Source organism: Psychrobacter sp. L7, from assembly GCF_002810365.1.
Lineage (GTDB): Bacteria > Pseudomonadota > Gammaproteobacteria > Pseudomonadales > Moraxellaceae > Psychrobacter > Psychrobacter celer.
On the sequence record NZ_NEXR01000003.1, the window covers coordinates 403,701 to 461,371 of the forward strand.

Genomic DNA, 57,671 nt, shown 5'->3' on the forward strand with positions numbered 1-57,671 from the left:
AGTATGTGTGATGCTGCTGTCGATGCCATTCTGGAGGACAAGCTGACCGTACCGCATGCATCACTGATCAAATACTGGGTCACCCAAAAGCAGTGTGAGGTGATTGATGAATGCGTGCAACTGTTTGGTGGCTATGGCTATATGACCGAATACCCCATCGCGCGCCTGTATGCTGATGCTCGCGTGCAAAAAATATACGGCGGCACAAATGAGATTATGAAAGAGCTGGCCTCACGTTTTATGTAAATGGTGGTCACTTATTCTCAATCTGGGTTTATGGCTGGGTGTATTTAAGATAAAGACAGATGTAGATTTGTTAAGGATTTAACAATAAAAAAGGGATTTTTATGACTGAGACTGCGTATATTTATGATGCGATTCGTACCCCGCGTGGTAAAGGCAAAAAGGATGGCAGCTTATACCAAGCGTCACCGATTTGGCTGACACGCACGTTACTGCAGGCGCTGCAGCAGCGTCATCACTTAGACACCAGCCTAGTCGATGACGTGGTGCTTGGCTGCGTGACCCCTGTTGGCGAGCAAGGCTCTGATATTGCACGTATCGCGGTGATAGATGCTGGCTGGGCGCAAAATGTGGCGGGCGTGACCTTATCTCGGTTTTGCGCCTCGGGCCTTGAGTCTATTAACTTAGCTGCCGCCAAAGTCATGTCAGGTATGGAGGATATGGTGGTCGCAGGCGGCGTAGAATCCATGAGCCGCGTGCCGATGGGCTCTGATGGCGGTGCTTGGTATATGGATCCGAGGGTCAATGAGGCGACGCATTATGTGCCGCAAGGCGTTGGCGCTGATACCATCGCCACGCTAAAAGGCTTTAGCCGCAGCGACGTCGACGCCTTTGCCACCGTGTCGCATCAACGGGCCGCGCACGCTTGGGAAAATGGCTATTATGACCACTCTGTCGTCCCTGTCTCTGATATCAATGGCATGCTGCTATTGGCGAAAGACGAAACCATTCGCCCAAATACCAGCACTGAGGCGCTAGCGGCTCTCAATCCTTCCTTTGCGAAATTTGGCAAGATGGGCTTTGATAGTGTGATTTTGGACAGATACACCACCATCGAAGCTGTCAATCATGTGCATCATGCAGGCAACTCGTCAGGTATCGTCGATGGTGCGGCGCTCTGCTTGGTCGGTAGCGCTGCCGCTGGTAAAAAGGCAGGACTCAAACCCCGTGCCAAAATCACCATGGCCTCAGTCATTGGCTCAGAGCCAGCCATTATGCTGACAGGGCCGACGCCTGCCTGCCAAAAAGCCCTCAAAAAGGCGGGCATGCAAGCCTCCGATATCGACTTGTGGGAGATTAATGAGGCGTTTGCTGCCATACCACTCAATACTGCCGATGACTTGGGTATCTCTCTGGATATCGTCAACGTCAACGGTGGCGCGATCGCCATGGGTCATCCGCTTGGAGCCACGGGCGCAATGCTGATGACCACCGTCCTTGATGAGTTAGAACGCCGTGATCTCAACACCGCGATGGTTACCCTATGCGTCGGCGGCGGGATGGGTATTGCCACCATCATCGAGCGTGTATCGTCTTGATAAATAGCGCCGATAGGTTTTTAGGGATTTATATCGAAGTAGAATAATATTAAAAGGACTTAATATGATCACAAACAGCATAGATGCCATCAATGCACTGAAGCACTTTTCTGCCGAATTTGATAATGGAGTTGTTACTGTCACAATCGACCAAAGCCACCGCAAAATGAACGTCATCGGTGATGGCTTTACGGACGCCTTTGCTGTGCTGACCGATAGCTTTATCAATGACGAGATGGCTATAGGCTTGATCCTGACATCAGCAAAAGAAACCTTTGTGGTGGGCGCTGATATCGACCAGTTGGCGAGTATGAAAACTGCCGAGCAAGTCTTTGAATTGGCCGAACATCTCAAAGACAGCTTACGCAAACTTGAAACTTCAGGTAAGCCAGTCGTTGCCGCGTTAAATGGCACAGCGCTGGGTGGCGGTTTGGAGCTGGCATTGGCCTGTCATTATCGCATCGCGATTGACGATCCCAAGATCTCACCTAAACCCAAGCTGGGTCTGCCAGAAGTGAAGCTCGGCTTGCTACCAGGGGGCGGCGGTACTCAGCGCCTACCGCGTTTGATCGGTATTCCGGCAGCGCTTGAGCTGATGACCCAAGATAAAGCGTTACGTTCAGCTGCTGCTAAAGGCATCGGTCTGATCGATACGATTGCCACTGATCAAGCAGATATGCTACAGCAGGCCAAAGACTGGATAAAAGCCAATCCACAGGCGCAGCAGCCGTGGGATAAAAAAGGCTTTAAAATCCCAGGCGGCGACAGTCAGCATCCCAAAAACGTGCAGCTATTTTCTGTAGCGCCGGCTATAGCCAATCAAAAATCCCACGGCAATTATCCAGCGATTACCCATATCTTATCTTCTGTGTTTGAAGGCGGCCTTGTAGACATCGACACTGGCCTTGAGCTTGAATCACGTTTTTTTGCTGCTTGTGTGTTATCAAGTGAGTCCAGAAATATGATCAATACCCTTTGGACTCAGCTAAACAGTATCAAAAAAGGTCAGTCGTGTCCTGATGGCTTTGATCGCACGATCACCAAAAAAGTTGGCATATTAGGGGCGGGCATGATGGGCGCGGGCATTGCTTATGTCACTGCCAAAGCGGGCATCGACGTGGTACTGCTCGATACCGATCTCGCAGTGGCTGAAAAAGGCAAAGCCTATTCTGCCACCATTTTGGATAAAGCCATTAGCCGTCGGCGCTCGACAGCTGAGAAAAAGCAGACACTGCTAAATCGCATCACGCCGACCACTTCTTATGAAGACTTAGCAGGCTGTGACCTTGTCATTGAAGCGGTGTTTGAAAACCGTGAGATTAAAGCCAAATGTACCCAGCAAAGTGACGCGGTGATTGCTGAGTCGGCTGTCTATGCGTCTAATACCTCGACATTACCGATCACTGGATTGGCTCAGGCCAGTACGCGCCCCAAGCAGTTTATCGGGCTGCATTTTTTCTCGCCAGTCGACAAGATGCCACTGGTGGAGATCATCATGGGCGAGCAGACCGATGATGCCACCTTGGCAAAAGCCTTTGATTATGTGCTGCAAATCGGCAAAACACCGATCGTCGTCAATGACAGTCGCGGTTTTTATACCTCACGGGTATTTGGCACTTACGTGTCAGAGGGTATCGCTATGCTAGGTGAGGGCGTACATCCACGCAGTATCGAGGTCGCTGGCCTAAAGGCAGGTATGCCGATGCCGCCACTGGCGTTGCAAGACGAGGTGTCGCTCAGTCTAGCGCTGCACGTGAGCGAACAGCAGCAGCTAGATATGGCTGCCGAAGGTAAGCCCGTATCCGTGCGCCCTTCGTACGAGATACTCAAAACACTGGTCAAAGCCCACAAGCGCCAAGGTAAAAAGACCGGCAAAGGCTTTTATGAATATCCTGATGAGGGCGATAAATACCTGTGGCCTGAGTTGCTGAATTTATATCCACCACGCGCCCAGCAGCCAGCCCAGCAAGAGCTAATCGATCGCTTGATGTTTATTCAAGCCAATGAGTCGGCTAAATGCTATCAAGAAAATGTCGTGCGCTCTGTCGCGGATGCCAATATCGGCGCTATCTTTGGTTGGGGTTTTGCGCCGCATCACGGTGGTACGCTTCAATTTATCAATGCCATGGGGCTAGAGGCGTTTATCACGCGCAGTCGTGAGCTTGCTGAGCAATACGGCGAGCGTTTTCAGCCAGCGCAAATAGTGCTCGATATGGCGGCTAAAGGTGAGGTGTTCTCTGATGACTGATGTAACGACTGACTTAACGACTGATTCAATCTTAAACTCCATGGCAGACTGCTTACAAGGGCTGAGAGTGGTCGATTTGACGCGTAACTTACCAGGGCCATTTGCCACGCGCCTGCTGGCCGATTTGGGTGCAACGATCATCAAGATCGAACCCAAAAATGGCGACCCTGCTAGAGCCTTCGGTGAGCTGTTTGCCGCATTAAACCATGGCAAAACTACCGAAAGACACGACTTTCGGGACCCCAAAGGCATTGCGGCTATCAAAGCGCATATCAAAGATGCCGATGTCATGCTCGATAGCTTTCGTCCTGGTGTGTTAGCAGGCATGGGATTGGATGCCAAAACGCTGTATACGCTTAATCCAAAGCTTGTGATGGTATCAATCACTGGCTACGGCGTGACGGCTAAAGCGTCCAATGAGAGCGCTGCGATAGATGCGAGTGCGATCAATCACCCACGAGCCAGTCATGATTGGGCGCATAAAGCTGGCCACGATATCAACTTTATGGCGATGAGTGGTGTCCTTGACCAACTAAAAACCGCAAGTGGCGAGCAGGCCATGCCCAATGTACAATTTGCAGACTTGGCAGGCGGCAGTGATACTGCTGTCATTGCGCTGCTCGCTGCAGTGTTTGCCGCGCAGCGTACCGGCAAGGGTCGTCATATCGCGGTCAGTATGACCCATAGCTTATACCAGCATCTGGTCATGCCCAAGGAAACGGGCGCGCTGGTCAAAAGCTTTTCAGGAGACATGCCTGCACCGCATCTTGATTTTTTGGGCGGGCTATTGCCTTGCTATCGTTTGTACAGAACCCTTGATAATCGCTATATGGCTGTTGGCTCATTGGAGCTGAAATTTTGGCAAGGGCTGTGCGAGGCGTTGGCACTGCCAGCACTAAAAGACAGCCATTGGCAGCTTGGCGTTATGCCAAACTCCCCTGAGAGCCAAGCAGCAGCAAAGGCTGTGAGCGATGCCTTTGCCAGTCAGACACTCGCCCATTGGCAGCGGCATTTCGCACCCATTGATGTTTGCGTTACCCCAGTGCTTAGCTTACAAGAAGCCAAAGCGCATCCGTTATTTGTCCATCAAGACAAGTACTACTCAACGCCTGGGTGGCAGCTGGTCGAGTGAGACTGTATGCAATGTGTAGCGGTTGGGGAAGATAAACGATAGGCTAGATAAAAATAACAGTGACCAAGGACGTCTTTAAATAAAAAGGAGTTTACTTATGAAAGCAATTACCCGTTTTTCCAATAGCTTGATGGAAAAATACTTACCTGATCCATTTTTGTTTGTGTTGATATTAACCTTAGTGATTTTTGTGATGGGCTTAGGGCTCACTGAGTCATCTCCTATAGAGATGGTCACATATTGGGGCGATGGATTTTGGGCGCTGCTGGCGTTTTCGATGCAGATGGTGCTGGTGCTGGTCACAGGATTTGTGCTGGCAAGTAGTCCAATATTTAAAAAAGGCTTGGGTCACATTGCCGGTTTTGCGCATTCACCCAGTAGTGCGATTATATTGGTCACCCTCGTGTCTCTGGCAGCAAGCTGGATCAACTGGGGTTTTGGTTTGGTGATTGGCGCGCTATTTGCCAAAGAATTGGCAAAGCGGGTTCATGATGTCGATTATCGTTTATTGATTGCCAGCGCTTACTCAGGCTTTATCATCTGGCACGCTGGGTTTTCAGGATCGATTCCGTTGTCTATTGCCACAGAAGGGCATCCGTTTGTTGATACCATTGGTGTTATTCCAACGAATGCCACCATCTTTGCTGGCTACAACTTAATTATCGTCGCGGCATTGGTGATTATCGTGCCTCTACTAAACCGCATGATGATGCCAAAAAAAGAGGACACGATTACGGTCGATCCAAAGCTGCTGGTGGATCCTGTCAGTGAGACGCTACCAGATAAATCAGATATGACACCTGCTGAGCGTTTGGAGAATAGCTGGGTTTTATCGATGGTTATCGGTGTGTTAGGTATTGCTTTTATTGTTTATTATTTTGTCCAAAATGGGTTTGCCCTAACGTTAAATTTGGTGAACTTTATGTTCTTATTTCTCGGCATCATATTTCACGGAACGCCCCGCAACTACTTGATTTCTATTCAGGAGGCGGTCAAAGGTGCAGGCGGTATCATCGTTCAGTTCCCGTTTTATGCCGGCATCATGGGGATGATGACTGCCTCTGGGCTGGCAGGGGTGATATCAGAGGCCTTTGTCAGTGTGTCGACGGCGCAGACGCTACCGCTTTTTGCTTTTTTGAGTGCAGGATTGGTCAACTTTTTTGTCCCCTCAGGGGGCGGGCAATGGGCAGTGCAAGCGCCCATTATGTTAGAGGCGGCCGACATGCTGGGCAGTGATCCGTCACGAGTGGCGATGGCGGTGGCATGGGGCGATGCGTGGACCAATATGATTCAGCCGTTTTGGGCACTACCGGCTTTAGCCATTGCAGGACTCAAAGCCAAAGACATCATGGGTTTTTGTGTCATCGTGCTGCTTGTCAGTGGTGTGGTGATTGGGCTTGGCCTATTGTTTTTGTAAATGCTGCTTTTATAAATGTCGTTTGTATAAAGTATAAATAAAGCCAGACCTTACCTGCTTTAGGGGTGAGGTCTTTTTTATGTTAGTCTAGGGCGTGTCATCGATTAGCACGTATAGTCGCTTGAAAACAAAACGACTAAGCCTCGCTGTCTAAGTGATGACATGCCCAGTGATTTTGATTTTATTGTGAGAAATATGATGAGACCTTCTTTGCCGCTCTTATATTCTTTTCGCCGCTGTCCTTATGCTATGCGTGCTAGGCTTGGCCTTGTGTTTGCAGAGCAGCAAGTGATGCTGCGCGAGATTGTCCTAAAAGACAAGCCGCCGCAGATGCTAGCGATTAGCCCAAAAGGCACGGTGCCTGTGCTACAGCTTGCTGATGGTACTGTGATTGAAGAGAGCTTTGATATCATGATGTGGGCGCTAGGCCAGCATGATCCAAACTGCTTGCTTGACGCTCAGATGTTGTCTCAGGCCAATGCCCTAATCGATAAAAACGATAATGAGTTTAAGCATTGGCTGGATCGCTATAAGTATGCGGATCGTCATCCTGAGATGAGCCAAGAAGAGTATCGCCAGCGCGGCGAGGCGTTTTTGCAGATATTGGAGACGCAGCTGACCAATAGCACTTATCTACTCGGAGATGGCATCAGCGTTGCTGATATTGGTATCATGCCCTTTGTCCGTCAGTTCGCCCATGTGAATCGCGAAGTATTTTACCACTTGCCGTATCCACACCTGCAGCGCTGGCTGAAGCATTGGCTGGCGCATCCGCTGTTTTTGCAAGTGATGACGAAATATCAGCCATGGCAAGAAGGAGACGAGGTAGTGATTTTCCCATCCTAGCTCATCTTAGCTTTGTCCAAGCCCAGTTTTAGTCTGGGATTTAGTCATGTCGCCAATATACCTTGACCACCACATCAGTACGCTCAAGCCCCAGCCTTTTTTGTAATAAAGGGCGGAGCGCCTTTGCGGTTTTTGCCTCTAGCGCGCCCCATACTTTGTCGATCTGCAATGGCTGCTTGGTTAAATAATCCGCCAGTTGTCTGTCGATCTGCGGTGCGACGTTTTGCCCTACCGAGGCAGGATTCATTATCATAGGCAGTACGGTAAAGTGACGATCAATATGACGTCGGGCGCTGTTTTTGCTGCTGTCTCTGGCATCGATGCTCAGTGTGATGTCATCAAAATACTCTTGGTCAGCGGCATCTTGGGTGACACAAATGATCAGCGGCGGCGTTGGGTTGTCCCATAGCTCTAATAAACGTGCTGCTGTGGGCATGGAGGTCTCATCGACGATCAGTAGTGTCTGTCCTGTGTGTAAATGCGCCACTTTTTCAGGAAACTCTCGTTTGGTGACCACGGTGTCACCTGCCTGCAGTGCCATGGCCCAATTGCCGCCTGAAGTATCGCCATGCAAAAAAACATCGACCCATGCTCGCACGCCATCAGCGCTCCGCCATGCTTTTCTTAAGGTGTAGTAGACCTGCGCTCTAGCAGGCTGCGTGGTGTTTTTGCTAGGCTGGCTGCTGCTGGCTGTCCTCGCGTTATGCGCCAAATCGAACAAATACGCGTAGCCTGCCTCGTTTGTAGGCACGGTATCTGGGCTAGAGCTGTCATGACGATGGTTTTGTGAGTCCATACTAAGCTCAAGACGCAGCATGTTTTCACTGACTTTATAGCTGCGTTCTACGACAAAGACTTGCCGAGTCAGCTTGATGGTTTTTTTACCCAGTTTTTTATCTGCTCGCTGCCTCAGCAAAATATACTGCTCTTGTAGCTCATCGACTTGCGTGAGAGGGGCGGCAAAACCAATAAAGAAAGACTGTGGTTGCCGGTGCCTGTCTTTGGAGTCGATAGGCCGCGTCGCCAAGGGTTTGGCTTGCAGGCAGATACCTTCTGCATAAATCGCAGTTAATTGCGCCTCTGTATGCTCAAGCTCAGCTGCCGATAATGGGCTAAATGCCCGCAAAAACCCAAGCAGCTCATCGATGTGTTCTTCATTGATGTGAGCGATGATGCCTGCCATCTCAGGGTCGTTTAGATCGGTATAAGGGCGGACTTGATCGTCTAAGTCGGGGGTGGTTACAAAAGAAAAGGCGGGGGTCATAGACATACTCACAAACAACAAACATTCAAAAAAGTACTTATATTAAAGGTAATGATAATTGTTTTTGTTATCATTTACGAGTTGAATTTACTAAATTTCTAAAAAGTAGACAGACTGGCAGGTAAAACGATTTATATCGTCTCTTATAACTGGGATAATGTGGTTGTAGTCAAATCTAAATAAATCAGATACATGGCTATGTTTATTTTAGAAACCTCTTTTACTGATATGTCGAATGAGAACCCATAAGTTATGAGCACTGATGTTAAGACCCCTTTGACTTTTAGAAGATATCCATCGACGACCGCTTTGCAGTGTTTTGAGACGGCAGCTCGGCATTTGAGCTTTACCAACGCCGCGCAAGAGATGCACATGACGCAAAGCGCTATCAGTAAGCAAGTCGCGCAATTAGAGGAGATGCTGAACCTGTCGCTGTTTTATCGGACGCCGCACCGCATCTCCTTGACGCCCGCTGGCAAGACTTACTATTTAGAGGTGTTAGAGATTCTCAAACATATCGAGGCGGCGACTACTAGTCTAATGTCAAACAATGATAATTCAGAAGTGCTGAAAATCGTCTCGCATCCGACCTTTTGCTCGCGTTGGCTGATGCCTGCGCTCAACGGCTTTGGCAGGGCTCATCCGTTGATTAATCTAAATATTAAAGAGCTGGCGGGGCCGTTTTTTTCTGAAGATCAAAATGTCGATGTGGCGTTTTTGTATGGTGATGGGATTTGGGGAGGGATGGAGTCCATCAAGCTGTTTGATGAGTATAATGTGGCGGTTTGTCATCCGGATTATTTGGCTGGCAAAGCGCCTTGTACGAGCAACATCGCTCAGTGCACTTTACTACAGCTCAGCTCTCGCCCCAGCGCTTGGTATGAGTATTTTAGACAGCAGGATATTCGTATCGAGGGCACCTTTGTCGGTCCACGTTTTGATACTTTTCATACGACTATTTCGGCGGCATTACTCGGCTATGGTATCGCCTTGGTGCCACTGCGCCTAGTGGCACCAGAGCTGCAGTCAGGGGCCTTGGTGCGTGCATGGAATTATGCAGCAAAGGGTCGGGGTGCTTACTATATATCTTATCCATTATCTTTGGGTAATTCGCACAAAGTCAAAGTTATTGTAGAGTGGATCTCAACTTACCTGCAACACTCAAACGACCCTCAGCAGGACATAGAGTGTGCATGGTAAGCTAAAAAATAAATGCATGCTTTTGGGTGTCAGCTCATTGTCAATGCTTTGTTGATGAGGTTTGATAATCGATGGGCTAAGCAGGTGCTGCTACCAGCTTGCTACCTGCCTGACCACCGGCCGACTTATGGCCGGTTTTTTATGCCAATGACAAAAAGGAATGATGCCACAACTATTCTTCGTTTGCTGATGATAGGCGGGTTTGCTCAAATTATATCTATCTAGTCAAGGAAGATAAGAGACAGCCATGGAGCAGCAAAAACACCTGAATAATAAAGGATACATACTTGTGAGCCATACCTTTATCAGTAGCGATGATATTCGCCACAATTTTTCTATCGCCATGTCAGAGATGTACCAAAAAGAAGTGCCGTTATATGGTGACCTCATCGATTTGGTGAGCGAGGTAAATACCGACGTATTAAATAAACAGCCTGATATCAGGCAGCAGCTTGTGCACACCGGAGAGCTTGATAGGCTAGGTATGGAGCGCCACGGTGCGATTAGATTGGGCACCGCCGCTGAGCTAAGCATGATGCGCAGGCTATTTGCGGTGATGGGTATGTATCCTGTAGGCTATTATGACTTGGCGGCTGCTGGCGTGCCTGTGCATTCTACGGCGTTTCGAGCGCTTGAGGCATCGTCATTAAATAAAAGCCCATTTCGCGTATTTACCTCTTTACTGCGCTTAGATTTGATCGATGATGAGGCCTTACGGCAAGAGGCGATGGCGGCGCTAGATAAACGCAAAATCTTTACAGATAACGTTATTAGCTTGATTGAGCGCTTTGAGGAGCAGGGCGGGCTGATGGCGGCAGACGCTAAGCAATTTGTTAAAGAAGCGTTAGAGACTTTTCGCTGGCATGACAAAACGCCCGTGTCAAAAGCGCTTTATCAGCAGCTATTAAGCCAGCATGGACTTATCGCCGACGTCGTCGGTTTTAAAGGCCCGCATATCAATCATCTGACACCCCGAACCTTAGATATCGATGCGGTACAAGCTGGTATGCGAGCAAAAGGTATCCCGCCAAAAGCCATTATAGAAGGGCCGCCAAGACGGCGATGTCCTATTTTATTACGTCAGACCAGTTTTAGAGCATTAGAAGAAGCGGTTAATTTTAAAAATCCAAAAGGCGGCTATCAAACGGGGCATCATACTGCGCGCTTTGGCGAGATTGAGCAGCGCGGTGTGGCTTTAACGCCCAAGGGCCGAGCGCTGTATGACCAACTGCTTAGCCAAGCACGCCGCCAGTTAGGGGCGACGCCAAATGCCGATAACGCCTTGGAGTATTATCAGATTTTAGAAAGTGCATTTGCAGCGTTCCCTGATGACTATCAAATGCTACACGATGAAGGGTTGGCGTATTTTTACTATCAAGCGGTCGATAGCGATACAGATAACGCGCAAACGCTAGATTCTATAGACGTAGAAAACATAGACGTAGAAAACGTAAATGACCCTTTATCAAAGCAAGTGGTTACTGATTTGCTTGAGCAAGGGGCTATTCGTCTTGAGCCGATTGTCTACGAGGATTTTTTGCCCGTCAGTGCGGCGGGGATTTTTCAGTCCAATTTGCATGACGACAGCACAAACGACAGTGCAAACAGCAATGAAAACGACGAAAACAGAGGCAAGCAAAGCAAGGGAGAGGTTTATTCAAATAAAGAAGCCTTTGAGAAAGCTTTGGGCGCTCAGGTTTACGATGAGCTCGCGCTTTATCAAACGCTGCAAGCAGAGAGTCTCAAAGCATGTCTACACAGGCTGATGCAACTTGCTGAATAAAAAAAGACAGTAAGCAGGGCGGGTATGCCCAGAGGTTTGCCTGCCATTCCAAAAAGGAATGACAGTAAGAAATTAATTATTTTGCAACTTGCCTAGGTGCAAGTTAAGTTAATAACTCTATCAAGGAAGCATAAACCAATATAAAAGGATTGATTATGATAAAGCAGTATATGGCCGCGATGGGTGTCAAAGAAGCGCAATATCAAAATGGTGACTTTGAGGTAACTAGCCCGATTGATGGCTCGGTGATTGGCAGCATAACCTTGGACAGCGTTGATGAGGTCGATACCAAGATTGCCAATGCCAAAAAAGCCTTTAAAGAATGGCGCGTGGTGCCTGCGCCAAGACGCGGTGAGCTGGTGCGTCTGCTTGGTGAAGTGCTGCGCGAGCACAAAGAAGATCTAGGGATGCTGGTGTCATATGAGGCCGGCAAGATTAAAGAGGAAGGCCTAGGCGAGGTGCAAGAAATGATCGATATTTGCGACTTTGCCGTTGGGGTGTCGCGTCAGCTTTATGGTTTGACGATTGCGTCAGAGCGCCCAGGCCACCACATGCGCGAGACATGGCATCCGCTCGGGGTGATCGGTGTCATCTCTGCCTTTAACTTTCCCGTTGCGGTTTGGTCGTGGAATACCGCGCTGGCTATCGTCTGCGGTAACCCTGTGATTTGGAAGCCCTCAGAAAAAACCCCGCTTGTCGCTTTGGCCTGTCAGGCACTGTTTGAAAAAGCCTTAGCCAAATTTGGCGATGCGCCAGAGCATCTATCACAAGTCTTACTCGGTAAAACCGATGTCGGTAACGCCTTGGTTGAGCACAAAGACGTGACTTTGGTGAGCGCCACCGGCAGTACGCGTATGGGCCGAGAAGTCGGGCCAAAAGTTGCCAACCGCTTTGGCAAATGCTTGCTTGAGCTTGGTGGTAATAACGCCATGATTTTGGCTCCGACTGCGGACTTAGATTTAGCCTTACGTGGTATTTTATTCTCCGCGGTTGGGACGGCAGGCCAGCGCTGTACGACATTGCGCCGTCTATTTGTCCATGAATCTATCAAAGACGATATCTTACCGCGCATCAAGTCCGCTTATGAAACCGTCAGCATCGGTCATCCACTAGAGGGCAATCTGGTCGGTCCACTGATCGATGAAGACAGCTTTAATAATATGCAAGCAGCATTGAGAAAAGCGCGAGAAGCAGGCGGCACGGTCACAGGCGGCGAGCGCGTCCTTGCAGACAAGTATCCTAACGCCTATTACGTAACGCCTGCCATTGTCGAGTTTGACGAGCAAAACGATGTCGCCAGAAGCGAGACGTTTGCGCCGATTCTGTATGTCATGACCTACCAAGACTTTGATGAAGCCATTGAGATGCAAAACGATGTGCCACAAGGCCTATCATCATGCGTGTTTACCAATGACTTGCGTGAAGCGGAAACCTTCCTCAGCGATCGCGGCAGTGATTGCGGTATTGCCAATGTCAATATCGGTACCAGTGGCGCTGAGATCGGCGGGGCGTTTGGCGGTGAAAAAGAAACCGGCGGTGGCCGTGAATCTGGCTCTGATGCGTGGAAAGTCTATATGCGCCGCCAGACCAATACCATCAACTACTCAAAAGAGCTGCCACTTGCCCAAGGCATTAGCTTTGGTTGATAAAAAGGTGAGTACAGACTTTTGCTAATCTGATGTATTTATAAATAAACTGCCAAGCCTAATTTATAGAAGCTTGGCAGGCCAAAAATAATAAGCAATCATGGATTGGTTGCCACTCCCATCGACGACTACTAAGGAAGGTAGAACTATCATGATCGATGATAAATCGCACGACCCCGATATAGATGGCTATGGCCCATCTTCTAACTTTTTGCTTGATATTGCCCCTCTGTTACTGACTGCTATCATTCTGATGATACAGTTCTTTGTATTTAAAGATTTTACCCCTCACATTCCTCTCGCTTGCGGCATATTAATCACCGGCTTATTTATGAAGCTGCGTGGTCGTCATTGGCAAGGTATGGAAGAGCGTTTTTTAAAAGTCATCAAAATTGGTTTACCTGCGATGATTATCCTGATGGGCGTGGGCATGCTCATCGGTGCATGGATTATCGCTGGGACGGTTCCGACCATTTTGTATTACGGCTTTAGTATCTTTTCCCCTTCCTCGTTTTTATTTTCTGTTTGTATCATTTGCGCCATTATCTCTGTCGCTACGGGTACCTCATGGGGGACTGTAGGTACCGTGGGTCTTGCGATGATGGGTATCGGTTTGGGGCTTGGTATCCCAGCACACCTAACGGGCGGCGCGATCGTTTCAGGGGCCTTTTTTGGTGACAAAATGTCGCCGCTATCAGACACCACCAACCTAACGCCTGCTGCTGCTGGCGTCGATCTTTGGGATCATATCAAAGGTATGTTACCGACGACCGTTCCCGCCATGATTACCGCTTTGGCTATCTATGCGTGGATAGGCATGGGGTATGGTGATGACAGTATTGACCTGTCGTCTATCCGCGCATTACAAGACAACCTTGCGGCCAATTACAACTTAAGCATCGTCACTTTGCTACCAGCGTTAGTGGTCATTGTCGCCGCTGTGATGAAAATGCCTGCGATACCGACGGTGTTAAGCGGGGTGCTGGTAGGCTCTGTGATTGCTGTGTTTATGCAGGGTGTGGCGGTGAGTGAGGTGTTTGATGTGTTACAAAACGGCTTTGTCAGTGAGACAGGCTTTGAGGTAGTGGATCAGCTGCTGTCAAAAGGTGGTGTCATGTCGATGACGTGGGTCATCAGCTTGACCATCTTTGCCTTGGGTTTTATCGGTGCGCTTGAGCACTACGGCACGCTTAGGGCTATCATGGCAAAGATTAATAACTTTGTAAAATCGCGTCTGGGTCTGGTGTTTACTACGTACGGCAGTGTGCTTAGTGTCGGGACACTCATCGGTGATGTTTATACCACTTGTGTTTTGCCAGGCCGTTTGTTGCAAGACAAATATAAAGAGATGGGCTATAAACGTACGACATTGACGCGCTCTATCGAAGACGCGGGGACGCTTTTGTCGCCCCTTATCCCATGGAACATGGGTGGTAGCTTTGTGGCAGCGACACTCGGTATCGCCACCTTGACCTATGCGCCTTTTGCCTTTGCCTGCTGGTTGTCGCCTTTATTTGGCCTGCTTTGGGCGTTCCTTGATAAGTTCATACCGCGTGAAGAGCCGGCCACAGCAAAGCTCGACACCAATGCTTCACTAAGTGAAGTATGCTAAAGGGAGTCTAGTATGTTGCAAGAGCAGTGTTTGTGGAACATAACGACGCCTACTATTGACGCATATAGCCAAATGAGTAGCGATACCCAAGCGGCTGTCTGCGTCATTGGCGGCGGCTATACTGGACTGTCTGCAGCGATTCATCTGGCTGAAAAAGGCATCAAAGTCGTCTTGCTTGAGAGTCAAAGTATCGGTAGTGGCGGCTCAGGGAAAAGCGTGGGTCTGGTCAATGCGGGTACGTGGGCGCGCCCTGATGACTTGAGCATTAGCCTAGGCGAGGCAGATGGTGAGCGCTTGACCGAAGCGCTTGGTCAAGCGCCGGGTTTGGTGTTTGACTTAATCAAACGCTATGATATCGACGCGCAAGCGACCCAAGCGGGCAACATTCATATGGCGCACAATGCCAAAGGCGAGATTGATGTCGATATCAGATACGAGCAGCTCAGTCGCCGCGGTGCTAATGTGGAGGTATTGACAGGCAGTAAGTGTCATGAATACTGCGGTACCACCAGTATCAATAAAGCCTTATTAGACCACCGCGCGGGTACTATCAATCCACTGGCTTATGTCCGAGGGCTTGCCAAAGTCGCTGCAAGTCTTGGCGTGACGATCTATGAACACTCTGCTGTTGAATCACTAGAAAAAGTAGGCGGTCATTGGTACGCCAGAACGGCCAAAGCATGTGTCAAATCTGAGCGTGTGATTATAGCAACCAACGCTTATACCGAAGGCGAATGGACAGATATCGCCAAGACTTTTTATCTGGTTTATTACTATCAGATTGCATCCGAACCGCTGAGCGGTGCAGCGGCAGAGCGCATATTACCCTACAAAACAGGTGCCTGGGACACACGTCTGGCGCTATCTAGCTTTCGCCGTGATAACGATGGTCGATTGCTATTAGGTACCGTCGGTGGCATGCAGATGAAGCCCAAATCCTTTTATCAATCGTGGGCCAATGCGGTGCAAAAAAGCTACTATCCAGATCTGCCCGCGTTTGACTGGCAGTATGAATGGTGCGGTAGCTTTGGCTTTACCCAAGATCATATCTTTCGCGTGATGGAGCCAGACGAAGGCTTGCTGATGGCGACGGCTTATAATGGTCGCGGCATTACCACTGGTACGCTTATGGGTAAATGCTTTGCAGACTATATCGTGACCGGAAAAAGAGACAGCATTCCTCTGCCTTTCAAGACTTTAGAGGAAGCAAAGGTGACTTTTGGCGGTATCAAGTCTGGGTTTACAGAGCTTGGCCTCACACTGTATCACGCTGGTCAATGTCTCAAGATCATCAGATAGTTTGGTTATTTGCATAGTGAGGTTATTGATTTAGTTAAAATGATAAACCGTGATAAAAGCTCTAAAAATGGTGGGTTGCTTATTAGCTTTTTTAATGTCACATTTAAGAATTGTTCATAGTAAAATAACAAAACAGATTAAGGATAATTATGCAGATTTTAGACATTCATACCGTAAAAAAACAGCTAACCATGCCGATGGCCATCAGTGCTATCGAGGAGCTGCTGAAGAGACAAGGCGAGCATCCGAGCTGGATTAAAACACCTGAGCGCCTAGTCATTCCTACTTTTCAGGAGAGTGATGCACACACCTCAGGCTCGCATTTGTCGATGCCGTCAGTGGTTTTTGATGGTGAAAACGAGTATGCAGTCGTCAAGCTGGTCACCATCTGTCCCGACAATCCTCAGCGCGATAAACCAACCACCATGGCCGCCATCACTGTCTCAAATAATGAGACAGGCGATATGCTGGCTTTTTTGGACGGAATATATATCACCCAAGTGCGTACCGCCGCGCTGTCGGGGATAGCGACTAAACATCTGGCAAATCCACACAGTCGGGTGGCAGCAGTGGTCGGTACAGGCGGGATGGCATATGAGCAGCTAAACGCTATTCTCACAGTACGTCCAGATATCACGCACGTAAAACTATGGAATAGAACGGCGCAGACGGCGCATCAGTTTCGAGACAGGTTTATACAAGAGTATCCACAATGGCAAGTTGATGTTCAAGTTTGTGAGCATATTGAAGAGGCGATCAGAGACGCAGATATTATCAATCTGGCCACACGCGCGACGGCAGGACTATTTGAAGCGGCGCAGATAAAGGCAAATGTTCATATCAATGCGGTGGGTGCTTATCAGGCCACGATGAAGGAAGTTAGCAACTCAGTGATAGAGGCCTGCGACTCTGTGATCATTGACGATGCTGAAGGCGGCTTACATGAAGCAGGGGATTTGATACAAGCGCATGAAGACAGTGATAGTGCTTGGACATGGGATAGGCTCACTGGCACATTAGGGGACTTGATCAATAAAAAAATTAGCCTCGATGTGAAGGAAGATAAAGGTATGACGCTGTTTAAATCAGTGGGCGCAGCCAGCTTTGATGCAGCCGTCGCTTTACAGGTAGCAAAAAAAGCCAAAGCAAAAAGCTTGGGTCAATGTGTCACGCTATAAGGGCTGAGTATTTATCCTTATACAATCAATCCAACGTAACACTGACACACACCATGTCATGTCCGTATTTTAAAATAAGTGAACTTAAGTGTCCTCAACTCAATCAATAGTCATCTAAAAGAGATAAAAATGGCCGTTATAAAATATCCGTAACTCTTTTTACCTTTTATATTCTCCTGACTTTATCAATGGCTATTGATAATCATAGGCTTAAGAGTTGACAATATTTCAATAAGCACTATACTTTTCTCACGTGGCAGCCCATAACTTTTGTTGATAATGCTGTTGTTTTACGCTCAACCTAACTACGATGAGAATCCCAGTTATGCTTTCACAACGCGCTCGTCTGCATCAGCTCTATGTAGGTGCAGATGTCCTGCCTTTTGACGCCTTATACCCAGTCACCTTTTTATGGCAGAGTAGTATCCATCAACACGCGGTGGGCAGTATACTGGCTTATACTCAGTGTTTTTTGGATAGCGACGCTTGTTTATCACTCATCGGCACACCAGTTTGTCTCACCACGCTTACCGCCGCTCGCAAACCCACTTATCGCTGTGGACATATCAGAGCCGTCCACTACCAGCACTCAGATGGTGCTATTCACTTTTATAGCTTAGATGTTGCCAGCCCAGATTGGCAACTCACTCAGTCTATCCATACCCGCAGCTTTGTGAACCAGTCTACGCTCGATATCATCACCGCGATCCTTGGTGATTATGACTTTGAATGGCAGCTCTCAGACCCACTCTTATCATCAGAACAGCTGACCGCACCACTCGCCATGCGCAGCCAATTTGATGTGAGTGACTATGAATTTATCACAGGATTACTGGCAGATATCGGCATATCGGCTTTATGGATAAACGGCGACTCAGCCGACAATCTTGGTCACTGGCAGCTAATCAACACTTTAGAGGATAGCACGCTTGAGCCAGTAAGCTACCGCTATGCTGCGTCTTCCGTACAGTCCGGTAGTGATATCGTGGACGAGCTACAGATCAGAGCCAAGCAACGCGGCACCTCTATTGTGGCAGTACGCGCTGATGGGTTGTCAGCGGATACTCTCTATGAAGGCCAAGCTTATGACGATTCTGCACTGGCTATGCAAGATAAGACCGTCTTATTAGGGGCGCCGTCTCGAGTCGATAGCGATGCTGCTGCCACTCGTATGGCCAAGCAGTGGGTCGCTGCTAATACCTGCAATAGAGAGTATTACACCGCTGCTGGTTCGATGCGCGGCATGCATATCGGCAATCGCGTGCATATCGATAACTTATCGACTGTTCACACTTTAGCAAGCTATTGCACCGCACTTACTATGATCGGCATCGAACCAGATAGCGACAGCGTCTCTTACCATCATGCTTCTTTTATAGCGGACTGGCTCACTCGTACTAGTAAGCACGCCCATCAAAGCAGCCAACAGCAAACCGACATCTTGTATACGGTCAGCACCGTCCATCAGTCGTATGCAGCCATTCCCCAATACGGTATCGACATCGCACAAGACACCGGAGTTTGGGTAACCGCCACACTATTAGACTCTGCTATTCCATACTGTCCCTATCCCAGCAAACTCGCCTTTGTCAGCAGTACCTATACAGGCGTTACCCAAGCCCGTACCGGTGATCAAACTACCTCAGCGAGTCCAAGCTACGCCTCACAGGTGACCGATGACGGTCTGCAGCGCACCATCACCACTCCGGTATCTGCTGGTATCAGCCCGCACGACGATGGGGTGACGCCACCGCTGCGCAGTTTGCAGTTGTCCTCAGGTGCCACTCACGGCTGGCAGTTTGCCCCAAGACTCGGACAGTCGGTGCTGCTCAACCACTGGTACGGTGATAAAGACAGCCCCGTCATTAGCCGCAGCCTCTATGACGGTATTGGTATGGGCGACACCGATGATAAAGACATCACTTCCCGTGATAGCGGACTCTCCAATCGCCACAACCTACAAAACGGATCCTCACCAAGATGGCATGGTGGCGGTCTGGGACATTCGCAAATCAAGGATGATGACGCGCATAGCGGCTGGATAACCGGTATCGCTCAATACGGACTTAACGATCAATCTGAAGTCAGTCTTCTCTTTGATGACACTCCAAACCAGATCAGCATGCAGTGGTCGGTCAACACTGCTAGTCGTGCCAACGCCCAAACCCCCACCAGCACCAGCAGTGCTACTTTCTCACCAGATGAGCACATCCTTGAGCTTGGTGTCCTACGCCATCGCTACAGCAACCATCAATCGACAAGCAGCGGACAGGGTATAAACCTTGCCACCGATCACGGGCTACAAGCCACAGCGGATAGCGGAGTCTTGCTCTCCACCTTTGGTATCCGGCACAGCCAATCCGAGCATGAATCGGCGTGGGTCAACGACGCAGGTCAGCGTCAGCTGAAACTGGGTGCTGAGCTGAGTGAGACCCTGATGGAAGCCAAACAAGCGCACTTGCAATCCACCCAAGAGATCAGTAGTGCGAACGCGTCTATAAAAGCCTTTGAAACCGCAGCGCAGGTGATCGATGAGACGCTAAATACGGAAGTGCTTGGCGCAGCTGATGTACTTCTAGTCAGTCGTGACAGTATCCTCGCCTCAAGCAGCAATACCCTATGGACAGCCAAGACCATCGTACGCCAATCAGGCGCTACCCAATCGGATGTGGTGGCAGGCAACTATACCTTAACGGCAGATCGTATCGAGTCGCTGTCAGGGATAGCCGGACAGGCTGCGCTATCAGGACTGCATATCAGTGCTAATACCAAGCCAGTAGCGATACAAGCACAGGGCGGTGAGCTGCAACTGCATAGCCAGCAATCCATGACCATCGGTAGTGAGTCAGGACAAGTGAATATCGCAAGTCCTAAACGCATCAAGCTGCAAACCAGCGCGGGGGCGTCGCTGACGATTGATGAGAGCGGGATTAAGCTGGTGTGCCCGGGGGAGATTAAGGTGAATGCGGTGAAGAAGAGCTTGGTGATGGGAGCTAAAGTCAATGCGCCGATGATTGCTTTGCCAACGTCGGGGTTGTTTAGTAAAGCGTTTGATCTTAAAAAGCTGTTACCGCAAGACTTAATAGATCAAGGCATCAGCTATAAGCTTATTAATCACTCGAAAGGTACAGAGATTGAAGGTAAGCTTGATGAAGAGGGTCAGACCTTAAGGGTATTTGGCGATAAGGCTGAGAAGGTTGAGTTAATATTAGATAGTATTTCAATTAGAGAAGATGACAGTTTCGAGTTAACTCCTTTAGATGATGAATATAATTATGATGACGGTGACTGTGGTTGTTAGTCTCTGATAATTAGCCGTTTAGGAAAAGAACATGGAAACTTTTAATAAATACAGAGATATTAATTTGATAATTATTATATATAAGATAATGACAAGTTTGATATTTCTTACACTTGTACTATTAACGTATGAAGCTAACGCCCAATCAAATAAAAATTTTAAAAACTATGTTTTAAATAACTCAGGCAACGCAAAAACGTTTAAAATTCGAGCTATAACTTGTTCTAACAATACTTGGGATTATTGTTTTACACCTGTATCAGTTGAAATAAAAGATAGGTTTGATTCTAATTGGCATCAGACGATAAATATTAATACTGCTGTGCCTTCCTTACAAGAAATGAACACTAGGCTATCTTCAGATACTCGTACCAGACAATACTCTAAATATGAAAGATACACTTTTATATTTGGTGATTTTAATTATGACGGTTATACAGATTTTGCCTATATATCAGGATTACTAGGAAATTATGGAAGCCCTTCTTATACTTTTTACCTATATAATCAAAATAAAAAAACTTATGAATCCGATTTACAATTTTCTGAGTTAACTACTCAAGGTAGATCAGTGCCAGACTTCAATTACGTTCAAAAGGAAATAGTATCCTCTGAAAAAAATGGATCTGGAAACCTTTCGAGCTACTACCATATCAAATCTAATGAACCACAGCTATTTAAAGTTATTAGCCGAGATTATATAAGTAAAGCCGACAAAATATATTTAAAGACGACTACTAAAGTTTTGAATAGTAATAATGAATGGACGTCTTCTATAAGTTACGATGAATATACTGATTAATGTCAATTAGGTCGAAATATGGCTACTAAAAAATTTGAGATTTTAAAAGCTGAGTCTGTCAGACTTCTTATAAAAACTTGCTTTGAAAATGAAGTAACCCAGCATGCTCAAATTGCATGTGTATTAGCTAATTGCCAACATGAAACTCTGAATTTCTTGTATTCAGAGGAAATTAATGGTAGAAGTCAAGCGAAATTATTGGGATATAGAGGGGGCATTGAATATTTTGGAAGAGGGTACATACATTTAACTCACATAGATAATTATCAAGAAGCAGATAGTAAACTTGGTCTTGGCGGAAAACTGACTCGTAATTTAGACTATGCTACCAATCCTAATATAGCAGCTAAAACGGCTGTAATAGGTATGCGAGATGGTTGGTTCACTGGGCTAGGACTTGAACGATGGCTTGATGGTGATAAGGGCTGGATTACTGGAGATGGTCTTTCTTACTATTATGCAAGACAAATTGTAAATGGAGATTTTAAAACAACAAACACTGCAGAAATTGCTAAAGAATGGAGCTTAAAAATCCCCTCAGTTGTCAATGACATAGACGGGTATTCAGTGTTATCAGTTAGCTTGATTGATATTAGAGAAGCGTCAGTTCCTGGCTCATTGATTGAAATAACTGTTGCTGAAGACTCGAGCTTTTCACAAAAATTTACAACTAACAAAGAGGGAATAATTCCATATATATATGCTCCTCTCAATTCTACTTTAGAATTTAAAATTAATAATCGAACTTGTAGAAATAAATTATTAATGGATAAAAAATTAAAATCTACTACTTTGGTCAATTCTAACTGTAAATTTAATACCGATACCAAACCGCATCAGGTAGTTGATAATCCAAATGATAAAAATTCAAGTGAACCAGATAAAGATAATACTGTTTCTAATCAGCTAATTGAAACTGAAAGTGATAATCAGTCGAAAGTAGATAGTGTGACTTTCAACATCAAACTAGTCGAAGGCGATACAGGAAAGCCCCTACCCAATACAACCTATTATCTTGAGTATAAAAACAATATCAAACCCCATAAAACCGATAGCTCAGGTATCGAATCAGGTGTAACAGCTGATGTTAGCCAGTCTATCGGTGTCTATCTTGATGACGACGACGGTAAAAAGCAATCCATCTACAGCATGTCATTTCCCGTAACAGGCGACTTAAACGGACGGACTAAAGTAATCAAAGTCCCTGTCGTTTCTTTTAGCATCAAATTTGTCGACAACAACAATCAACCCATACCCCGTTACGAGTTTAAAACCCTATATCGTGGCAGAAAATCTGCTATAAAAAGAGCCAACCGTCAAGGTATTAGCACTATACAAGCCCTTGCTGGTCAAAAGCTTACCGTTATCGATGGACAAGATAGAGCTCAAACAACCGCCATCGTTACCTATGGCTCTAAACAATGGACTATGATCATAGGCACAGACATCACCGAAGAAGATATCAGCGATACCTTGAGTCAAGAAGCATCGACTACTCCAGAGGCCAGTAAATAAGAGGACAAGCCAAAACCTCAAACAGAGCAAAACCCTGTCATCAAAGTAGAAAAGCCAAAAGTAACAGAGGTTGAAAAAAAGACAGAAACAGGGCCGATGCTTGAGGTTTCCTCAGATGAGGCTAAAATCACAATAAAGTTCGTTGATGAAGCAACGAATAAGCCCTTATCAGGACTCTCGTATTGGACGCAATCAGATAAATACGGTAAAAATCCATCAGTAACGAGTGGTGATGGTACAAGAGGTAGAGCACACAATTCGCTAGTAGGTGTTGATATAACCGTACTGGTGTATGAAGACGGTAAGGAAGTTAAGAAAGATGTCATTACAGCAAGTGCCGATCGAAATGATATTCCTTATGTTTATAAGGCTAAGAAGCCTGAGACAACATGGTGTAATCCATTAGATAGCTGCATAGTTAGAACTGCTCGTTTAGCATCAAGAAAATCTGCTACATACGGAAAGGTTAGAAACGGTGGTACACGAAACCACCAAGGTGTAGATTTTCGTGCAGTTCCTGGCGTACCTATCAAAGCGGTTGCTGAAGGAAAAGTTATTATAATTAATGAATCTTATAGCAGCAAATCTAATTTCGGAGCATATCTAGTATTAGAATGCGAACTTAATGCATTACCAGAGTTTCAAAGATCTCATGCTAAAAAAAATGTTAAAGGTAATAAAGTATGGTTTTTTTATGCTCATCTTAGTCAGATCAATACCAAGTATAAGAACAAGAAAGTCTCAGCTGGTACAGTATTAGGTAAAACTGGAGCTAGTGGCAATGCTAGAGGTATGACCACTATTGCTAAGGGCGCACATTTACATTTTGAAGCTAGGCATGTCTCTACAGGTAGCCCTGGAAGAGGGTTAGTTGGTAGGTTTGATCCTCTACCATTTTTTCCAAAAATCCCTCCTGCATAGTGGATTGAATGTATTACTAATAGCTCTTTCAAATTTCGGACAGTTAATTATGCAATATAGAATCGCTTTTACAATGTTTTTTACTATATTAATTAGCGCATGTAATAATAACGCTACTACGCAAAACCCAGATGTCCAAACTACCAAAATTCAAACTGAAAAACTTTATCAGGAATTTCAAGGTGGTGAAGCAAAAATTCAACAACATCCAAAAACTCAAAACACTAAATTACCAGGTCAACAGAAGCCCCCTATTACAAATGAAGTTAAAGTAGGTGAAATTATTAGTTTGGATAGTATTAAAAGTATATCTAGTTTTGAAAATGAGCTAAAAGAAATATCAGTTGTTGAGGACTGTGGAGGCTTTCTTGCTCAAGAAGAAAGTGAATATGAAAGTATCCTTCAATATGGGAATATGGCAGTAAACGTAATGAACGATCAAGCGGTTGTATCAAAAGTCATTGGGTTTCCTGATAACTTTAAGTTTAATTACAAAGGACTTGTAGTTGACAGCAATTTCACGTCCAAGGATTTAAACTATGATGACTTTGAAATCTTTAAAAATGAACTTAATTCGTCACAAGAGATAATAGGTATTGAATTTACAGATATAGAAACAGTTTACGACACTTTATTTAGTTTACGGGAAAATAATAGTGATGATTTATTTTATCTATACTTTCTAGATGAAAAAGCCGTCGCTTTGGAGATTGTTGTTCAATGTTAGTTTGTATTGGCATAATAAATCAGCAATAATCTAAATGTATTAGAAATAGATAGATATACTGCATTCATTATAAAAATTATTAGTAAGATAAAAACAAGTTTAAATTGCTCTTGTGAGTTTACTCGTTTATACCCAAAGGATAAAGGACTAAACTCCCATGATTCACTTGATGATATGACACCTGCTGAATACAGGCAGGTGGCTTAATTATTCTACGATGATGTTGTGTTAAGAATGGGGTATTTACATGACGATATTAATTGTTTTACTCTGATCAATTATTTTTTAGTTTGGGGTCAATTCAGTATTCGCAGCTTTAGGGCAGGGCACGGTTTGGGCACGAAATGGTCACGTTTTGGTCACGGTGCTGATTTTTGAGCTTTTAATATGTTAGACAAGCTTAATAATTAGATTAATAAACCAACATGAAATATCGCTACAAGCCCCGGAAAATGGACAAAAAAAGCCTCACTGTTAAGTGAGGCTTTTTAAATATTTGGAGCGGGATAAGAGATTCGAACTCTCGACCCCAACCTTGGCAAGGTTGTGCTCTACCACTGAGCTAATCCCGCTAATTCATCGTTTGATTAATTCATCGTTTGATTAACTATCATCAGATGATGAAGGCGTATTATACGCAGTTTTTTTGAGGTGTCAACACCCTTGACGAAAAAAAGTAAAAGTTAGCAAGACAGGTATGTCATCTGCTCATAAATGTATGTTATAACGGTTTCTTATAATATGCATTCCAAAAGATTTGCATTGAAAAATAAGCTGGGATGCATTTTATAGTTTGTTTTTATGATGGTTTTCATCATAGATACCTACCAATCATACATACTTATAATGACAGGTCATAAGGATAAGGAAATGAGTCAACAATATACCATCGCAGATTATTTGTTTGATCGCATCGCAGAAGCGGGTGCAAGTGATATATTCGGTGTACCAGGGGATTTTAACCTCACGTTTTTAGACAATATCATCGCCTCTGACAAGCTGCGCTGGGTCGGCAATACCAATGAGCTAAACGCAGGTTATGCCGCTGATGGCTACGCACGTGAGCGTGGTTTTGCGGCCATGGTGACGACCTTTGGGGTGGGTGAGTTATCAGCGATAAATGCCACGGCAGGCTCTTTTGCCGAGTATGCGCCAGTGCTGCACGTCGTCGGTGCGCCGAGCACAGCGCTGCAAGATGCCAAACGCCGTATTCACCATACGCTTGGAGACGGGGTATTCAATCACTTTATCAAGATGGTAGAGCCTGTGACCGTCGCACGGGCACAGATTACGCCAGAAAACGCCGCCTCAGAGATCGACCGTGTGATCCGCGTGATCCTCAAAAAACACCGCCCAGGCTATCTTCTGTTGTCGCCAGACGTGGCAAAAATGCCGATTTATCCGCCGACGACCAAGCTCGATGACAGTCAAGAAGACATCACCAGTCAATCGGCGCTGGCAGACTTCAAGCAAGCGCTGGCAGAGTTTTTGCCCAACAAGACCACCACGCTTATGGCAGATTTGATGGTGCATCGTTTGGGGTTACAAAACCAGCTAAAAGCGCTAATCGCTGAGACCGAGATTCCTTATACCACGCTGTCATGGGGTAAGACACTGCTTGATGAAAACAGCGAGCGCTGGGCGGGTACTTATGCGGGTGTCGCCTCACGTCCTGTGGTAAAGGACGCCGTAGAAAACTGTGAGTGTTTGATTAAGATTGGCGTGCAATATACTGATACGACGACGGCAGGCTTTAGCCAAAATATCGATCAAAAAACAGTGGTCGATTTGCACTATGAGCGGGCGTCTATCAGTGGTCGCAACTTTGCTCCGATTGCGCTAAAGGACTCGTTGCAAGTGCTGCATGAAGTGATGACTTCTGGTATCGAAGTTGTACCCAAGCCATTTTGTAAAGAGATGACACCGCATGAGCAGAATGGCAAAGACGATGAGGCTATTCGTCAAGACGATCTGTGGCATATCATCGCTGATCATTTAGATCATAATAATCTGGTGTTTTCGGATCAAGGCACCTCGTATTTTGGCATCAGTGATGTGCGCTTGCCAGAAGGGGTGACTTCTTATGGCCAGCCGATGTGGGGATCCATTGGTTATACGCTGCCGGCCAGCCTAGGCGCTGCCATTGCTTCACCAAATAAGCGTAGCGTGCTGCTCATCGGTGATGGTTCGGCCTTACTGACGGTACAAGAAATCGCTGTGATGATTCAAGAGCGCATCAATCCGGTGATTGTGCTGATCAATAATGATGGCTATACCGTTGAGCGCGCTATCCATGGCGAAAACCAGTGCTACAATGATATCCCTCGTTGTGACTGGCAGATGATGCCAAAAGCCTTTGGTGCTACCGAAGACAACAGCTTACTGCTCAAAGTCACCACGGCAGGTGAGCTAAAAGCCGCGCTCAAGCAAGCGGCTGCTACCACTGATAAGTTGGTGATGCTAGAGGTGATGGCTGATAAGCATGATATTCCCCCGCTATTGGCCGATATCAGTGCGGCGCTAAAACCAAAAAATGACTGATGGCATGGTGATGCTATACGATAGCTAAAGCAGTCATCTGCTCGCTTGTATTTACTCGCTACCTGACCTCACTTGGCATCTGTGCTGAGTGGGGTTTTTTGTGCACTTATCGATACGTGCCGGTAGTCATGATTTATTATCAGGTATGGTGAGCGAGGCGGGTATTATCATGATAAATTAGACGGTTAACAGATGATAGGAGAGGCCGTATCATGATTTGGCTAAAAATGCTTATGGATGAATTGAAGGTGTGGCTGACTAAAATAAATAGATATGAAAAGTATTTTTTAAAATAGGATTTTTGCTCTCGCTAGTAGATGTTATTCTTAGAGGTGCTTTGAGCATTTTATTTGCAGTATCACCGATCGCGTCACCATATCGTCAGGTCAGTGCTATCGCACGTGCAATACTTGTCATCACCGATAACCATAGGGCTTAAAATAGATGGATACCTTAAATATCCTGTATCTCGTAGGAGCATTGTTGATTTTTGCCAGTATCATGGCAAGCACGTTATCCGCGCGTTTGGGTGTGCCATTATTATTGTTGTTTTTGATAGTTGGCATGCTGGCAGGCGAGCAGGGTATCTTAGGCATTGAGTTTTCTCAGTACGGTATTGCCAATTTTGTCGGGCAAGCGGCGCTCGCTTGTATCTTGCTCGATGGTGGTCTGCGTACCTCTTTTAAATCATTTCGCGTCGGACTCAAGCCGGCGGTGACGTTGGCCACATGGGGCGTGCTGGCGACAGTGATGGTGCTTGGGGTCTTTGTCACTTGGCTGCTTGATGTCGATTGGCGTTTTGGGCTGCTGATGGCCGCTATCGTTGGCTCGACCGATGCTGCCGCGGTATTTTCACTACTACGTAATGGCGGGGTCAAGCTAAACGACCGTGTTCAAGCCACGCTAGAGTTGGAGTCGGGTGCCAACGATCCGCTGGCCATTTTATTGGTGACAGGACTGATTGCTTTAAATGTCGATCCGGCAGGTCAGACTGTGCTTGGTTTTTTGGGCTTGCTGTTGCAGCAGCTGGGCGTGGGTCTGGGCATGGGCCTGTTATTCGGCTACCTGCTAGCGCGTCTGTTGCCAAAAGTGCATCTGGCCGAGGGTATGTATGCTATTTTGATATTGTCTGCCGGCCTTTCTGTCTTTGCTGCGACCAATTTGCTTGGCGGTAGTGGGTTTTTGGCGGTCTATCTGACGGGCGTACTGATCGGTAACCATAAGGTGCGCTCGACTGAGCACGTCATGCGCGTGATGGATAGCTTTGCTTGGTTGTCGCAAGCGGTTTTGTTTGTGGTACTGGGGCTGTTGGTGACGCCATCAAACGTCATCAACGTCTGGCATTATTCGGTGGCGATTGCAGCCTTTATGATACTGGTGGCGCGTCCGATTGCGGTCTATACCAGCGTCAAACCCTTTAAGTTTAAAGACAGAGAGATTGGTTTTATCTCTTGGGTAGGCCTGCGCGGGGCAGTTCCGATTACCCTTGCTATTTTGCCAGTGATGGCTGGTATAGAGGATGCCTTTATGTTGTTTGATATTGCCTTTGGGGTAGTGGTGCTGTCATTGATCCTGCAAGGGACGACGATTCCTTTTATGGCCAATGTGTTTCGGGTGCGTATTCCGACCAATAAAGACCCAAAAGAAGAGCATGAGGTTTGGGTGTCAGACAAGGCCAGTATTACCCTGTATGAGTTTGAGGTGCAAGCAGGGGCGTTTGCGATAGGTCGCCATCCGCTCGGTATCTCCAACCGTATCAGCCCAGATGAGATCAGTGTGTTTGCCTTGGTGCGTGGTCAGCAAATCGTCGTGGTCGAGGAGGACACCAAACTCAGATATGGCGATAGCGTCTGGTATGCCATGCGCGGCAACCACGCCAGCAAGATCGCCAAGATTTTCAATGACACGACTTTAGACCGTAAAGCCATCGATGACTTTTATGGTGACTGGCTGCTATCACCCAGTGTCAAGCTTGGTGATTTGCCCTTTTTTACCGACATGGTGACCTCAGAGTCGCTGGCAGACACTCTCAAGTATAAAAAGCCAAAAAACACTGAGAGCATGTGGGAGCAGACGGTCGCTGAGTATGTCGCACAAAGCTTAGAGACCGCGCCTGTGTCGGGGGATACGGTAGAGATCGATGATGTATGGTCATTGGTGATCAAGGAGGTCGATGACAAAGGCAAGCTCAGAACGATCGGCCTAAAACATGAAGAGCCAGCAAAAGCGCTTTAGTCGTTTGCCGGCTGTGATAGCAGACTTATCATACGCTGTAAAAAATCCGCGACATGCTTATGCAGGTTTTGCCGATATGCCCAGTGATGCTTGACCTCGTAGCTTGCCTCTTCGGGCAATAGTATCTTCATCATACCCATCTCCTCATAGCGCTTGGCCAAATCGTTGGGCAGATAGCCGACGTGATGACCTGCTAAGATAAGCTGCGCGGTCGCCTCCATATGGTAAGTGGTGGCGCTTAAGGTTTTTGGCCGGATATGATTGATACTCAAGTCGGTAATATAACCGCGTTTTATCCAAGGATGGTTTTGTTCCAACGCCTCAAAACTCAGGCCTTCTGACTCATAAAACAGCTGATGCTCACGCCCGCAGCAGACCACTTGTTTCTCAATAAAGGCCGGCTGAAAGGTCAGTAGCGGCGGAAAACTGCCAAAATACCCCACGCCAAGATCACTCTCATTACTCAGCAGCTTATCTATCATACTCTCAGGGCTTTGCACATCGATAGAAAAGTGTATCAATGGATTATGACGATAGCTGGCCGCCAAACACTGACGTAACGCTTCATAAAAAAACGTCGGCATCTGATCGATAAGGCACAGGCGAATATGGCCGCCGCGTACGGAGTCTAGTTGGCGAATATAATGCAGCTGATGCTGAAAGCTGGCCACCGCCTCGGTGAAGCTCAAACAGGCCTCATAGACTGCCGCGCCATCCTCGGTCAGCTTAAACCCTGCGCGCCCGCGATGACAAAGCGTCATTCCCAAACGATCCTCTAAGTGCGTTAAGTGACCACTAATGACAGAAGGCGTCACATTTAAGCGCGATTGCGCTGCGGTTACCCCTTGGCACTCTACAATGGCCATAAAGCTGCGCAAGGTTTTGATGTCTATTTTTATCAGCTCATCTAGCATATATAGGCCTCTCCCATATCAAGTCCTTGTGACAAAGCTTCTAATAATAACGAATAAATCGAAGTTACTACGAAAAACCAGAAGTTTACTTCTGAATTTTACCATGGTCTGTGTTCGGATATTTCGGTATTGTCAAAGCATCTGACAAACTGTCTATGACACCAATCAAAACAAGGATGTGAGTGATGAAATTTAATCAACCATTAAGCGGCAACGATATGCCAAGATTTGGCGGTTTTGCCTCTATGATGCGCCTGCCGACGCAAGCAGATGCCAAAGGCTTGGACGCAGCTTTTGTAGGCGTGCCTTTAGATATCGGCGCATCAAACCGTAGTGGTGCCAGACTGGGCCCAAGACAGATTCGTGATGAGTCGCGTATGATTCGCCCTTATAACGTCGCCACGCGCGCCGCGCCCTTTGAGTCTTTGCAAGTCGCTGACATTGGCGACGTACCTATCAATACCTTTAACCTGCAAAAAAGCGTCGACATCATCGAAAAATTTTACACCGATAATATCGTCAGTCATGGCGCGATTCCATTAACACTGGGCGGTGATCATACCATTGCCCTGCCTATCCTACGTGCACTTGCTAAAAAACACGGCCCTGTCGGGATGGTGCATATCGATGCGCATGCTGATATCAATGACGAGATGTTTGGCGAAAAAATCGCCCATGGCACGCCGTTTCGCCGTGCTGTCGAAGAAAATCTAATCGATGGCAACCGCGTGGTGCAGATTGGCCTGCGCGGCACCGGCTATAGTGCTGAAGAGTTTGATTGGTCAACTCAGCAAGGCTTTCGCGTGGTGCCAGCCGAGGAGTGCTGGTACAAGTCGCTGACACCGCTCATGGCAGAAGTGCGTGAAAAGCTCGGCGATGGCCCTGTCTACTTGAGTTTCGATATCGATGGGATTGATCCTGCGTTTGCACCGGGTACGGGCACGGCTGAAATTGGCGGCTTAACCTCCACCCAAGGCATCGAGATTATTCGCGGTATGCGCGGCCTTGACGTAGTCGGTGGCGATTTGGTCGAAGTGTCACCACCCTACGATCCGTTTGGTAACACCTCGGTACTCGCAGCAAACTTGCTGTTTGAGATGCTTTGTATCTTGCCAGGTGTGCGCTATGACGATAAGGTCAAAGCGTTATATTAATTGGCCTGTGTTGGGCAGGATACTACTGCAGGCCAATTAATATTTAGGCCGTAAATACTATTGAAATTTTTAGGATGATCGACTCATGACCCAAGTAATGCAAACGCCTTCTTTATCGCCAGACACCTCGTCTCTGACCTGTGGTGAGCTACTCGTTCAGTGGCTGGCGTATTATGGAGTGGAGACTGTATTTGGTATCCCCGGTGTGCACACGGTCGAGCTATACCGTGGCCTGCCGAGTAACAATATCCGCCATGTGACGCCGCGTCACGAGCAAGGTGCAGGCTTTATGGCCGACGGCTATTACCGCGCGTCTGGCAAAGTCGGGGTGTGCTTTATCATCACCGGCCCTGGCATGACCAACATCATGACAGCAATGGCGCAAGCCTTGGCAGATTCTATTCCAATGTTGGTGATTTCTAGTGTCAATAAAGTTAAAGATACGGGCAGCGGTGAAGGGCACTTGCATGAGCTGCACGACCAGCAAGGTATGGTCAGTAAGGTTGCGCTTGCAAGCAAAACCATCTGGCAACCTGAATCCTTGCCTAAGGTCATCGCCGAAGCCTTTGCCATGTTTGATGGCGCGCGTCCGGGACCGGTACATATTCAGCTGCCTATCGATGTGATTACCGCTGATGCCAGTCATGTCGCCAAGCCGCCTAACAATGATAATAGTGTAGCAAGTTTGGCGCGACCGCAGGTCACAAGACCGCTGCCCAATCCTGCGCAGCTTGATTTGATCATTGAGCAGCTAAACCGCGCAAAAAATCCAGTGTTGCTTTATGGTGGCGGCTGCGTTGATGTCGATCACGATGCACAAAGGCTGGCAGAGCGTATCGATGCGCCGACATTTTTGACCATCAATGCCAAAGGTTTGTTGCCGCCTAGTCATCCGCTGAGTTTGGGGAGCAATCAGTCGTTAGAGGCGGGGCGCGCCGTCATTAGCGAGGCCGATGTGGTATTGGCGATCGGTACCGAGCTTGGTGAGACCGATTATGATGTGTTCTTTAATGGCGAGTTCCAAATCAATGGCACACTCATTCGTATTGACTGCGACGCTCAGCAGTTACAGCGACCATTTCGAGCGGATATCGCGGTATTGTCCGATGCACAAATGGCCATTAGCGGCCTATGCACACGTTTAGAGGATCATCAGCTAAATCATCAAGCCGCCGCACGCGTAACCGAAGCAAAGCAGGCGTTGATCAAAGCGATGACACCTGACTTTGCCGGTCAAAACGCCCTGCTTCAGCTGATTCGAGACGAGGTGGAGGATGTCATCTTCGTTGGCGATTCGACGCAGCCTGTCTATAGCGGCAATCTTGGCTTTGAGGCATTGGCGACCCGTAAGTGGTTTAACTCTTCGACGGGGTTTGGCACCTTGGGTTATGGCTTACCTGCCGCCATTGGCGCCATGATTGGCTCAAGTGCGCCCGTTATTAGTCTTATCGGCGATGGCGGCATTCAGTTTACCATTGCCGAGCTCATCTGCGCCGCCGAGCTTGAGCTGCCACTGATCGTCCTACTTTGGAACAACCAAGGATATGGTGAGATTCGCCGCTATATGGAGGAAGGCGGGCTGCCACTGATTGGGGTCAATATCAAAACACCAAAGTTTGAGCCATTGGCCGCAGGGTTTGGCGCGGGCTACCGCCGAATTACCGATAAGCAGCAGTTATTAGAGGCTTTGCAAACAGACATAAGTGGCAAGCAGCCAATGGTTTATGAGGTGGATGAAAGCGATGCGTTTTTGTCAAAAATGAGTCAAGACTTTACCTATTTTGGCTAATCATCTACATGGATTAAAAATAACCAACAAAACCGTATCACGCTGTTTTTTCGCTGAAATGAGGGATCGGGCAGGCAGCAGAAAGGAAAGCTGGCGTCGTCGCCTATCAAGGAGGAATTAAATGACGAACTATATCGATAAGTCGCAGCAGCCGCTATTGGGTAATGATGCTGTCGAACCTACCACTCCACAAGGTGAGCGGTGGCGCGCCTCAATGTGGAAGTTTTTACTATTTTCTGCGCTGGGTTTGGCGCTGTTTATCATCCCGTTTAAATGGGAGGGGAAGGTCACCATTTTATTGGGCGTGCTGACAGATACTCTGCAGGCCTCACTTGGGGACTACGTGGTGTATGCTGCACTGGCCATTGTGACTTTGTCTTTGGTTGGGGCGCTGGCAGTCAAGCTCGTTAGACCAGAGGTTCATGCAGACTCCATGACGACAAAGCTTTTTGATGTCGATTGGTTTTGGCTTGCCGCGCGGTTTTTTGGGGCGCTGTTTGCCTGGATGATTTATTTACAAGTCGGTCCTGAGTTTATTATCAATCGCAATACTGGCGGGGTGATTTTTGAAGACTTAATTCCCATTTTGATTCCTTTATTCTTCTTTGCCATTTTATCTCTACCCTTTCTCACCGACTTTGGCCTGATGGAGTTTTTGGGTACCTTGGCCAGCAAGGTGTTTGTGAAGTTGTTTAGATTGCCTGGGCGCTCTGCAGTCGATGCCATGTCTTCTTGGTTTGGCGCGGCCTCTATTGGCTTACTGGTGACTATGCAGGAGTACAATAAAAGCTACTATAGCCAGCGTGAAGCGGCGATTATCGCTACCACTTTTTCGGTGACATCCATTGCCTTTACCTACGTCGTTGCCAAAACCATTGGCGTCGATAATAACTTTATCTTCTTTTATCTGACCGTCGCCTTGACAGGGTTTATCGCCGCTATCATTATGCCGCGCATACCGCCATTATCGCTAAAACCGGATACTTATCATTCTGGCAAAAGCATGCTGGATGAAGGCATTCCTGCGCAGTATTCCACTTACCAATGGGCGGTCAATCGTGCCGTCACGCGCGCGCACTCTATGCCAAGTTTGGGTAGCGTGTTTAAGCATAGCCTAAAGAATTTGTTTGATATCTATTTTGGTTTGATTCCGGTGATTTTCGCTATCGGTACCATTGGGCTTGGTTTAGCAGAGTACACCCCTGTGTTTGATTGGCTGTCTGCACCGCTTGTGCCATTGCTTGAGTTGTTGCAAATTCCAGAGGCGACTAAAGCTGCGCCAGCGATGATTATGGGCTTTGCTGATATGTACTTGCCAGCCTTGGTCGGCAAAAGCATCGAGAGTGAGATGACACGCTTTATCGTCGGGGCGGCTTCTATTACCCAGATTGTTTATATGTCTGAGGTGGGCGCGCTGATATTAAAATCAAACATTAAGCTGAATGTCTTAGAGCTGTTTATGATTTTTATCTTACGTACGCTGATTAGCTTGGTGGTTATCACCTCAGTGGCGCATCTATTGTATTAATCATGATGGCAACCATCATTTGGCATTAAAAAACCAGCGAACATTTAGCGTAAATATAGATTTATCAATAATATAAGGCAACTGAGTATCATGGAAATGACCAATTCTTTATCTTTAACAAGAGCCGCCGCTCAGCAAAGCATAACAAATGATGTAAGGTTAAACGCGGCCTATATCGATGGTGATTGGGTCACGATTGAAGCCTCTGAGTCAGTAAGTGACCATGCTTTATATGACCCAAGTGCCGGCGAGGTCATCGCAACGACTCGTTTGTGTCATAGCGCACAAGTAGAGATGGCTGTCACGGCCGCCGCTCGCGCTTATCCGTCTTGGTCACAAGCCAGCATGGGTACACGGGCGCGCTATTTACAGGCGATTGCCGATACGATGGAGCAGCAGTTTGATAAGCTGGTGGGACTGTCGGTATTGAATAACGGCAAGCCGATTGCAGAGGCGACGATAGATGTCGGAGATGCCATCGCCTGTTATCGCTATTATGCCAACCTTATCATCGAGCAGGAAACATGGTCTAAGGTCAGCACCGACGAGACGGGCATACGCTTATTGAAAACTTACGAGCCTGTTGGTATCTGCGCCCTTATTGTGCCTTGGAATTTTCCGATGGTGACTACCGCCTGGAAGCTGGCACCCGCGCTGGCAGCAGGATGTACCGTTATTCTCAAGCCGTCAGAGGTGACACTATTGCCAGAGCTGATGCTGGGTAATATATTGTCCGCTATACAGCTGCCAAAAGGCGTGGTCAATATCCTCCCTGGCGCGGCAGAGGTGGGCGCTGCGATGACCAGTCATCCGCTGATTGATAAAGTCTCCTTTACCGGTAGTAATAGCGTCGGCGAAAAAGTGATGCGCCAAGCTGCAGAAGGTATCAAAGACATCAGCCTAGAGCTGGGCGGTAAGTCCGCTATCGTGGTATGTGCAGATGCTGATATCGACTATGCCTGCGACTTGATCATAGGCGGTATCTTTACCAATGCTGGGCAGATTTGTTCAGCGACATCAAGATTGCTCGTCCACCAAGACATTGCCGAGTCGTTATTTGCAGTATTAAAAACAAAAACAGAAAGTCTGAAAATAGGCGATGGTTTTGCGGCGGACACACAAATGGGACCATTGGTCAGTGCTCAGCAGCTGGCGCAGGTCAAAAAGTATATCAATATTGCAACTGAAGAAAACCTGCACTGCCTAACGGGAGGCACCCTCTTAGCGCATCAAGGCTATTTTGCTGCGCCGACCATTTATACCGAGGTACCAGCGACCAGTCGCTTGTGGGCAGAGGAGGTGTTTGGGCCTGTGTTGGTGAGTGCGACCTTTGTAGATAACGCGCAGGCGATTGCACTTGCCAATGACAGTAAGTATGCCTTGGCTGCGAGTATTGTCAGCGCTGACGAGAATGCAGCATTAGAGATGGCACGGCACATTCGAGCCGGTCATATTTGGGTCAATGAGCAGCAAATCGTTGTGCCCGAAGCGGGCTGGGGCGGGTTTAAGCAAAGTGGTATCGGCCGAGAATTAGGGACTGATGGCTTATCTGCTTATCAAAAGAGTAAGCATGTTTTGCTACCGTCTTAATGGCCGTTTTGATGACAGTCTTTATGACAGTCTTTATGAATGCTCTTATGTCTCTGTCAAAAAACCCCCTGTATAGAACGCCTATATAGGGGGGGTGGTTAATGCTTAGTCAGTAGCAATTGAATAACTGCGACCTACCACATCAAGTCATCTGGGATTACGTAAGCGGCATAAGGATCGTCTTCTGCCAACGCGTCTTCGGCAGTATCGTTTGATACCACCATAAAGCCTGTCATCTTAGTATCTATACGATCGGCTAGTGGGCGTGGTAGCAGGGCGTAGCTGTCCTCTAGGCGTGCTATGACCACATGGCCTGCGACGATTTGATCATACAGCTTTTGGGTGATATAAATCTTTTTGATTTTCGTATCATCCACAAACTGATAAGTAATCTCACCTTGTGTATCAGTGATTTGATGCTGCTTAATCATCTGAATGATATTGGCTTTTCGTGTTTTTTCTTCTAACGCTCGTTGCTTTTCTTGATTGAGCTTTTGGTCTTTTTTCAGCTTTTTTGCTTGAGCTTCTGCCAGCGCCTTTTTGGCTGCTGCGCTGTCTGAGTCGCCAGTACGTTTGGCATGCTCTGCTTGTTTGCTGATTTTTTTGGCCTTTTTGCTATCGACCAAACCAGCTTTTAATAATTGAGCCTGAAGGGCGTTTTTTGCCATAATTCACTCACCTAAATCCACTCATTGAAACCGCGATATGTCACTTACAACATCCAAGCCCTGTATTGTAGCAAAATTTGCTAAGAGATGGGGTGTGAGTCTGTCAGACATCGCTGGATGATATAGGCCAAATTGGGTATCATCAAGGCAGTGGCTGAGGTTTTAGCGTTTGGCCATATTAAAGAGCTATATAGCTATAAATAGCGGTATCGGGGTAAATAACGATGATTAAGGACAGATTATGACAACATCGCAGCACATTTTGGCTTGTATCGATGGCTCGGCCGTGACCGCATCCGTCTGTGATTATGCCGCATGGTACGCCAATCGAATAAACTTACCCGTTGGTCTGCTGCATGTCAGCGATGTGCCAGCGTCGTTTAGACGTGATCTGTCAGGGGCGATAGGGATTAATAGCCGTGAGTTTTTGTTAGAGGAGCTGGCGCAGTTAGACGAGCAAAGAGCTAAGGTGGTCAATAGCTATAGCAATGCGCTGGTGCAGGATGCCAAAAGCCATATTCGTAATAAGTTTGGTGATCTTGAGGTGCTTATTTATCAAAGACGAGGCAAGTTACTGCCAGCCATTGAGCATTTTGCCACAGCAAACCGCGCCATCGTGATGGGTCGCCGCGGAGAAGATCACAAATATAGCCGCATCAATATTGGTAGTCAGATAGAGACGGTCGCCCGTGCCTCTGATATTCCCGTGGTGATTTGCTCAGAGACGTTTAAAGAGCCGCGCTCGTATATGATTGCGTTTGATGGTAGCAAGACTGCCATAAAGGCGGTACAAATGGTGGCTAAAAGCCCTATGTTAAAAGGTCTCGATAGCCATGTCGTGATGATCGGCAATCATAATGAGGCCGCCAAACAAAGCCTAAGCGCGGCCGCTGCCCAATTACAAGAGGCGGGTTTTAGCGTAAAGGCGCATCATTTATCGGCCTCCGATGCGGTCGATGGTCTATTAAAGTTTCAATTAGACAATGACATCGATATTATGGTGGTGGGCGCATACGGTCATTCAAAACTACAGCAGTTGTTTTTGGGCAGTACCACCACAGAGATCATCGCCAGCACGTTGTCGCCTGTGGTTTTGCTACGTTAGCCGTTTGCCTTTTTGGGATAATACGCAGTTTTTGGACAGTATGCTATGTTGATTAATGCAGATTTTACTCGCGTCGCCACCTCACTACCCAAGCAGCAGCAATGGGTAAAATCACCGCAAAAGGGGGTAGAGCGCATCATGCTCGATCGTATGGGTGCAGAAAAAGCTCGTGCCACCAGCTTTGTGCGTTATGCTCCTCAGTCTGACTTTCCGCATCACCGCCATCCGGGCGGTGAGGAGATATTTGTGCTGGCAGGGACGTTTTCTGCCGATGACAAACATTATCCAGCAGGCTGGTATTTACGGAATCCGCCAGCCTCAGGTCATAGGCCTTATAGTGATGAGGGAGCGATGATCTTTGTAAAGCTATGGCAGATGCCAGCAGATGAGACACGCTATGTGGCGATCGATACCAATAAAGCGAGCAATTGGCAACGTTAAGGCTCGCGCAGTGTCTGCCAGCTGTTTGCTAGTGACTATGAGCACGTCAGCTTGCAGCGCTTGGACGCAGGTGAGCTGCTATTTACTGAGACCATCAGCGGCGGTGCCGAAATCATGGTGCTGGCAGGTGAGTTGCACGCTGACGGTGAGACTTTTTCGCGCTATAGCTGGATACGCCTGCCGACCGATACACCATTAGAGATGGTATCTGGCCCTAGCGGCGCGACCGTATATATCAAGACGGGGTATCTGGCGCAGGTCATTGGTGTGCGCTAGTCAACCAAAAAATAGTTGTAGATTGAGAGACGCTTAACGACTATATTTAATAATAGCTATACATAGCTATTGATGTATACATGCTAAAAACTGATATTAAACAGGCTTCCGTCATGGAGGCCTTTTTAATAGCTATTCTTTGATTGATTTCTCAGATAGGCTTTAGTAAGGTTTGAGACATAAAACCAAACGATTGATCAATATCATTCAATGCTAATGCCTAAAACCTTATATGACAAATTTCTTAGATAAAAAAAAGTACAGTTTTACTTTCGCACGATGTCGTCAGGCTATGCTACTAATGATAGGTGCTTGGGTTTCTGTCAGCTCCTATGCGGTAGTGACAGACTTACAGATCAATAGTCTGATCAAACAGTCTATTGAAACGCATCCTTTGGTAGGCTCAGCCCGGGCGCAACACGAGGCAACCACAGAAGGTATCAATGCCGCTAAGCTAAACTTGTTGCCGACCCCCAGCATTTCTTCAGGTTATGACCTTGATAATGAATTTGTGTCACAAGTCACCATACGTCAACCGCTATGGACGGCCGGTAAGCTGACAGCGGATGTCAATCAAGCCATATTCGATGACAAAGCTGCCGTAGAGCACATCTACGAGCAACAAAACTTGGTTGCCAAAACAACCATCGAGGCATGGCAAGGATACATTCAGGCCATCGCTCAGCAGCATATTCATGCTGATGCCTTAGAGCAGCTGCATGAGTTTGAGGCGATGATGCAGCGCCGCGTGAAGCAAGGGGTTTCAGCGCGTATCGAGCTTGATTTGGTAACCAATCGCATTTTGCAAGAGCAGCACGCTTATCAAGCTGCTATTGAGCAGCAGCGTATAGCCGTGGCCAGACTTGAACAAATCATCGGTGAGCCTTTGTCTCGCAGTAGTGCTATGAGCTTACCTAATATCAAAACTTTGGTGGATCAAGCAAAACAACAGTCTGCCAGCTTTGAGCGTATGGCGTTTGACCAATCCAGCTTTTATAACCCTACTGTTGTAAAAGAGCACTTTCAGATTGAGTCTGCCAAACAAGGCGTCGAAGCCCAACAAGCGGCACGATATCCCACAGTATATGCGCAATACGAACACGCTTACTATCACGATGACCACACAGATACAGGCAAGTTTTCTTTGGGATTAAACTATGCTCCAGGTGCTGGGTTCTCTAACTTGGCGCTCGCGCGCGCGTCTCAAGCGCAAGTCAATAGCTTGGTTCAAAACCAAGAAGCGGCGCGCCGTCGAGTGATAGAAGATATACAAGTGCAGTACCAGCAGTTTGTCAGTGCCAAAGACCGAGAAACCTCACTGGTCGCGGCGGCGGCGGGCGCGCAAATCGTGGTCAGCTCGTATCGCAGACAGTTTATCGCTGGTCGTAAATCATGGCTAGAGGTGCTAAATGCTGTACGTGAACACAATGATTATCAAGTACAGCTGGTGCAAACTCGAGCCAGCTTATTAGGAGCCTTTTATAAGTTGCAAGTTGATTTTGGCGTGATGCCATGGCAACAATTTGCCGCCAACCGAGCGCCTGTCAACTTATTTAAACCATTAGATAACGTCAAAAACTGGATGGGTAAAAAAAGTAAAAACGCAGATAGCAAAGCGCTCGGTTATCAAGCACAAGGACCGGAGGACTATATCAATATCAGATTGCCCGCGAGCGCTGAGGATGACCTCAACAATGGCCAGTATATTATGCTAGAAGAGGATTACCTTATCACGCCCTAAAAGGATTTATATCAAGGTATTTCTTAACTATAAGATAAGTGATTAATATGAGCACAAATTCGCAAGTGACATCCTCCCAATCTGTAATGCCAAATCAAGCCGCCCCAAGCCCTGCGCAGAGTGAGTTGACTAAAACACTGATAGATGCGGTGAGACATCTACTGGGTCAGCAAGGCTATCCGGTCGATAACATACGTCTGCATGATGTCATCGAGCGTCATCAGGAGCTGTTTGATAGGCAAGGTAAAAGTCTTCATGAGTTAAGTGGTGTGTTGGCGATATTTGATGATGTTGGCGTCAAAGATATTCCTGAGGTGTTGCAAGAGCCAGATGCTGCTTTTTTGCCTTTGCTTGCTTATCGACCAGATATGGGCTGGGGAGTGATCGATGGCCAAACCCCACAAAAAAACTGGCGGTTTAGACAAGAGGATGCCAGCACTCCGACGCGCACTGAACAGTTAGCGCTTGTCTTACGTGTCCGTCTAAAAGACGATCATATCAAGCAGCGGACTGCCTCATTTTCTGATTTATTAAAATCAGATCTCAGTAATTACAAAGGCGTGTTATTTGAAGCCGTGATTGCCACCTTTCTCATAAATATGTTGGCACTGGCAGTGTCTTTATTTTCTATGCAGGTTTATGACCGAGTTATCCCGACCCGTAGCGAATACACACTTATTATTTTAGCGAGCGGCGTCATGTTGGTGATTTTATTCGAAGCCTTTATGAAGTTTTCGCGCTCAAAAATCATGGACAAAGTCGTGGTTGGTCTTGATCAGTATTTATCACGCGAAGTGTTTCAGCGTTTGTTAAAGGTACGCATCGATCAGATGCCAGGTTCGGTCGGCTCTATGGCCGCTCAGCTACGTGGATATGAGCAAGTGCGTGGTTTTTTTACGGCCAGTACGCTGTTTGGTTTGGTCGATATACCCATGACCATTATATTTATCAGCTTGGTGGCTTTTATTGGCTCACCACTGGTCGCGGCCGTCCCAGTCGTGGCTGCACTAGTCGCGATCGTGATGGGGCTGTTTGCCCGTAAACGCATCGATATCATCGCAGCAGAAGGTGCAACCGCCTCTTATTATAAAACAGGTCTTTTGGTAGAAGCCGTTGAGGGGGTGGAGACGATAAAAGCGGGGGCGGGCAGTTGGAAGTTCTTGTCTCGTTGGCTTGATGTGATGAATATCACCGTCAAAAACGACTTGGATATGAAACATACCAATGACAACTTAACTTACTTTACTCAAATGCTGCAGCAAGTGAGCTATGTGGGTATTGTGATAGTAGGCTCTTTTGTTGTGATGCAAGGTGATATGACCATGGGTGGCCTGATTGCTTGCTCTATTTTGGGTGGCCGAGTGTTGGCTCCAGTAATGGCTATACCCAACCTACTGGTACAGTACTCTCATGCCAAAGCCGCCAAACTCAATATCGAAACGCTGTTTTCGCTTGAGCAAGACAATCAAGGTGTGGCTTATCCCTTATCACCGACTCGTATCAATGGTAGCTACCAGTGTGATGGTTTGGTGTTTAATTACCAAGGCAATGACAGATCAGCGCTTGCGATTGATAAGCTAAGCATCAAACCAGGAGAGCGCATTGCGATCTTGGGCCCCATTGGTTCAGGGAAGTCGACCTTGCTAAAAGTACTCGCGGGCTTGTATGCACCGACCAAAGGCCGAGTACTGTTGGATGGTCTAGATATTCATCAAATCAGTCGTGAGACGTTAAGTGAGCGCGTGGGGTATTTGCAGCAAGACCACAGGCTGTTTCAAGGCACGCTAAGAGAAAACCTACTGATTGGTATGGCAGCGCCCAATGATGATGTCCTACAAGATGCCCTAAATAAAACAGGGCTTATCAATCTTGTATCTAGCCACTCAAGCGGCCTTGATTTGCCCATTAGTGAAGGCGGTAAAGGCTTATCAGGTGGGCAAAAGCAATTGGTTGCCTTCACTCGCTTATTACTAACAAAGCCGGATGTGTTTTTATTAGATGAACCCACCGCCTCCATGGACAATCGCCAAGAGCAGCGCTGTTTACAAGTGCTAAAGCAAGAGCTGACAAAAGGCCAGACTTTTATCGTCTCTACGCATAAAACCGCTCTTTTAGACTTAGTCGATAGATTGATTATCATGGACAATCAACGCATAGTGATAGACGGACCAAAACAAGCGGTGCTTGATAGCTTAAAAAGAAACGAACAAGCTCAATATCAAAACCCCATCAAAAAAAGAGGAAAAACGACCGATCAGATCAATAAAGACTCACCAGACAATTAAGGTAAGCAGGCATGTCAGAATATAAATACACACCCACCAACCCCAATGTAAATCGCTCAAGGTTAAGTATTTGGATTGCCTTAATTGGGATAATTGTCTTAATCATATGGGCATCATACGCCAAAATAGACCAAGTAACTCGTGCCAAAGCTACCGTTATCGCAAGCGCTCGTACACAAGAAATTCAAGCCTCAGAGGGTGGGGTGCTAACTCGGCTTGCTGTGGCAGAAGGCCAAGAAGTCAAAAAAGGTCAGTTGCTTGTCGTGTTAGAAGAGGAGCGAGCCAAGGCCGCGGTCGATAACTCCGCGTCTAAAATAGCAGCATTACAAGCAAAGCTGGCGCGATTAAATGCTGAGATATTCGAAAAACCTTTAGTTTTCCCAAAGGCATTACAAAGCTACCCTGAATACGTACAAAACCAAAAAGCGCTTTATGATCGACGCCGCCGGGCGATCAATGAAGACGTCTCTTCTCTTGAAAAAATGCTGGTGTTGGCGCGGCAGGAGCTGAGCATGAATGAGCCTTTATTAGAGTATGGGGATGTCAGTCAGGCAGATGTGATTAAGCTGAGCCGTCAAGTGGCTGATATCGAAGCGCAAATCAACAATAAGCGCAATAAATACTTTGAGGAAGCGCAAGCTGAAATGACCAAAGCCCAAGAAGAGCTTGATACGGAGCTTGAGCAGCTACGAGATCGCTCACAAGTACTAGAAGAAAAACGTCTGATGGCACCGACAGAAGGCAAGGTCAAAAATATTAACGTGACCACTATCGGCGGTGTGGTGAAGCCAGGCGAGATCATTATGCAGATTTTGCCGACCAGTAGTGGTCTAATCATTGATGCAAAAGTGAGCCCTGCCGATATTGCGTATGTCAAAGAAGGCCAATACGCGACCGTAAAGCTCGATGCTTATGATTATTCTATTTTTGGCGCAATGAAAGGGACGGTAAATTATATTAGTCCAGATACGCTTATTGAAAAAACGCCTAAGGGCGAAGAGCCTTATTATCGAGTATTAATTGTCATCAATGGTGCCGAATTTGCAGGCAGGGGCGATGAGATTGTCATCAAACCTGGTATGACAGCGTCAGTTGATATCAAGGCTATGGAACGCACTGTATTGTCTTACTTGACCAAGCCTATCACCAAAACCTTGTCAGAGGGCTTAGGCGAGCGATGATAAGACACCTTAACTGATGCCAGTGTTACCTCTCTTTTATCCTAACGTATTTACAGTCTGTTCTAAATAAAACAGATACAGAGCTATCAAGTCGCTCACTGAAAAGTATTCTTTATAAATGCTAGTTGCTAGTTGCTAGTTGCTAATTGCTAATTGCTAATTGCTAATTTTTTTTGTTTTTCTATTTCATGAATTTTTTGTTGATTTCTATTTTTTATTTCATTAATTGCCTGACTTAGCTGACTGTTTATCTCCTCTGATTCTGACTTTATTGATAGGTGCTCATCATCTATTACTATGTTATTTTTTGTATTAGGGATGTCCATCTCTAATAGTCCGGCATGATTTTTTATATCTTTTAATTCTGCAAGGTCTTCTTTTTTTATAGGCATCAGATTCTCGTTGTTTTGGCTATCTGGAGCGTCTTTTTCTTGTGTGTTTTGAATGATTGAGACAGAGGCCGCGCTATCTTTATGAATGATCTTTTGAGAGCTCTTAAAGATTACCGTATTATCAGTTTTTGGTTCATCGAGCGCTTCCGAGCTTCTTGTAGAGGTTTTCTTATGACGGCTTTGAATATCACTGTCTTTTTTCGCGATGGTCTGCGTGCTACTAAGCGTAGATATATAGGTCTCTGATTTAAAAGGTAAGATTTCCGTATCTGTAATATCAAGCCTAGAAGGCAAAACTGTATTAGAGCTGCTGTCAGCCACTTTTACTGAGTCATGTGTATGTACAGTCAGATAAAACACAATGAATACGGCTATATGCACCAGTATCGCTAGACACAGGGCTTTTAGATGCTTCTTATCAAAACTTTTCATTCTATAGCTCTTACCTTTTTGTGCCAAAGTTTTTGCTACTATTATCTAAATCCCTAAGTAATTACGGCTACTACCAGTATCATTATAAAGGTATCGTATAAAAAATATAAATGATAGTCATTAAAAGAAGTATGGTGTACTTTATATATGCTTTTAAACGAATATAAATAAATTTTATATATAATCATAGTCTCTATAAAAATAAAAAAGCAATGATAATAGTAGGGTTTTTTAAATAGAATAATACTGATTATTCAAGGTTTGCATTATTTTTTTGTGACGCTATACTGAGATTATAGTCATGATATTTACAAAAAACATAAATACCTATGATAAATGGTAATAAAAGAGTCGGTCAAAAATCATTTAAGATAGAAATCATACATGCTAATAAGGAGTAGGAGATATGGATATTAGAATAGCGACGTTATCAACGGTGTTGTTTTCAATGACTGGCTTATTAGGATGTCAAACTCTCGCAAATAATCCATCAGAGCTAAGCCGTACACAGATACATCAAGCCAGTTGGGTTACCAGTGGAGACGCGTTTGGCCCGCCTGACGATAGTGTGTTGGCAACTAATGAAAGCCGAGTGGTGTTCTTTCGTGATGAAGAGGACGGCAGCTCAGACGTTGTTAGGATAGGGCTAGGTGCTGATAATGTTTTCCAATCTAGCCTACAAAACAAGCACTATTCAGAAAGTGTGCTGTGCTCTGGTGTGCAAACTATCAACATCAACATAGGAGTCGCTGATAAGCAAAAAGTAACGACCTACTCTCAAAAATATACCTTCCTCCCACAAACCACCATCTACTTACAGATTGGTAATTCCAAATCAGGCCATGCTTTTATCAGACAGGTTTCTCTTGAGGATGTTTTAAATTCACCTGAGAGGTTTACGCGCCAAGCTCACCAAATCAATCGTGTCTCCTCTAAGTGCAATAGGTTAGACAATGTCGATCTGCAACAGTCGGAAACGCTGAGTGCAGCGGACAATAGCGATATTGATGCACCTTTGTACTTTCGCCTACTGTTCGATTTCGATAGTGTCGACGTCAAAAACGAGAACGTAATAAAGCTTAGTAAAGTGGCCGATATGGCTCGATTATTTCCTAAAAGAGCCGTGATATTAGAAGGCCATACAGATGATAGAGGCCCAAAACAATACAATTTAACGCTTTCTCAAAAGCGTGCCGATGCTGTCAAAAATATTTTGATAAATCAATATGGTCTAGATGCTGAGCGTATAGCCAGTGTGGGCTATGGCGAATCAAGACCGGTGGATAAAAGTGGTACAGAAAAAGGACGTCAAAATAATCGCCGAGTAGACGCTATCGTGATCCGAGAAGAATCTGCTAAATAATTGGCAACGATATAATACTGCGAAGACATTACTCAAAAGTTTATAGACAAAAATCAGGGATGATATCATGAAAAATATAACCGTTAAAGCACAGAGCCAAATTGAGACAGTTACTGAGCACACAGTAATGACACAAAATAGCGAACCGATCGTCATTGCTGCTACTAATAATATTAACTATGAGCTTATAGACGACTCCACAGGACATGCGCCAGACCATATCATTACTAAGCGAGTAGACAAAGATCTGCATGTTTCTTTTGAAAATAATAATCTTGAGCCAGATCTTATTATTGAAGGGTTTTATGAGGATATTAATAGTGCGCTCATAGGCTTGGCCGAAGATGGCAGTTATTACTACTATATTCCGGATTCTGGTGAGGTAGCAGACTATGTTACTGAGTTGGAAATAGGTGATGTACAAGGACAGGCCTTGGGTGGGACACCGCAAGCAGCACCTTGGTGGGTGGGAGCCACAGAAGTTGAAGGCTTTGATGCGTTACCTTGGTTAGCAGGTCTGGCAGGAGTAGGTATCTTAGGTGCTGCTTTAGGAAGCAGTGGTGGAAGTAGCAATAATAATCAACCACCAATTGATAATGTCGCTCCAGATGCGCCGACGGATGTCATCGTTAGTGCAGATGGCAGTAGCGTCACTGGTAAAGGAGAAGCGGGTAGTAACGTTGAAATCACAGATTCAAATGGCGATGTGATCGGCGAAGGGATGGTCGATGAAGACGGCAACTTTGACGTTGATATAGTACCACCACAAGTCGATGGTGAAGAGATAGACGTTACCTTGACAGATGAGGCAGGAAATACTTCTGATCCAACCAGTTCCATTGCCCCAGACTTAACTGCTCCAAACGCCCCAACCAGTATCATCGTTGGTAATGATGATGGTTTCCTCAACGAAGAAGAGATCGATGCAGATGGCAACGTAGACGCTATTATCGGCCTACCAGACAACGTCATTGCAGGCGACACCGTCATCGTCAATGGTCAAGAACAGACCTTAACGCCTGATGACATCAGCGCAAAAGAAGTCACCGTCAAAGTACCTGCACCCGCTGAGGGCGAGTCGCTTAACATCACCGCCACTATCAAAGATGCAGCAGGTAATGAGTCACAACCCTTAAACAAGAATGTGGGTGTGGTAGATACCGAAGCTCCAGGTGAGCAAGACGGCGCCACCCAAGTTGCCCCAGTTATCGCCATAGCAGAATCTGAGAACGGTGTTAATGCTGATGAGATTGCCGATGGTATCCAAGCCCAAATCACATTACCGACAGGCACCCTAGAGGGAGACAGCATCACCCTAACCGTGACCCCAGCGGGTGGTGGTACTCCAGTAGAAATCACCCACACTGTCACGGGACCTGAAGCGACAGCTGGCCTCTCAGAAATTACGATACCCAATGACCTAAATGGCATCACTGAAGATGGTGACTATAGTATCGTCGCTACCGTCACAGACCAAGCAGGGAACAGCAGTGCGCCGAGCACCTCGCTTGATTTCAGCGTTGACACGACTGCGCCAAGCGCACCGAGTATCGACAGCGTCAACGAAAACGGTATTACTGGTCAAGTCGCTGCAGATGAAGGGACTGAAACGGTTGAGATAACCTTAACCCCTCGTGATGAAGCGGATCTACCTGCGGGTGCAACCGACAATGGTGATGGCACATTCACTATCACGGTCCCTGTTGCAGCTGATGGCAGCTTTAGCACTGATGTGACCCCGCAAGATGGCACTGATGTGAGCGCTGAAGCCGTCGATGGCGCAGGCAACCACTCTGACCCCGCTATTGAGATAGGCGTTGACACCAGCGCTCCTGATAACATCAGCACCCAGATCGTCATCGATGACTTAACCGCTGACAACGTCATCAACAGTGAAGAGGCCGCTGGTAACGTGGCGATTACAGGTGAAGTGACAGGCGACTTCACAGCAGGCGACAGCGTCACCGTGACCGTCAATAATGTAACAAGCGAAGGTACGGTAAATGCTAACGGCACATTCAGTGTTGAGGTGGCCGGTAGCGACCTTGCCGCTGATACCAACGTAAGCGTGAGCATCGAAGCAACAGATGCTGCCGGTAACGTTGGCACTGTGAATCAAAACAAAACTTATAACGTAGACACTGAAGCCCCTGATGCGCCGACAGACGTCATCGTCAGTGCAGATGGCAGTAGCGTCACTGGTAAAGGAGAAGCGGGTAGTAACGTTGAGATTGCAGATCCAAATGGCGATGTGATCGGCGAAGGGGTGGTTGATGAAAACGGCAACTTTGACGTTGATATAGTACCACCACAAGTCGATGGTGAAGAGATAGACGTTACCTTGACAGACGAGGCAGGAAATACTTCTGATCCAACCAGTTCCATTGCCCCCGACTTAACCGCTCCAGATGCCCCAACCAGTATCACCGTTGGTAATGATGATGGCTTCCTTAATGAGGAAGAGATTGATGCAGATGGCAACGTAGATGCTATCATTGGCCTACCAGACAACGCCGTTGCAGGCGACACCGTCATCGTCAATGGTCAAGAACAGGCCTTAACACCCGATGACATCACCAACAAAGAAGTCACCGTCAAAGTACCTGCACCTGCTGAGGGCGAGTCACTTGACATCACAGCCACTATCAAAGATGCGGCGGGTAATGAGTCACAACCCTTAAACAAGAATGTGGGTGTGGTGGATACCATAGCTCCTGACGCCCCAACGAATGACTTCATCATTACTGATAACGTCGTTAATGACGGTAGTGGCGATGTTTTAGAGCCGCCAGAAATCATTCCAGCAGGTGGTGTCACTAATGACAACACCCCAAGTATTACGATTCCTGCTGGTACATTAGACGCTGATGAAACGGCGCAGTTGATCATTGATGGTGAAGTGGTCGAAGCAACCATCGTAGACAATGCTGATGGCAGCCTCACATTGACACCAAACACCGCCTTAACAGAGGGCGCACATGATCTAAGTTATAACCTAAAGGATGCAGCAGGAAACGTAAGTAGCAGTGGACCTGTGGTCAACATCACTGTCGACACCACCGCCCCAGGTGAACAAGACGGCGCCACCCAAGTTGCTCCAGTCATAGCCATAGCAGAAGCTGAGAACGGTGTTAATGCTGACGAGATTGCCGACGGCATTCAAACCGAAGTCACATTGCCGACGGGCACCCTAGAAGGGGATACCATTACTCTAACCGTGACCCCAGCGGGTGGTACACCAATACAGATTACTCACGTCGTCACGGCACCTCAAGTAGCCAACGGCGTATCAGAAGTTACGATACCCAATGACCTAAATGGTATCACTGAAGATGGTGACTATAGTATCGTCGCTACTGTCACAGACCAAGCAGGTAACAGCAGTGCGCCGAGTGATCTCTTTGACTTTACGGTAGATACAGTGGCTGAGCTTACTGTGGACACCCCCATTGCAGGTGATAACGTTGTCAATGCTGACGAAGCTGCGGAGGGCTTTAACGTAACAGGTACAGGTACTGCTGGTGACACCATTACATTGGCCAACCAAGCAGACAATCTGATTGGTACGGCGGTTGTAGGTGCTAATGGTAAATGGTCTATTAGTGTCAATCAACAAGGCGTTGCCGATATGAACCAAGGGTTAGAAACCTTAACCCTCACTGCTACAGACCCAGCGGGTAACGTAAGCTCTGAGACCGCTGATATTACCATCGTGCCAGCGACAGCACTGACTATTACCACTCCAATCGCAGGTGATAACCTTGTCAATGCTGACGAAGCAGGTACTGGTTTTGATGTCACAGGTACAGGTGCGGCAGGTGATACCATCACATTAACCAACCAAGCTGGCGATCTGATTGGTACTGCACTTGTGGGTGACAATAACAGATGGAGTATCGCTGTTGATTCAGCGCAAGTGGCTGCTATGGGAGAGGGCGTAGAGACTCTAACAGCGACCTCTGGCTCTGATACGGCTAGCGCCACGATCACCATTGATACCGCCGCTCCCGATGATACGACGACCGATATTGTCGTTGACGACGTGACCGCTGACAACGTTATTAATGCTATCGAGGCTGAGGGCAATATCGCGGTTACGGGCAGCGTGACGGGTGATTATAGTGAGGGCGATGCCTTGACGATAACGGTCAATGGTATTGAATATGCAGGCGCTGTAGATTTCGCTGGCAGCTTTAGTATCGAAGTGCCCGGCGCTGAGCTTGTGGCAGATGCTGATAACACTATTGAGGTCAGTATTAGCGCAACGGATGAAGCAGGCAATACAGGCATTGTCACTACCACCAAAGACTATGCTGTCAATACAGATGAGATCATCGCCGCCGCTGATAATTTTGTCGATTTTCAGCTCGATGCTACGCCATTAGAAATAGTAAACGACACACCATCAGATTTGAATAAAACAGGGTTTACTCTTGTCGGTGCAAGCTTAGGTCCTGTATTAGGCGCAGGTGTGGTCGCTGATGTCGTTGACAACTCAGTGGTACTCGAGGTGGGTGAGGATCAAGTCCGTGAAGTGACTGTCAAGGGCAATGCAGGCGGTGTACAGGTCGCAGGCACCATGAATCTGAATTTATACAAACTCAATGAGTCTACCGGTGAGTGGGAGCTACAGGCAGTCAAAGAAAACTGGGTAGTGTCTTATCTGCTAGGCGGCGTGTCTGAACCGGCTGACTTTAGCTTGGATGAAGGCCAGTGGCTGTTTGTCATGTCTGGTAATGAAGGTATCTCAGCATTGACGGGTTATACGCTACAATTTGAAAAAGATGTTGTTTTAGACTACTCCGAAGCAACAGCGGTTAGCGGCTCAGTGACAGGAGACCTCTTAGCGGATGATGATGCGAGCTTTAGTTACGATGAGCTACCAATTGGTACCACGGTGACCTCCATCACCTCATCTACTGGCACACAAGCCCTTGAATCAGGCGAGACAACGATTCAAGGACAATATGGCACCTTGACCATAGCGCCTGATGGCAGCTATGAGTATAGTGTCAATGAAGACTTCCGCGGGCCTTATGGCAGTGAGGAGCGCTTTACTTATACCATTGCGTCGCCTGATGGTAATACCGACTCTGCAGATCTCACCATTGAGTTAAACATCCTCCCCGCCGATAAACAAGTTAAGATCGATGAGAATCTTGTGGTCGATGCAGAGCCAACGGTCATCTTAGACACAGAGAACTCTGAGATTAAAGACGCTGTCGGCTTTGGGGTTTTGGATTTGAGTTTTGGCTCATCGTCCGTCCTAGATCTTGAGCTACTAGGCGGTAAGCCGCCACTTGAGTTTAGCGTGGGTGACAATCAGGTGCGTGAGCTTACCTTGCATGGTAGCGCAGGCGGCGTAGAGATTGCAAAAACCTATAGCATGGCAGTTTATAAGCTCAACGAAGATACTGGACAGTATGAGCAAGTTCACTTTGAAAAAAACTGGTTTAATGCGCCATTACTTGGTGGTAGGTCAGACCCGTTGACTTTGCAGTTTGGTGAAGGTGACTATAAGGCTGTGTTATTGACCGCAGGCGGCGTGGGAGTGCTCAGCGGCAATGGTCTGTATGTGGATCATGACACCATCTATGATTATGACCAGCCCTCGAAATTTACAGGTGAGATCACAGGAGATGCCACTCCTGATGTGGGTACTGTGATACTCAAAGTAGGCGAAGAGGCGGTCACCTCAAACGCTCCTATGACTTATCAGGGCAAGTACGGGCAGCTAGTCATCGATGCCAATGGCGAGTACACCTATAGCGTAAACAACAACGCTAGTGATCCTAACTGGCAGCCGCCCTATGGCGAGGTCGACTCATTTAGACTGGTGACTAAGGACGCAAATGGTAATGCGGCTGTCGAAACCTTAAACATCAAGATTAGCACGCATACGGCGGTTGATGATTTTAATGAAGTGGCAGTACAAACGCAAAATACCGTCACCAACATCAACTTTAATGAGCCAGATAAAGTAGGTAATTATGGCAAGTCTTACACTAAAGAGTTTGAGATCGCTGAACATGATGCCGCCGCTCCGGTTATCATAGAAGCGACTGCCAGATCTACTAATATCGCTTTTGGTGATAATGTCACCATTACCTATACTTTGCTAAATACCACAACTGGTCAGAGCTTTGTGGGCTCAGTGGAAGGGACAAAGGCAGGAGCATCTCTGAGCGACTCATTACCTGATTTGCCTGCAGGCAATTATGAGCTGACTATTACGACAAACAAAGGTAACTTGCAGAGTATCGGTTTTGACACCACAGTCATTCATTCAGCGGATTATACCGCTAGTGATGTGACGGCTATCAGTGGCTCTTTGATTGCTGGTAACGATAATGACCAAGGCATAGGCAATATCTCTGAGCTAAAAGTTGACAGTAAGTCAGTCTTCATTAGCGACCCTAATCAAGGTGCACAATCGATTGATATCAAAGGCCTGTATGGCACTTTGACTGTCTCTAAAGATGGTAGTTATAGCTATTTGCCAAATGGTGAAAGCTTTGGGATTGAGCGCTTTACTTATGAGACTAATTCTGTGACAGGTGTCAAAGAGACTGCAACCTTAGAGATCAATGTTGGCAAAAACATTACGGCCTCTATTTATGATGATGTTGCCATCAGCTCCGCCGCTAATGATAGCTTCATCATGGGCGAAGGCGCTGATACTTTAGTCTTTGGTAATCTAGGGACAGAAAACGGCGGCAATGGTAATAACGGTCTGGATACTTGGAATGACTTTAGCGCTGTTCAAGGCGATACGATCGATGTGACAGGACTGCTCGATGGCAACCAAACGGCAGCAAATATCGGTGACTACCTGACCTATGAAAATGGTGTCCTCATGGTCGACCGCAACGGCAACGCTGAGTTTGAGGGGCTGTTAGAAGTGACGGCGACCGACTTAGATGAGTTGTTGGGTAGTATAGAGTGGGAGGCTGGCGCTGCTGGTATCGCTGAATTTAATCTCGATGCGCTTAATGGCTTATCTATCGACGCTAGCGAGGGCTCTAAAGCCATGATAATGGATTCAGAGACTTCTATCGGTTTGTCAGATATCTTCGAAAACGAAACTATAGAGGTGCAAAGTATGAGCACCAATACTGAGGGCTCAGCAGTAGATGGTTTGCAGGGAAGCCAGCAATCTGCGACAGATAATCAAGCAGCGCTATATGATGCTTGGCAGCCAAGCAATTATTCAAGCTTACCAAATGATATCGGCACAGATATGCAAAATATTATCTAATCGTTATTGGTATCAAATCATATGCTGTATTCAAAACGCTTCCAAAAGGGAAGCGTTTTTTATTACTTATGGTCATTAGCCATTAAATGCTGCCCATTAAACGCCAATTATTTACAGCTTCTTCTTGCCTGCTGCTAAGCGTCTGTCTCAAGCCCTGAAGGGTTTAGTAAACAGCGCTTACGTCTGCGCAGGCACCGTGTTATCTGTTGTATGGCCGAAATGGGTGATCGGAAACAGTTTGTCATAAGCCCAATTATAAGAAAACGTATAAAACAAATAAAAGCCCACCAACGACGCATCCATGACAAAAGCATGCCATAAGCTGATGTTTAGATACCATGCCACCATGGGCAGATACAGTACCAGTAATCCACCTTCAAACAACACAACGTGCAGCACTCGTATCCATGGTGTCTTAAACGTACTGTGCCTAAATCTGAGCATCCCTTTATCAAAGACAATATTAAAGCCATAGTTCCAAAGCGTGGCGATGATAGAGCCTGCAATGGCAATAACACTGATGTCCTTCAGCTCAAACCCAAAGAAAAAGCTCATGATTGGAATCGAGAGAATTAAGGCGATAACCTCAAAACCCACAGCGTGACGAATACGATCTCGATGAGTTCGCATGATACATCCTTTATAAACTAATTTAGTTGCCTATATTGTATCTGCTAAACTAATACATCAAAGTTACGATATATAGGAAAAACCGATAGATGAATTTTTCTTTAGAGCAATTACAAGCCTTTGTGGCGACCGTAGAGACGGGGTCATTTTCGGCAGCAGGGCGCAGGCTGGGGAAAGCGCAATCATCGGTAAGTGCGGCGGTGGCCAATTTAGAAATCGATTTAGGCAATGTGCTGTTTAGCCGAAACAGTCGCTATCCGGAGCTGACCGAAGCGGGCGCGCGGTTGTTGGCGGAAGCGTATGTGATACTAGAGCGCTGTGAGCATTTTTTTGGGGTGGCCAAAAGTCTGAGCGAAGGGGTGGAGAGTAGACTGGTGCTGGCGGTTGATGATTTGTATCCCACAGAATGGCTGGCCGGCTTACTTGAAACGTTTGATAGCCTGTTTCCTAGCGTAGAGTTAGAGCTGCTGCTGCCCATTATGGAGGATGTCAGTCGTTTGGTTATGGACAAACGGGCGGATTTGGGTATCATGTGGAGCCAAGAAGATTTGCCTTCAGCCATTCGCTTTCATACCTTGGGCTGGATTCCCCTAAAAATGGTTTGTGCGCCTGAGCATGTGCTTGCAAGCAAAGTCGTCAGCTGGCAGGATTTAAAAAGACACCGGCAATTAATCGTCGCCACGCGTAACGATAGCAAAGAAAAATCATGTCTACGTGTCGCCGCCGATGTGTGGTGGGTTGAGAGCCAGTGGATCATCATTGAGCTGGTCCAGCGCAATCTAGGGTGGGCACTGGTGCCTGAGCATATCGTGGTTGATGCTCTAAAAGAAGGCTCACTGGTATCGCCAACACTGGATTTTGATAAGCACAGTTGGCCTGTGGCCGTTGAGCTGGTTTGGCATAAAGAAAAGCCTTTGGGCAAGGCGGGGACTTGGTTACAGCAGGCCATCATCGCCTTAGATCGACAAATCTAATCTGTACTGCTAATCAATAGCATACGCTCAAACAGTTTATCGTCTAGCGTGCCTCATCGATACGTTTGACATTATCCGCGCATGCTTGGTAAATCAAATCTAGCGTCTCTGTGGTCAGATAAGTCTCAGCAAGCGGAAATAATATGCGCTCCTCAAAACGAATGTGATCGTACAATAGGGTACCGAGCGCTTTGACGTGCGCTGCGGTGATGGTCTGATTTTGAGAGGTACAAATTAGCTTATGTAACAACAGATGCTGTTTGTTAAGTGTCTCTAATGCGGTGGCAACATCAAGGTTGGTATTTTGATAAGGTTTTAGCGCAGTGGCAATCAGATGGTCTTCGATCTGAAAATGGGTGCTCATGTCTTGGATATATGAGGTCAATTTTTGCCAGTGTTTATCGATGTGATGGCGCTCATCGCTACAGTGTTTGGCATGATGAGACAGGTTTAATCCAAGATGATGCTGGCGTGATAGGGGCTGCAATTGGTGGGCGCGTTTCATGACCGAGTACCTCCATGAGTGAATAAAGTGACAGCGCATACAAGACAATGACGCACTGAGCATAAATATGATGTGTCTTATCAGCGGATCGTTAAATATTCCGTTTTTTAATAACTGTATTCTACTTATGACACAATGAGGCGGCAAAACGCAAAGGGTTTGATGCTAAAATCGCCAGTCAGTCATTACGCAGTAAGCAGCAATGCCTTAATAGACACTCAGTAATAGGCACTTAGTACGTGACCCTGTCTATCATCGCACAACTCTGTGTTTGATGCCGCGTACACTACTTTTAACACCATAGGACACTGTCATGATCGTTTGGCAAAAACCGAATGCATTTAGAATACTTTTTACTTTGCGCGGCTCCGTTATTCCTCATATCTTTCCTCAGGTTTTATTGATTAGCTTACTGAGTGCCATCATCTCGGCCATCCAGCACTGGGTTCCCAGCTCCTTTTCTTCTTATGGCGCTGCGCCTTTTACATTACTTGGCATCGCTCTGTCTTTGTTTTTGGGTTTTCGTAACAATGCCAGTTATCAGCGTTGGTGGGAGGGTCGGCATTTATGGGGGCAGTTGGTATATGATGCGCGCAGTTTTACCCGTCAGGTGCTCTCATTTATCGAGGACGATAGCGAAGCGGGACGACACATGCAGCAGGAGCTGGTGCGTCTGACTATCGCGTTTACCCATGCGCTCAGGCATCGGCTGCGAAGTACCGCGCCGTGGGAGGATGTTGAGCGTTTTGTGGCGCCTGAGTATCACGCAAGCATGCGCCAAGCGGGCAATTTGCCTGAATATCTATTGCGCCTGCTAGGCAAAAAGCTGGGGCAGGTTCGACGCCAGCAGCTCTCCTCTGATCTGATGATACAAAACATGGATGAGCGCGTCACCTCGATGACGATTGTGTTGGCGGCTTGTGAGCGGATTCATAATACGCCACTACCCTTTGCCTATACGCTATTGGTGCATCGTACCACTTATCTGTACTGCTTTATGCTGCCGTTTGGTTTGGCGACGTCCTTGGGCTGGGTGACACCGTTGGTGTGCGGCGTCATTGCTTATACGTTTTTTGGATTGGATGCGCTCAACGAAGAAATAACCGATCCGTTCGGCGTCGCGGCCAATCACTTGCCACTGAGCGCCATTTCACGCACCATCGAAATAAACCTGCTAGAAGCTTTGGGAGAGACAGATTTGCCGCCTGAATTGATGTCTCAGGGTGGTTATTTGCAATAATAACACTTGCACGGTTGAGGTCACCAAAAACAAAGAGCTGAGCGCTATATGCATAGCGCTCAGCTCTTTGTTTTTGGTGACAGAGATTTTTATATCGAATTAACGATAACATGCAGATTTTTAGTTAATGATAATTGTTTTCGTTATCATTCGCGTGTAAAATCGGCCACAGTGAGCGCGCAAGTGATGCGATAAATATGTGCGTCTATCGCAAAACGACAGGTAGCGCTGAGACATTGATGAGTAAAGAAGAGCCGTTATGTTACGTGTAGAGCAGATGACCATTCGCCGACAAGACAATACTTTGTTAAATGACGTCAGCTTTGAGGTGGGGGCGCGGCAACTGATTGCCTTGATTGGGCACAATGGCTCAGGAAAGTCGACCTTGATTAAAGCCTTGGCAGGCGAGATGGATTGTACGCAAGGCGGTGCGACTTTGGATGAGCGAAGCATTCATGAGTACGGGGATAAAGCACTGGCGCGTAAGATGGCCTATTTGCCACAGCAGCTCCCAGAAGCGGCAGGCTTTAGCGTGCGAGAGCTGGTGATGCTCGGCCGTTATCCTCATCAAAAATGGCTACAAAAACCCAGTCAAGCGGACCATGACAAGGTAAGTGAGGCCATGCGAGTGACACAGGTTGAGCAATTCGCTGATCGCCTTACCAACACATTGTCAGGGGGTGAGCGTGCGCGGGTATGGCTGGCAATGTGTCTGGCGCAAGACACCGATTATTTGCTGTTAGACGAGCCGCTGGCTGCGCTTGATATGCACTATCAGATTGAGGTGATTGAGCTGATACGCCGCTTGGTCGATGAGCGGGGATTGAGTGTGGTTATTATCATTCACGACATCAATCTGGCCGCGCAGTATGCCGATCGTATCATCGCCCTAAAAGGCGGACGCATCTGTCACAACGGCGATGTGCTCAGCACCATGCAGCCCAGCGTTTTACACGATATTTTTAATGTCACCATG

At 46.9% G+C, this 57,671-nt stretch carries 40 protein-coding genes and 1 tRNA gene (2 of these 41 cut by a window edge); 34 read left to right on the plus strand and 7 right to left on the minus strand.

Annotated features, from left to right (window positions below; translation table 11 throughout):
* From CAP50_RS05395 to CAP50_RS05420, 6 genes are all read left to right on the plus strand, one after another.
* On the plus strand, positions 1-246 hold the 3' portion of the coding sequence (locus tag CAP50_RS05395; RefSeq protein WP_100749269.1) for an acyl-CoA dehydrogenase family protein. It extends 906 nt beyond the left edge of the window; 246 of the gene's 1,152 nt are visible here — the last part of the coding sequence; the start codon falls outside the window, past its left edge; the stop codon is at positions 244-246.
* A 101-nt stretch (positions 247-347) separates the two neighbouring features.
* A complete protein-coding gene (locus CAP50_RS05400) occupies positions 348-1,562 on the plus strand; it encodes an acetyl-CoA C-acetyltransferase (RefSeq protein ID WP_075101170.1) in 1,215 nt (404 codons plus the stop codon).
* Between the two features lie 64 nt (positions 1,563-1,626).
* On the plus strand, positions 1,627-3,810 hold the full coding sequence (locus tag CAP50_RS05405; protein ID WP_075101171.1) for a 3-hydroxyacyl-CoA dehydrogenase NAD-binding domain-containing protein: 2,184 nt from the start codon (positions 1,627-1,629) through the stop codon (positions 3,808-3,810).
* Positions 3,803-4,942, plus strand: a complete 1,140-nt coding sequence (locus CAP50_RS05410) for a CaiB/BaiF CoA transferase family protein (protein ID WP_075101172.1) — start codon at positions 3,803-3,805, stop codon at positions 4,940-4,942. The genes CAP50_RS05405 and CAP50_RS05410 overlap by 8 nt, the downstream gene beginning before the upstream one ends.
* 97 nt (positions 4,943-5,039) lie before the next feature.
* A complete protein-coding gene (locus CAP50_RS05415; RefSeq protein WP_075101173.1) occupies positions 5,040-6,359 on the plus strand; it encodes a short-chain fatty acid transporter in 1,320 nt (439 codons plus the stop codon).
* A gap of 195 nt (positions 6,360-6,554) precedes the next feature.
* Complete coding sequence (locus CAP50_RS05420; RefSeq protein WP_241900661.1) at positions 6,555-7,205, plus strand: glutathione S-transferase; 651 nt, start codon at positions 6,555-6,557, stop codon at positions 7,203-7,205.
* Positions 7,206-7,245: 40 nt separating this feature from the next.
* Here CAP50_RS05420 and CAP50_RS05425 read toward each other — a convergent pair whose 3' ends face one another.
* Positions 7,246-8,469 (minus strand): SIP domain-containing protein, encoded by a 1,224-nt coding sequence (locus tag CAP50_RS05425; protein WP_075101174.1) that lies wholly within the window; start codon positions 8,467-8,469, stop codon positions 7,246-7,248.
* Positions 8,470-8,721: 252 nt separating this feature from the next.
* Here CAP50_RS05425 and CAP50_RS05430 point away from each other — a divergent pair, with 252 nt between their 5' ends.
* From CAP50_RS05430 to CAP50_RS05485, 11 genes are all read left to right on the plus strand, one after another.
* Positions 8,722-9,669: a LysR substrate-binding domain-containing protein gene (locus tag CAP50_RS05430; protein ID WP_075101175.1), complete on the plus strand. Its 948-nt coding sequence runs from the start codon at positions 8,722-8,724 to the stop codon at positions 9,667-9,669.
* Between the two features lie 289 nt (positions 9,670-9,958).
* Positions 9,959-11,452, plus strand: a complete 1,494-nt coding sequence (gene hglS, locus CAP50_RS05440; protein WP_446737504.1) for a 2-oxoadipate dioxygenase/decarboxylase HglS — start codon at positions 9,959-9,961, stop codon at positions 11,450-11,452.
* A gap of 155 nt (positions 11,453-11,607) precedes the next feature.
* Positions 11,608-13,098: an L-piperidine-6-carboxylate dehydrogenase gene (gene amaB, locus CAP50_RS05445; RefSeq protein ID WP_075101177.1), complete on the plus strand. Its 1,491-nt coding sequence runs from the start codon at positions 11,608-11,610 to the stop codon at positions 13,096-13,098.
* Positions 13,099-13,249: 151 nt separating this feature from the next.
* A complete protein-coding gene (nhaC, locus tag CAP50_RS05450) occupies positions 13,250-14,710 on the plus strand; it encodes a Na+/H+ antiporter NhaC (protein ID WP_083608524.1) in 1,461 nt (486 codons plus the stop codon).
* Positions 14,711-14,722: 12 nt separating this feature from the next.
* Positions 14,723-16,009 (plus strand): L-pipecolate oxidase, encoded by a 1,287-nt coding sequence (gene amaA, locus CAP50_RS05455; protein ID WP_075101179.1) that lies wholly within the window; start codon positions 14,723-14,725, stop codon positions 16,007-16,009.
* Positions 16,010-16,158: 149 nt separating this feature from the next.
* A complete protein-coding gene (locus CAP50_RS05460; RefSeq protein WP_075101180.1) occupies positions 16,159-17,187 on the plus strand; it encodes an ornithine cyclodeaminase family protein in 1,029 nt (342 codons plus the stop codon).
* A 325-nt stretch (positions 17,188-17,512) separates the two neighbouring features.
* Complete coding sequence (locus tag CAP50_RS05465; RefSeq protein WP_172953066.1) at positions 17,513-20,488, plus strand: contractile injection system protein, VgrG/Pvc8 family; 2,976 nt, start codon at positions 17,513-17,515, stop codon at positions 20,486-20,488.
* 31 nt (positions 20,489-20,519) lie between these two features.
* Positions 20,520-21,290 carry an XAC2610-related protein gene (locus tag CAP50_RS05470; RefSeq protein WP_075101190.1) on the plus strand — a complete coding sequence of 257 codons (771 nt, stop codon included), beginning with the start codon at positions 20,520-20,522 and terminating at the stop codon, positions 21,288-21,290.
* 18 nt (positions 21,291-21,308) lie between these two features.
* A complete protein-coding gene (locus CAP50_RS05475; RefSeq protein ID WP_100749272.1) occupies positions 21,309-22,805 on the plus strand; it encodes a hypothetical protein in 1,497 nt (498 codons plus the stop codon).
* Between the two features lie 96 nt (positions 22,806-22,901).
* The gene (locus CAP50_RS05480) at positions 22,902-23,726 is read left to right on the plus strand and encodes a M23 family metallopeptidase (protein ID WP_075101192.1); all 825 of its coding nucleotides are present in this window, start codon (positions 22,902-22,904) and stop codon (positions 23,724-23,726) included.
* A 49-nt stretch (positions 23,727-23,775) separates the two neighbouring features.
* On the plus strand, positions 23,776-24,453 hold the full coding sequence (locus tag CAP50_RS05485; protein WP_075101193.1) for a hypothetical protein: 678 nt from the start codon (positions 23,776-23,778) through the stop codon (positions 24,451-24,453).
* 497 nt (positions 24,454-24,950) lie between these two features.
* Here the strand turns inward: CAP50_RS05485 and CAP50_RS05490 are convergent.
* Positions 24,951-25,025, minus strand: a tRNA-Gly gene (locus CAP50_RS05490).
* Positions 25,026-25,323: 298 nt separating this feature from the next.
* Here CAP50_RS05490 and CAP50_RS05495 point away from each other — a divergent pair.
* Positions 25,324-26,994 (plus strand): alpha-keto acid decarboxylase family protein, encoded by a 1,671-nt coding sequence (locus tag CAP50_RS05495; RefSeq protein WP_100749273.1) that lies wholly within the window; start codon positions 25,324-25,326, stop codon positions 26,992-26,994.
* Between the two features lie 444 nt (positions 26,995-27,438).
* Entirely contained in the window at positions 27,439-29,229 is a 1,791-nt protein-coding gene (locus CAP50_RS05500) for a potassium/proton antiporter (RefSeq protein WP_100749274.1), read from the plus strand.
* Here the strand turns inward: CAP50_RS05500 and CAP50_RS05505 are convergent.
* The gene (locus CAP50_RS05505; RefSeq protein ID WP_100749275.1) at positions 29,226-30,143 is read right to left on the minus strand and encodes a LysR family transcriptional regulator; all 918 of its coding nucleotides are present in this window, start codon (positions 30,141-30,143) and stop codon (positions 29,226-29,228) included. The two genes, CAP50_RS05500 and CAP50_RS05505, sit on opposite strands and share 4 nt — an antisense overlap.
* Positions 30,144-30,328: 185 nt before the next feature.
* Between CAP50_RS05505 and speB the strand changes: the two genes are divergently transcribed.
* The 4 genes from speB (at position 30,329) to CAP50_RS05525 (ending at position 36,204) form a co-directional block, all read left to right on the plus strand.
* Positions 30,329-31,297, plus strand: a complete 969-nt coding sequence (speB, locus tag CAP50_RS05510) for an agmatinase (protein ID WP_075101197.1) — start codon at positions 30,329-30,331, stop codon at positions 31,295-31,297.
* A gap of 85 nt (positions 31,298-31,382) precedes the next feature.
* Positions 31,383-33,086 carry a 5-guanidino-2-oxopentanoate decarboxylase gene (locus CAP50_RS05515; protein WP_100749276.1) on the plus strand — a complete coding sequence of 568 codons (1,704 nt, stop codon included), beginning with the start codon at positions 31,383-31,385 and terminating at the stop codon, positions 33,084-33,086.
* A 121-nt stretch (positions 33,087-33,207) separates the two neighbouring features.
* Positions 33,208-34,614: a YjiH family protein gene (locus CAP50_RS05520; protein WP_100749277.1), complete on the plus strand. Its 1,407-nt coding sequence runs from the start codon at positions 33,208-33,210 to the stop codon at positions 34,612-34,614.
* A gap of 90 nt (positions 34,615-34,704) precedes the next feature.
* Positions 34,705-36,204: an aldehyde dehydrogenase family protein gene (locus tag CAP50_RS05525; protein WP_241900662.1), complete on the plus strand. Its 1,500-nt coding sequence runs from the start codon at positions 34,705-34,707 to the stop codon at positions 36,202-36,204.
* Positions 36,205-36,338: 134 nt separating this feature from the next.
* Here CAP50_RS05525 and CAP50_RS05530 read toward each other — a convergent pair whose 3' ends face one another.
* Entirely contained in the window at positions 36,339-36,872 is a 534-nt protein-coding gene (locus tag CAP50_RS05530; protein ID WP_100749278.1) for a DUF2058 domain-containing protein, read from the minus strand.
* A 241-nt stretch (positions 36,873-37,113) separates the two neighbouring features.
* On the opposite strand from CAP50_RS05530, the gene CAP50_RS05535 reads away from it, so the two are divergent.
* From CAP50_RS05535 to CAP50_RS05555, 6 genes are all read left to right on the plus strand, one after another.
* Positions 37,114-37,977: a universal stress protein gene (locus CAP50_RS05535; protein WP_100749279.1), complete on the plus strand. Its 864-nt coding sequence runs from the start codon at positions 37,114-37,116 to the stop codon at positions 37,975-37,977.
* Between the two features lie 45 nt (positions 37,978-38,022).
* Entirely contained in the window at positions 38,023-38,418 is a 396-nt protein-coding gene (locus tag CAP50_RS12890; RefSeq protein WP_342365017.1) for a cupin domain-containing protein, read from the plus strand.
* 51 nt (positions 38,419-38,469) lie between these two features.
* Positions 38,470-38,694, plus strand: coding sequence for a hypothetical protein (locus tag CAP50_RS12895; protein WP_446737505.1), 225 nt, complete (start codon positions 38,470-38,472; stop codon positions 38,692-38,694).
* 292 nt (positions 38,695-38,986) lie between these two features.
* Positions 38,987-40,435, plus strand: a complete 1,449-nt coding sequence (locus CAP50_RS05545; protein ID WP_241900663.1) for a TolC family protein — start codon at positions 38,987-38,989, stop codon at positions 40,433-40,435.
* Positions 40,436-40,482: 47 nt separating this feature from the next.
* Positions 40,483-42,720 (plus strand): type I secretion system permease/ATPase, encoded by a 2,238-nt coding sequence (locus tag CAP50_RS05550; protein WP_100749281.1) that lies wholly within the window; start codon positions 40,483-40,485, stop codon positions 42,718-42,720.
* A gap of 11 nt (positions 42,721-42,731) precedes the next feature.
* Positions 42,732-43,901 (plus strand): HlyD family efflux transporter periplasmic adaptor subunit, encoded by a 1,170-nt coding sequence (locus CAP50_RS05555; protein ID WP_100749282.1) that lies wholly within the window; start codon positions 42,732-42,734, stop codon positions 43,899-43,901.
* A gap of 149 nt (positions 43,902-44,050) precedes the next feature.
* Here CAP50_RS05555 and CAP50_RS05560 read toward each other — a convergent pair whose 3' ends face one another.
* A complete protein-coding gene (locus CAP50_RS05560; RefSeq protein ID WP_100749283.1) occupies positions 44,051-44,725 on the minus strand; it encodes a hypothetical protein in 675 nt (224 codons plus the stop codon).
* A 406-nt stretch (positions 44,726-45,131) separates the two neighbouring features.
* Between CAP50_RS05560 and CAP50_RS05565 the strand changes: the two genes are divergently transcribed.
* Both CAP50_RS05565 and CAP50_RS05570 read left to right on the plus strand, forming a co-directional pair.
* Positions 45,132-46,088, plus strand: a complete 957-nt coding sequence (locus CAP50_RS05565) for an OmpA family protein (RefSeq protein ID WP_100749284.1) — start codon at positions 45,132-45,134, stop codon at positions 46,086-46,088.
* Between the two features lie 67 nt (positions 46,089-46,155).
* A complete protein-coding gene (locus CAP50_RS05570; protein ID WP_100749285.1) occupies positions 46,156-53,346 on the plus strand; it encodes a BapA/Bap/LapF family large adhesin in 7,191 nt (2,396 codons plus the stop codon).
* Positions 53,347-53,523: 177 nt separating this feature from the next.
* On the opposite strand, the gene CAP50_RS05575 is transcribed toward CAP50_RS05570, so the two are convergent.
* Positions 53,524-53,976 carry a PACE efflux transporter gene (locus CAP50_RS05575; protein WP_100749286.1) on the minus strand — a complete coding sequence of 151 codons (453 nt, stop codon included), beginning with the start codon at positions 53,974-53,976 and terminating at the stop codon, positions 53,524-53,526.
* A gap of 89 nt (positions 53,977-54,065) precedes the next feature.
* On the opposite strand from CAP50_RS05575, the gene CAP50_RS05580 reads away from it, so the two are divergent.
* Complete coding sequence (locus tag CAP50_RS05580; protein WP_100749287.1) at positions 54,066-54,950, plus strand: LysR family transcriptional regulator; 885 nt, start codon at positions 54,066-54,068, stop codon at positions 54,948-54,950.
* Positions 54,951-54,993: 43 nt separating this feature from the next.
* On the opposite strand, the gene CAP50_RS05585 is transcribed toward CAP50_RS05580, so the two are convergent.
* Positions 54,994-55,455, minus strand: a complete 462-nt coding sequence (locus tag CAP50_RS05585) for a hemerythrin domain-containing protein (RefSeq protein ID WP_100749288.1) — start codon at positions 55,453-55,455, stop codon at positions 54,994-54,996.
* A gap of 313 nt (positions 55,456-55,768) precedes the next feature.
* On the opposite strand from CAP50_RS05585, the gene CAP50_RS05590 reads away from it, so the two are divergent.
* Positions 55,769-56,695 (plus strand): bestrophin family protein, encoded by a 927-nt coding sequence (locus tag CAP50_RS05590; protein ID WP_075101212.1) that lies wholly within the window; start codon positions 55,769-55,771, stop codon positions 56,693-56,695.
* A gap of 259 nt (positions 56,696-56,954) precedes the next feature.
* Positions 56,955-57,671: the 5' portion of an ABC transporter ATP-binding protein gene (locus tag CAP50_RS05595; RefSeq protein WP_100749289.1), read on the plus strand. Its footprint extends 48 nt past the window's final position; the window shows 717 of its 765 coding nt (coding positions 1-717); it begins with the start codon at positions 56,955-56,957; its stop codon lies off the right edge, out of view.

What these genes read in the sequence shown, in the direction of transcription:
- speB (WP_075101197.1), top strand. Translation starts at nt 30,329, where the DNA reads ATGAAATTTAATCAACCATTAAGCGGCAACGATATGCCAAGATTTGGC.
- CAP50_RS05585 (WP_100749288.1), bottom strand. Translation starts at nt 55,455, where the DNA reads ATGAAACGCGCCCACCAATTGCAGCCCCTATCACGCCAGCATCATCTT.
- CAP50_RS05465 (WP_172953066.1), top strand. Translation starts at nt 17,513, where the DNA reads ATGCTTTCACAACGCGCTCGTCTGCATCAGCTCTATGTAGGTGCAGAT.
- CAP50_RS05495 (WP_100749273.1), top strand. Translation starts at nt 25,324, where the DNA reads ATGAGTCAACAATATACCATCGCAGATTATTTGTTTGATCGCATCGCA.
- CAP50_RS05565 (WP_100749284.1), top strand. Translation starts at nt 45,132, where the DNA reads ATGGATATTAGAATAGCGACGTTATCAACGGTGTTGTTTTCAATGACT.
- CAP50_RS05425 (WP_075101174.1), bottom strand. Translation starts at nt 8,469, where the DNA reads ATGACCCCCGCCTTTTCTTTTGTAACCACCCCCGACTTAGACGATCAA.
- CAP50_RS05410 (WP_075101172.1), top strand. Translation starts at nt 3,803, where the DNA reads ATGACTGATGTAACGACTGACTTAACGACTGATTCAATCTTAAACTCC.
- CAP50_RS05480 (WP_075101192.1), top strand. Translation starts at nt 22,902, where the DNA reads ATGCTTGAGGTTTCCTCAGATGAGGCTAAAATCACAATAAAGTTCGTT.
- CAP50_RS05555 (WP_100749282.1), top strand. Translation starts at nt 42,732, where the DNA reads ATGTCAGAATATAAATACACACCCACCAACCCCAATGTAAATCGCTCA.
- CAP50_RS05415 (WP_075101173.1), top strand. Translation starts at nt 5,040, where the DNA reads ATGAAAGCAATTACCCGTTTTTCCAATAGCTTGATGGAAAAATACTTA.
- CAP50_RS05520 (WP_100749277.1), top strand. Translation starts at nt 33,208, where the DNA reads ATGACGAACTATATCGATAAGTCGCAGCAGCCGCTATTGGGTAATGAT.
- CAP50_RS12890 (WP_342365017.1), top strand. Translation starts at nt 38,023, where the DNA reads ATGTTGATTAATGCAGATTTTACTCGCGTCGCCACCTCACTACCCAAG.
- amaB (WP_075101177.1), top strand. Translation starts at nt 11,608, where the DNA reads ATGATAAAGCAGTATATGGCCGCGATGGGTGTCAAAGAAGCGCAATAT.
- CAP50_RS05500 (WP_100749274.1), top strand. Translation starts at nt 27,439, where the DNA reads ATGGATACCTTAAATATCCTGTATCTCGTAGGAGCATTGTTGATTTTT.
- CAP50_RS05550 (WP_100749281.1), top strand. Translation starts at nt 40,483, where the DNA reads ATGAGCACAAATTCGCAAGTGACATCCTCCCAATCTGTAATGCCAAAT.
- CAP50_RS05525 (WP_241900662.1), top strand. Translation starts at nt 34,705, where the DNA reads ATGGAAATGACCAATTCTTTATCTTTAACAAGAGCCGCCGCTCAGCAA.
- CAP50_RS05575 (WP_100749286.1), bottom strand. Translation starts at nt 53,976, where the DNA reads ATGCGAACTCATCGAGATCGTATTCGTCACGCTGTGGGTTTTGAGGTT.
- CAP50_RS05420 (WP_241900661.1), top strand. Translation starts at nt 6,555, where the DNA reads ATGATGAGACCTTCTTTGCCGCTCTTATATTCTTTTCGCCGCTGTCCT.
- CAP50_RS05530 (WP_100749278.1), bottom strand. Translation starts at nt 36,872, where the DNA reads ATGGCAAAAAACGCCCTTCAGGCTCAATTATTAAAAGCTGGTTTGGTC.
- CAP50_RS05470 (WP_075101190.1), top strand. Translation starts at nt 20,520, where the DNA reads ATGGAAACTTTTAATAAATACAGAGATATTAATTTGATAATTATTATA.
- CAP50_RS05570 (WP_100749285.1), top strand. Translation starts at nt 46,156, where the DNA reads ATGAAAAATATAACCGTTAAAGCACAGAGCCAAATTGAGACAGTTACT.
- CAP50_RS05430 (WP_075101175.1), top strand. Translation starts at nt 8,722, where the DNA reads ATGAGCACTGATGTTAAGACCCCTTTGACTTTTAGAAGATATCCATCG.
- CAP50_RS05515 (WP_100749276.1), top strand. Translation starts at nt 31,383, where the DNA reads ATGACCCAAGTAATGCAAACGCCTTCTTTATCGCCAGACACCTCGTCT.
- CAP50_RS05580 (WP_100749287.1), top strand. Translation starts at nt 54,066, where the DNA reads ATGAATTTTTCTTTAGAGCAATTACAAGCCTTTGTGGCGACCGTAGAG.
- CAP50_RS05405 (WP_075101171.1), top strand. Translation starts at nt 1,627, where the DNA reads ATGATCACAAACAGCATAGATGCCATCAATGCACTGAAGCACTTTTCT.
- CAP50_RS05560 (WP_100749283.1), bottom strand. Translation starts at nt 44,725, where the DNA reads ATGAAAAGTTTTGATAAGAAGCATCTAAAAGCCCTGTGTCTAGCGATA.
- CAP50_RS05460 (WP_075101180.1), top strand. Translation starts at nt 16,159, where the DNA reads ATGCAGATTTTAGACATTCATACCGTAAAAAAACAGCTAACCATGCCG.
- CAP50_RS05475 (WP_100749272.1), top strand. Translation starts at nt 21,309, where the DNA reads ATGGCTACTAAAAAATTTGAGATTTTAAAAGCTGAGTCTGTCAGACTT.
- CAP50_RS05400 (WP_075101170.1), top strand. Translation starts at nt 348, where the DNA reads ATGACTGAGACTGCGTATATTTATGATGCGATTCGTACCCCGCGTGGT.
- CAP50_RS05505 (WP_100749275.1), bottom strand. Translation starts at nt 30,143, where the DNA reads ATGCTAGATGAGCTGATAAAAATAGACATCAAAACCTTGCGCAGCTTT.
- nhaC (WP_083608524.1), top strand. Translation starts at nt 13,250, where the DNA reads ATGATCGATGATAAATCGCACGACCCCGATATAGATGGCTATGGCCCA.
- CAP50_RS05535 (WP_100749279.1), top strand. Translation starts at nt 37,114, where the DNA reads ATGACAACATCGCAGCACATTTTGGCTTGTATCGATGGCTCGGCCGTG.
- CAP50_RS05590 (WP_075101212.1), top strand. Translation starts at nt 55,769, where the DNA reads ATGATCGTTTGGCAAAAACCGAATGCATTTAGAATACTTTTTACTTTG.
- CAP50_RS05545 (WP_241900663.1), top strand. Translation starts at nt 38,987, where the DNA reads ATGCTACTAATGATAGGTGCTTGGGTTTCTGTCAGCTCCTATGCGGTA.
- CAP50_RS05485 (WP_075101193.1), top strand. Translation starts at nt 23,776, where the DNA reads ATGCAATATAGAATCGCTTTTACAATGTTTTTTACTATATTAATTAGC.
- amaA (WP_075101179.1), top strand. Translation starts at nt 14,723, where the DNA reads ATGTTGCAAGAGCAGTGTTTGTGGAACATAACGACGCCTACTATTGAC.